Annotated in this window: 51 protein-coding genes, 1 tRNA gene and 1 riboswitch (2 of these 53 running past the window's edge); of the genes, 23 read left to right on the forward strand and 29 right to left on the reverse strand. The window is 36.1% G+C overall.

From position 1 onward, the window contains the following. Nucleotides 1-389: the 5' portion of an NUDIX domain-containing protein gene (locus O0955_RS07905; RefSeq protein WP_269427001.1), read on the reverse strand. Its footprint begins 67 nt before the window's first position; only the first 389 of its 456 coding nucleotides appear in the window; the start codon lies at nucleotides 387-389; its stop codon lies beyond the left edge, outside the window. Then, complete coding sequence (locus tag O0955_RS07910; RefSeq protein WP_269427002.1) at nucleotides 376-1,362, reverse strand: cation diffusion facilitator family transporter; 987 nt, start codon at nucleotides 1,360-1,362, stop codon at nucleotides 376-378. Before O0955_RS07910 ends, O0955_RS07905 begins: the two co-directional genes overlap by 14 nt. Before the next feature lie 112 nt (nucleotides 1,363-1,474). Here O0955_RS07910 and O0955_RS07915 point away from each other — a divergent pair, with 112 nt between their 5' ends. Beyond that, a complete protein-coding gene (locus tag O0955_RS07915; RefSeq protein WP_269427003.1) occupies nucleotides 1,475-2,668 on the forward strand; it encodes a pyridoxal phosphate-dependent aminotransferase in 1,194 nt (397 codons plus the stop codon). A gap of 71 nt (nucleotides 2,669-2,739) precedes the next feature. Next, a complete protein-coding gene (locus tag O0955_RS07920; RefSeq protein ID WP_269427004.1) occupies nucleotides 2,740-3,279 on the forward strand; it encodes a cysteine hydrolase family protein in 540 nt (179 codons plus the stop codon). 728 nt (nucleotides 3,280-4,007) lie between these two features. On the opposite strand, the gene O0955_RS07925 is transcribed toward O0955_RS07920, so the two are convergent. After that, the gene (locus O0955_RS07925; RefSeq protein ID WP_269427005.1) at nucleotides 4,008-5,252 is read right to left on the reverse strand and encodes an ABC transporter permease; all 1,245 of its coding nucleotides are present in this window, start codon (nucleotides 5,250-5,252) and stop codon (nucleotides 4,008-4,010) included. A gap of 201 nt (nucleotides 5,253-5,453) precedes the next feature. On the opposite strand from O0955_RS07925, the gene queA reads away from it, so the two are divergent. Next, nucleotides 5,454-6,503 carry a tRNA preQ1(34) S-adenosylmethionine ribosyltransferase-isomerase QueA gene (gene queA / locus O0955_RS07930; protein WP_269427006.1) on the forward strand — a complete coding sequence of 350 codons (1,050 nt, stop codon included), beginning with the start codon at nucleotides 5,454-5,456 and terminating at the stop codon, nucleotides 6,501-6,503. A 75-nt stretch (nucleotides 6,504-6,578) separates the two neighbouring features. After that, nucleotides 6,579-7,259 (forward strand): 2-C-methyl-D-erythritol 4-phosphate cytidylyltransferase, encoded by a 681-nt coding sequence (locus tag O0955_RS07935; protein ID WP_269427007.1) that lies wholly within the window; start codon nucleotides 6,579-6,581, stop codon nucleotides 7,257-7,259. A gap of 17 nt (nucleotides 7,260-7,276) precedes the next feature. On the opposite strand, the gene O0955_RS07940 is transcribed toward O0955_RS07935, so the two are convergent. The 6 genes from O0955_RS07940 to O0955_RS07965 all read right to left on the reverse strand — a co-directional run bounded on the left by O0955_RS07940 (nucleotide 7,277) and on the right by O0955_RS07965 (nucleotide 10,575). Further along, nucleotides 7,277-7,435 carry a lmo0937 family membrane protein gene (locus O0955_RS07940; protein ID WP_116250957.1) on the reverse strand — a complete coding sequence of 53 codons (159 nt, stop codon included), beginning with the start codon at nucleotides 7,433-7,435 and terminating at the stop codon, nucleotides 7,277-7,279. A 324-nt stretch (nucleotides 7,436-7,759) separates the two neighbouring features. Next, the gene (locus tag O0955_RS07945; protein WP_010603503.1) at nucleotides 7,760-7,981 is read right to left on the reverse strand and encodes a DUF2795 domain-containing protein; all 222 of its coding nucleotides are present in this window, start codon (nucleotides 7,979-7,981) and stop codon (nucleotides 7,760-7,762) included. A gap of 85 nt (nucleotides 7,982-8,066) precedes the next feature. Continuing rightward, the gene (locus tag O0955_RS07950) at nucleotides 8,067-8,615 is read right to left on the reverse strand and encodes a cob(I)yrinic acid a,c-diamide adenosyltransferase (protein WP_269427008.1); all 549 of its coding nucleotides are present in this window, start codon (nucleotides 8,613-8,615) and stop codon (nucleotides 8,067-8,069) included. A gap of 76 nt (nucleotides 8,616-8,691) precedes the next feature. After that, on the reverse strand, nucleotides 8,692-9,450 hold the full coding sequence (locus O0955_RS07955) for an ABC transporter ATP-binding protein (protein WP_269427009.1): 759 nt from the start codon (nucleotides 9,448-9,450) through the stop codon (nucleotides 8,692-8,694). A 106-nt stretch (nucleotides 9,451-9,556) separates the two neighbouring features. Further along, the gene (gene gatC / locus O0955_RS07960) at nucleotides 9,557-9,847 is read right to left on the reverse strand and encodes an Asp-tRNA(Asn)/Glu-tRNA(Gln) amidotransferase subunit GatC (protein WP_269427010.1); all 291 of its coding nucleotides are present in this window, start codon (nucleotides 9,845-9,847) and stop codon (nucleotides 9,557-9,559) included. Between the two features lie 2 nt (nucleotides 9,848-9,849). Further along, nucleotides 9,850-10,575 (reverse strand): lysophospholipid acyltransferase family protein, encoded by a 726-nt coding sequence (locus tag O0955_RS07965; RefSeq protein WP_269427011.1) that lies wholly within the window; start codon nucleotides 10,573-10,575, stop codon nucleotides 9,850-9,852. A gap of 292 nt (nucleotides 10,576-10,867) precedes the next feature. Between O0955_RS07965 and trpS the strand changes: the two genes are divergently transcribed. The 4 genes from trpS (at nucleotide 10,868) to kdsB (ending at nucleotide 13,504) form a co-directional block, all read left to right on the forward strand. Next, nucleotides 10,868-11,866, forward strand: coding sequence for a tryptophan--tRNA ligase (gene trpS, locus O0955_RS07970; RefSeq protein WP_269427012.1), 999 nt, complete (start codon nucleotides 10,868-10,870; stop codon nucleotides 11,864-11,866). A gap of 82 nt (nucleotides 11,867-11,948) precedes the next feature. Next, nucleotides 11,949-12,563 (forward strand): deoxynucleoside kinase, encoded by a 615-nt coding sequence (locus tag O0955_RS07975; RefSeq protein WP_269427013.1) that lies wholly within the window; start codon nucleotides 11,949-11,951, stop codon nucleotides 12,561-12,563. 10 nt (nucleotides 12,564-12,573) lie between these two features. Further along, nucleotides 12,574-12,774, forward strand: coding sequence for a DUF5808 domain-containing protein (locus O0955_RS07980; RefSeq protein ID WP_269427014.1), 201 nt, complete (start codon nucleotides 12,574-12,576; stop codon nucleotides 12,772-12,774). Nucleotide 12,775: 1 nt separating this feature from the next. Further along, nucleotides 12,776-13,504: a 3-deoxy-manno-octulosonate cytidylyltransferase gene (kdsB, locus tag O0955_RS07985; RefSeq protein WP_269427015.1), complete on the forward strand. Its 729-nt coding sequence runs from the start codon at nucleotides 12,776-12,778 to the stop codon at nucleotides 13,502-13,504. A 7-nt stretch (nucleotides 13,505-13,511) separates the two neighbouring features. Here the strand turns inward: kdsB and O0955_RS07990 are convergent, their stop codons facing one another. Continuing rightward, nucleotides 13,512-14,465 (reverse strand): bifunctional helix-turn-helix transcriptional regulator/GNAT family N-acetyltransferase, encoded by a 954-nt coding sequence (locus O0955_RS07990; RefSeq protein ID WP_269427016.1) that lies wholly within the window; start codon nucleotides 14,463-14,465, stop codon nucleotides 13,512-13,514. 124 nt (nucleotides 14,466-14,589) lie between these two features. Between O0955_RS07990 and O0955_RS07995 the strand changes: the two genes are divergently transcribed. The 5 genes from O0955_RS07995 (at nucleotide 14,590) to O0955_RS08015 (ending at nucleotide 23,249) form a co-directional block, all read left to right on the forward strand. Continuing rightward, entirely contained in the window at nucleotides 14,590-15,144 is a 555-nt protein-coding gene (locus tag O0955_RS07995) for a hypothetical protein (RefSeq protein ID WP_269427017.1), read from the forward strand. 71 nt (nucleotides 15,145-15,215) lie between these two features. Beyond that, nucleotides 15,216-16,490: a hypothetical protein gene (locus tag O0955_RS08000; protein WP_269427018.1), complete on the forward strand. Its 1,275-nt coding sequence runs from the start codon at nucleotides 15,216-15,218 to the stop codon at nucleotides 16,488-16,490. A gap of 301 nt (nucleotides 16,491-16,791) precedes the next feature. Continuing rightward, a complete protein-coding gene (pyrG, locus tag O0955_RS08005; RefSeq protein ID WP_269427019.1) occupies nucleotides 16,792-18,408 on the forward strand; it encodes a CTP synthase in 1,617 nt (538 codons plus the stop codon). Between the two features lie 20 nt (nucleotides 18,409-18,428). Further along, entirely contained in the window at nucleotides 18,429-20,234 is a 1,806-nt protein-coding gene (gene yidC, locus O0955_RS08010) for a membrane protein insertase YidC (RefSeq protein ID WP_269427020.1), read from the forward strand. A 156-nt stretch (nucleotides 20,235-20,390) separates the two neighbouring features. Next, a complete protein-coding gene (locus tag O0955_RS08015; RefSeq protein WP_269427021.1) occupies nucleotides 20,391-23,249 on the forward strand; it encodes an alpha/beta hydrolase family protein in 2,859 nt (952 codons plus the stop codon). A gap of 143 nt (nucleotides 23,250-23,392) precedes the next feature. Here the strand turns inward: O0955_RS08015 and O0955_RS08020 are convergent, their stop codons facing one another. The 7 genes from O0955_RS08020 to thiS are packed head-to-tail and all read right to left on the reverse strand — an operon-like array spanning nucleotide 23,393 to nucleotide 29,296. Continuing rightward, nucleotides 23,393-24,106, reverse strand: coding sequence for a HesA/MoeB/ThiF family protein (locus tag O0955_RS08020; protein ID WP_269427022.1), 714 nt, complete (start codon nucleotides 24,104-24,106; stop codon nucleotides 23,393-23,395). Next, nucleotides 24,107-25,213: a 2-iminoacetate synthase ThiH gene (gene thiH, locus O0955_RS08025; protein ID WP_269427023.1), complete on the reverse strand. Its 1,107-nt coding sequence runs from the start codon at nucleotides 25,211-25,213 to the stop codon at nucleotides 24,107-24,109. Beyond that, the gene (locus tag O0955_RS08030; protein ID WP_269427231.1) at nucleotides 25,203-25,973 is read right to left on the reverse strand and encodes a thiazole synthase; all 771 of its coding nucleotides are present in this window, start codon (nucleotides 25,971-25,973) and stop codon (nucleotides 25,203-25,205) included. Before O0955_RS08030 ends, thiH begins: the two co-directional genes overlap by 11 nt. Beyond that, on the reverse strand, nucleotides 25,954-26,607 hold the full coding sequence (locus O0955_RS08035) for a thiamine phosphate synthase (RefSeq protein WP_269427024.1): 654 nt from the start codon (nucleotides 26,605-26,607) through the stop codon (nucleotides 25,954-25,956). Before O0955_RS08035 ends, O0955_RS08030 begins: the two co-directional genes overlap by 20 nt. Further along, nucleotides 26,598-27,203 (reverse strand): thiamine phosphate synthase, encoded by a 606-nt coding sequence (locus O0955_RS08040; protein ID WP_269427025.1) that lies wholly within the window; start codon nucleotides 27,201-27,203, stop codon nucleotides 26,598-26,600. Before O0955_RS08040 ends, O0955_RS08035 begins: the two co-directional genes overlap by 10 nt. Nucleotides 27,204-27,206: 3 nt before the next feature. Then, the gene (gene thiC / locus O0955_RS08045) at nucleotides 27,207-29,042 is read right to left on the reverse strand and encodes a phosphomethylpyrimidine synthase ThiC (RefSeq protein WP_269427026.1); all 1,836 of its coding nucleotides are present in this window, start codon (nucleotides 29,040-29,042) and stop codon (nucleotides 27,207-27,209) included. Between the two features lie 50 nt (nucleotides 29,043-29,092). Then, nucleotides 29,093-29,296 carry a sulfur carrier protein ThiS gene (thiS, locus tag O0955_RS08050; protein WP_269427027.1) on the reverse strand — a complete coding sequence of 68 codons (204 nt, stop codon included), beginning with the start codon at nucleotides 29,294-29,296 and terminating at the stop codon, nucleotides 29,093-29,095. A gap of 51 nt (nucleotides 29,297-29,347) precedes the next feature. Next, a riboswitch (TPP riboswitch) is annotated at nucleotides 29,348-29,438 on the reverse strand. A 267-nt stretch (nucleotides 29,439-29,705) separates the two neighbouring features. Here thiS and O0955_RS08055 point away from each other — a divergent pair. Beyond that, nucleotides 29,706-30,977, forward strand: coding sequence for a nucleoside recognition domain-containing protein (locus O0955_RS08055; protein ID WP_269427028.1), 1,272 nt, complete (start codon nucleotides 29,706-29,708; stop codon nucleotides 30,975-30,977). A 105-nt stretch (nucleotides 30,978-31,082) separates the two neighbouring features. Here O0955_RS08055 and O0955_RS08060 read toward each other — a convergent pair whose 3' ends face one another. From O0955_RS08060 to O0955_RS08080, 5 genes are all read right to left on the reverse strand, one after another. Next, nucleotides 31,083-32,510, reverse strand: a complete 1,428-nt coding sequence (locus O0955_RS08060; protein WP_269427029.1) for a SusD/RagB family nutrient-binding outer membrane lipoprotein — start codon at nucleotides 32,508-32,510, stop codon at nucleotides 31,083-31,085. Between the two features lie 10 nt (nucleotides 32,511-32,520). Further along, nucleotides 32,521-35,706, reverse strand: coding sequence for a SusC/RagA family TonB-linked outer membrane protein (locus tag O0955_RS08065; protein WP_269427030.1), 3,186 nt, complete (start codon nucleotides 35,704-35,706; stop codon nucleotides 32,521-32,523). Nucleotides 35,707-35,895: 189 nt separating this feature from the next. Further along, entirely contained in the window at nucleotides 35,896-36,138 is a 243-nt protein-coding gene (locus tag O0955_RS08070; RefSeq protein WP_269427031.1) for a hypothetical protein, read from the reverse strand. Between the two features lie 100 nt (nucleotides 36,139-36,238). Further along, entirely contained in the window at nucleotides 36,239-36,679 is a 441-nt protein-coding gene (locus tag O0955_RS08075; RefSeq protein WP_269427032.1) for a PaaI family thioesterase, read from the reverse strand. 58 nt (nucleotides 36,680-36,737) lie between these two features. Next, on the reverse strand, nucleotides 36,738-39,194 hold the full coding sequence (locus O0955_RS08080; RefSeq protein WP_269427033.1) for a TonB-dependent receptor: 2,457 nt from the start codon (nucleotides 39,192-39,194) through the stop codon (nucleotides 36,738-36,740). Nucleotides 39,195-39,450: 256 nt separating this feature from the next. Between O0955_RS08080 and O0955_RS08085 the strand changes: the two genes are divergently transcribed. The 7 genes from O0955_RS08085 to O0955_RS08115 all read left to right on the forward strand — a co-directional run bounded on the left by O0955_RS08085 (nucleotide 39,451) and on the right by O0955_RS08115 (nucleotide 44,010). Beyond that, nucleotides 39,451-39,843: a MerC domain-containing protein gene (locus O0955_RS08085; protein WP_269427034.1), complete on the forward strand. Its 393-nt coding sequence runs from the start codon at nucleotides 39,451-39,453 to the stop codon at nucleotides 39,841-39,843. 242 nt (nucleotides 39,844-40,085) lie between these two features. Continuing rightward, nucleotides 40,086-40,712, forward strand: coding sequence for an ABC transporter ATP-binding protein (locus O0955_RS08090; protein ID WP_269427035.1), 627 nt, complete (start codon nucleotides 40,086-40,088; stop codon nucleotides 40,710-40,712). Next, nucleotides 40,712-41,914, forward strand: coding sequence for an ABC transporter permease (locus O0955_RS08095; RefSeq protein WP_269427036.1), 1,203 nt, complete (start codon nucleotides 40,712-40,714; stop codon nucleotides 41,912-41,914). The genes O0955_RS08090 and O0955_RS08095 overlap by 1 nt, the downstream gene beginning before the upstream one ends. 4 nt (nucleotides 41,915-41,918) lie before the next feature. Continuing rightward, the gene (locus O0955_RS08100; protein ID WP_269427037.1) at nucleotides 41,919-42,353 is read left to right on the forward strand and encodes a hypothetical protein; all 435 of its coding nucleotides are present in this window, start codon (nucleotides 41,919-41,921) and stop codon (nucleotides 42,351-42,353) included. Further along, on the forward strand, nucleotides 42,354-42,803 hold the full coding sequence (locus O0955_RS08105; protein ID WP_269427038.1) for a hypothetical protein: 450 nt from the start codon (nucleotides 42,354-42,356) through the stop codon (nucleotides 42,801-42,803). It abuts the gene before it with no gap. A 19-nt stretch (nucleotides 42,804-42,822) separates the two neighbouring features. Then, nucleotides 42,823-43,263 carry a Fur family transcriptional regulator gene (locus tag O0955_RS08110; RefSeq protein ID WP_269427039.1) on the forward strand — a complete coding sequence of 147 codons (441 nt, stop codon included), beginning with the start codon at nucleotides 42,823-42,825 and terminating at the stop codon, nucleotides 43,261-43,263. 90 nt (nucleotides 43,264-43,353) lie between these two features. Further along, nucleotides 43,354-44,010, forward strand: coding sequence for an NAD(P)H-binding protein (locus tag O0955_RS08115; RefSeq protein ID WP_269427040.1), 657 nt, complete (start codon nucleotides 43,354-43,356; stop codon nucleotides 44,008-44,010). A 367-nt stretch (nucleotides 44,011-44,377) separates the two neighbouring features. On the opposite strand, the gene O0955_RS08120 is transcribed toward O0955_RS08115, so the two are convergent. From O0955_RS08120 to O0955_RS08130, 3 genes are all read right to left on the reverse strand, one after another. Continuing rightward, nucleotides 44,378-48,610, reverse strand: coding sequence for an NACHT domain-containing protein (locus O0955_RS08120; protein WP_269427041.1), 4,233 nt, complete (start codon nucleotides 48,608-48,610; stop codon nucleotides 44,378-44,380). A gap of 447 nt (nucleotides 48,611-49,057) precedes the next feature. Next, on the reverse strand, nucleotides 49,058-52,111 hold the full coding sequence (locus tag O0955_RS08125; protein WP_269427042.1) for a hypothetical protein: 3,054 nt from the start codon (nucleotides 52,109-52,111) through the stop codon (nucleotides 49,058-49,060). Next, entirely contained in the window at nucleotides 52,112-53,878 is a 1,767-nt protein-coding gene (locus tag O0955_RS08130) for a hypothetical protein (protein ID WP_269427043.1), read from the reverse strand. A 195-nt stretch (nucleotides 53,879-54,073) separates the two neighbouring features. On the opposite strand from O0955_RS08130, the gene O0955_RS08135 reads away from it, so the two are divergent. Further along, nucleotides 54,074-54,277 carry a hypothetical protein gene (locus O0955_RS08135; protein ID WP_269427044.1) on the forward strand — a complete coding sequence of 68 codons (204 nt, stop codon included), beginning with the start codon at nucleotides 54,074-54,076 and terminating at the stop codon, nucleotides 54,275-54,277. 229 nt (nucleotides 54,278-54,506) lie between these two features. Here O0955_RS08135 and O0955_RS08140 read toward each other — a convergent pair. Further along, nucleotides 54,507-54,580, reverse strand: a tRNA-Arg gene (locus tag O0955_RS08140). A 242-nt stretch (nucleotides 54,581-54,822) separates the two neighbouring features. Between O0955_RS08140 and O0955_RS08145 the strand changes: the two genes are divergently transcribed. Continuing rightward, a complete protein-coding gene (locus O0955_RS08145; RefSeq protein ID WP_269427045.1) occupies nucleotides 54,823-55,248 on the forward strand; it encodes an SRPBCC family protein in 426 nt (141 codons plus the stop codon). Between the two features lie 313 nt (nucleotides 55,249-55,561). Here O0955_RS08145 and O0955_RS08150 read toward each other — a convergent pair whose 3' ends face one another. From O0955_RS08150 to O0955_RS08160, 3 genes are all read right to left on the reverse strand, one after another. Then, complete coding sequence (locus O0955_RS08150) at nucleotides 55,562-55,795, reverse strand: hypothetical protein (RefSeq protein WP_269427046.1); 234 nt, start codon at nucleotides 55,793-55,795, stop codon at nucleotides 55,562-55,564. Between the two features lie 241 nt (nucleotides 55,796-56,036). Beyond that, a complete protein-coding gene (uxuA, locus tag O0955_RS08155; RefSeq protein WP_269427047.1) occupies nucleotides 56,037-57,212 on the reverse strand; it encodes a mannonate dehydratase in 1,176 nt (391 codons plus the stop codon). Between the two features lie 3 nt (nucleotides 57,213-57,215). Beyond that, nucleotides 57,216-57,671: the 3' portion of an SDR family oxidoreductase gene (locus tag O0955_RS08160; RefSeq protein ID WP_269427048.1), read on the reverse strand. The gene runs 369 nt beyond the window's last position; the window shows 456 of its 825 coding nt (coding positions 370-825); the start codon falls outside the window, past its right edge — the gene reads right to left on this strand; its stop codon occupies nucleotides 57,216-57,218.

Consider the following 57,671-nt stretch of genomic DNA (forward strand, 5'->3'; position numbering starts at 1 on the left):
ATTTCATCCAATGATAAATCCTTAATCTTTACCCACCGGAAAGCTTGTAAAAGTTCTCCATCACCATCAAAATCATATATTTTAGTTTTAAAGGTTAATTGTAAAGGTGCTTTTTCTTTAACCAAATAATAAACACTAATGACCTGACTATCATTAAAGGACGATCTTTCGTAAAAATCAGTCGTATAAAAATGTGCTAAAACTTCAATTTCTGCCTGACATTCTTCAACAAATTCGCGTTTAAGACCTTCTATCAAACCTTCTCCTAATTCAAGTCCACCACCAGGAAATTTACTAAAACGCATGCCATACTCCTGTTCATCACTAACCAAAACCTCTCCGTGCTGGTTAATTAATAACCCATAAACCCTAATATTAAAGTAGCTCATTATCGAAGTGTTTTTTATTTTTAATTACAATTTCAGGTGTCCAGATAATTTCTTTTTTAAAAGCTTCTGCTCTAACCTTACATTCGCTCATGTGGCAATAGTGGCAACATGCGGGTAAGCAAGGATCTGCGTGAATAAAAAGTTCAGCTCTGCGCACACCATTTTTATTTATGAGTTCGTCAATCTGAGAAATTTCTCTGTGAACCTGATTCAAATCAAAATAATAAGGCAGTGTAACATGACAGTCGATATGAAACTCGGGACCATACTGTTGTGTACGTAAATTATGGATGTCAATCCATGGATTATGGCGATGTTCCTGTAAAACAGAAACGACTTCTTCAACCAGGGTAAAATCACTTTCATCCATTAATCCACCCACCGAGCCGCGGGTAAGCTGATATCCTGAATAGACAATGTAAAATCCAACCAGTACCGACAGTAAGCTATCCAACCAGATAATATTGGTTAACTGGATTAAAATTAGTCCCACCACAATTGCCACACTGGTGTAAGTATCTGTTAACAAATGTTTTCCATCAGCCTGCAGGGTAATGGAATGTTCTTTCTTGCCAACATTAATCAAATACAATCCAACAACCATATTAATCAGGCCTGTTATTCCAATAATCAACGTTCCTTCTAAAAGTTTTGATACTGCATGAGGATAAATCAGATTGTAAGATGATTTAAAAATGATGATGACACCGGCAATCAGGATTAAAATTCCTTCTACAAAAGCAGAGAAAAATTCGACCTTGCCATGTCCATACGGATGATTCTCATCACGCGGTTGCGTGCTCAGGTAAATGCTGTAAAAAGCAAAGCTTCCGGCAATTACATTTACAATACTTTCGGCTGCATCGGTTAATATCGCGTTAGAACCTGTAATAAAATAAGCTACAAACTTTGCAAGCATTAAAATAATACTGACCGATAATGATACTATAATTGCCTTTTTTTTAACTGTCACAAGGATTTTTTTTCAAAAATACGCTTATCGCTTAAATTAAATGAGAAAAACTATGTCTTTTTTAGTGCAGAATAATATTTGGTTTATATATTTGCGGTCAAAGTAATTAACCATGAGCATCTTATCAAAAAGAATCAACAATCTATCTGAATCACAAACCATTAAAATGGCCAAAATGGGCCGTGAACTATCTGCAAAAGGCATCGACATCATCAACCTAAGCTTTGGTGAACCTGATTTCCATACGCCGGATAATGTAAAAGAGGCTGCTAAGAAGGCCATCGACGAAAATTATTCTTACTACACGCCTGTTTCGGGCTATCCTGATTTGAGAAAGGCTATTGTAAAGAAATTAAAGGATGAAAATGGTTTGGATTATGAAATCGACCAGATTGTAGTTTCTACAGGCGCCAAACAAAGTTTGGCTAACGCAGTTATGTGTTTAATTGATCCTGATGATGAGGTGATTGTACCCACTCCATATTGGGTTTCTTATTCTGAAATGATTAAACTGGCCGAAGGTAAATCAGTTTTCATTAATTCAACAGTAGAAAATAATTTTAAAATTACTGCTGAAGAGTTAGAAGCGGCAATTACCCCTAAGACTAAAATTTTTATGTTTTCTTCTCCATGTAATCCAACTGGTTCGGTTTACAGTAAAGAAGAATTAGCTTCTTTAGTTCAGGTTTTCGAAAAATATCCAAATATCTACATCCTTTCTGATGAAATTTACGAACACATTAACTTTGTAGAGGAACACGCATCTATTGCATCTTTTCCAAGTGTTAAAGACAGGGTAATCATCATTAATGGTTTTTCTAAAGCATATGCAATGACGGGCTGGAGAGTTGGTTATTCGGTTTCGAGTAAAGAGATTGCACAGGCTTGTGATAAATTACAGGGACAAATTACTTCGGGTACTTCTTCTATTTCTCAGCGTGCAGCTTTAGCAGCCTATAATGAAGGTTTAGCTAGTGTAAACGAAATGAAAGCTGAGTTTAAAAAACGCAGGGATTTAGTTTACGGTTTATTAAAAGAAATTCCGGGTTTAAAAGTTAATTTACCTGATGGTGCATTTTATTTCTTTCCGGAAGTAAAAAGCTTTTTTGGTAAATCTGTTAACGGGCAAACCATCACGAACGCAGAAGATTTAAGTTTATACTTATTAAATGAAGCACATGTAAGCACAGTTACCGGCGAAGCTTTCGGAAATGAAAACTGCATCCGTATTTCTTATGCAGCATCAGAAGATCAATTAAAGAAAGCTGTGGCGCAAATTGCCGCTGCATTGGCAAAACTGAACTAATTAATTTTATCCATATCAAAACCCTCATCAATTAGGTTGGTGAGGGTTTTCTTTTTAAAAGAAACTTATTTATGAAAGCTTTATTAATTATCGATATGCAAATTGGAAGTTTTAAACCCTACGCTGCACGATACAATACAATGGAAGTGATTAACAACATTAACCAGATTGCAGATAATTTTAGAAAAAACGGTGATAAAGTAATTTTTATCCAGCACGACGGTACCAAAGAAAATTGTTTTTTACCCAATACCGAAGACTGGCAATTATTACCGGAATTAAATCAGGAAACTGATGACCTTTTTGTAAGCAAAACGGTTAACGACTCTTTTTACCAAACCGATTTACAAGAAATACTGGAAAAGCATAACATTAGCAATTTGGTAATTACGGGTTGTGCTACAGATTTTTGTGTCGATTCTACCGTCAAATCTGCTTTAACAAAAGATTACAAAGTTACCGTGGTTGGAGATGCTCATACTACAGCTTCCAGACCTCATGTGGATGCTTTAAATCTCATCAAGCACTATAACTGGTTGTGGAGCGAAACTACACCTGCAAAGTATAAAATAGACTTAATTTCTACTGCTGATTTAATTTCTACAGAGTAAATGGTCATTTTAAGCACAGCCTTTCTATTTTGAAAGTCTACAAAGGTTAGTTTAACAGATTAAAAATTAGGAAACGGGCAGATAAAAGCATTTCGGAAACAGCAATCCCGCTCCCGTTTCTGCCCCTGATGAAAAATCGGGGCATCTCACTCCTATCGGGTTTAGAAACAAAGTTTCCTCTGCAAAATGTCATTGATTTTATTTCACTATACGCATTTCTCTAAACCTGATTGAAGCGGCATCCCCTGATTTTTCATCAGGGATACAGCGAAAAGCAGGAATGCCGATAAAAATAGCGCAGAACCTTGCTTTCCAAATAAAAATTTTATCAATTAAAATTATAAACTGGCTTTTTAGAAAATCTACAAGCAAAGGTTAACAAATTAAAGATTAGGAAACAGGCAGATAAAAGCATTTCGGAAACAGCAATCCCGCTCCCGTTTCTGCCCAGGTGAAAAACCGGGGCATCTCACTCCGATCGGGTTTAGAAACAAAGTTTCCTCTGCAAAATGTCATTGATTTTATTTCACTATCCGCATTTCTCTAAACCTGATTGAAGCGGCATCCCCTGATTTTTCATCAGGGATACAGCGAAAAGCAGGAATGCCGATAAAAATAGCAAAGAACCCTGCTTTCCAAATAAAAATATAAAATCCTGTTCAACCAAAAAAGCAGAATTTGATATAGACCAAATTCTGCTTTTTAATGTAATTATAAACCTGAATATTTTAACTCCTGATGGCCTCCACCGGATCTAATCTCGAAGCTGAGTAAGCAGGCCAAAACCCTGATATAGTTCCGATTACAACAGAAATACTAATACCAAGCATGATGTTATTTAAACCTAAAATAATGTGGAAATCGAAAATTGCGCCAATAAGTAGTGAGAATAGGTAGACGAGTAATAAACCTAGCAAACCGCCTAAAATACAAAGGGATATAGATTCAAATATAAATTGAAGCAATATAAAATATCTTTTTGCACCTAATGATTTCTGAATACCGATGATATTAGTTCGCTCTTTTACAGATACAAACATGATATTGGCGATACTAAAACCACCAACTAAGATAGAGAAACCACCAATTACCCAACCTGCGATATTAACCATATCGAACATTTTACCCAGCTGATTAGATAAAATAGTTGTTTTATTCAGGGCAAAATCGTCTTCCTGTCCAGGTTTTAAACGGTGTATAGAACGCATTAAACCCTGCAATTCGCTTTCCACTTCTTCTAGTGATACCTTATCAGAACCCCTTACCGTTATTTGTGGGCCATATCGTTCATTCTGAATATCTAAAATACCTTTAGCAAAGTTTATTGGAATATTTACACTTTTATCCAAAGAAGTACCCAGCATATCTTCTCCTTCTTTTTTAAATACGCCAATAACGGTAACCCTTCTGCCTAAAATCTGAATTTGTTTACCAACGGGCTCATCACCTCCAAATAAACCATCTGCTATATCGGCACCAATTAAACAAACGGGTGTACCGTTTTTATTTTCATTTTCGGTAAAATAACGTCCGGCCTGAAGTTCAAAGTTCCAGGTTTTATTAAAATCCTGCGAAGCTGCAGAAATGGTAATGCCTTCAACAGAGTTGCTTCTATATTTTATGGTCCGGTTACTGGTTGCAATTTCAAAGGTAATGCCGTCTGAGTTTTCCATCCTTTCTCTAAGGGCCGCAAAATCACGAAGGGATGGCTGAGGGCGGTTCATATATTTCCACCATGGGTAATTATCACTAAAGCTCCATGGCCATTTTTGAACATAAATGGTGTTAGAACCCAGTTTATCAACACTAGCCTGCAATTTATTACGAAAGGTATCTACTGCAGAAAACACAGCAATAATGGTAAAAATACCAATGGTTATAGCCAGCAGCGATAACATTGTACGTAACTTATTTTGGCGCAATGCATCAAATGCAAATCGGAAACTCTCGCCTATCAGCCTAAAGATTATCATAATTAGAGTTTAGACACAACAAGTTTAAAAAGGTTACAGCTCATTTTCAAAACTAATTAATTTTGCAGAAGTAAAGCACAAAATTTAAGCAAACATAGGGGAATAAATTTTAGCTAAAACTTAAATAAGTACAAAAGCGTTGTTAAATACGAAAAAGAAGAATTAAATTCGTATTTTTGCACCTCAAAAAATTCATCAAGAATGAAATTATCACAATTCAAATTCAACTTACCTGAATCTCTTGTAGCCAATAATCCGGCTGAACAACGCGATGAAGCTCGTTTAATGGTTTTACATAAAGACAGCGGTAAAATTGAACATAAAATATTTAAAGACGTTTTAGGTTATTTCGATGACCAGGATGTTATGATATTAAATAACACTAAAGTTTTTCCGGCCCGTTTATACGGTAACAAAGAAAAAACGGGTGCTACAATCGAAGTGTTTTTATTACGTGAGTTAAATAAGGAGTTACGTTTATGGGATGTTTTAGTAGATCCGGCCCGTAAAATCCGTGTGGGTAATAAACTATATTTCGGCGATGATGATTTACTAGTTGCTGAGGTTGTAGATAACACCACATCACGTGGACGTACTATTCGTTTCTTATTTGAAGGTACGGATGAGGAGTTTAGAAGAAATGTTGAAATTTTAGGTGAAACTCCACTTCCTAAATACATTAAACGTAAAGCTACTGCTGAAGATAAAGAGCGTTATCAAACTATTTTTGCTAAACACGAAGGTGCAGTTGCTGCCCCTACTGCTGGTTTGCACTTTAGCCGTGAGCTAATGAAACGTTTGGAACTTAAAGGTATTAACTTTGCCGAAGTTACTTTACATGTTGGTTTAGGTACTTTCAGAACGGTAGAGGTGGAAGATTTAACCAAACACAAAATGGATTCTGAGCAGTTTATTATTGAGCAAAAAGATGCCAGTATTGTAAACAAAGCTTTAGAGGAAAAAAGAAAAATTTGTGCAGTTGGTACTACTTCAATGCGTGCAATAGAATCTGCTGTATCGGCAAACAGAACTTTAAAAGCGGCTAACGACTGGACAAGTAAGTTTATCTTTCCTCCATACGATTTCAGTATTGCAAACTCAATGATTACCAATTTCCATACACCTGAATCTACTTTACTGATGATGGTTAGTGCTTTTGGTGGTTACGAAAATGTAATGAATGCCTATGAAGTGGCGGTTAAAGAAAAATATAAATTCTACAGCTATGGCGATGCCATGCTAATTATATAGATTTGAGTATTGAGTGATGAGGTTTACCACAAAACAAATTTCATCACTCAAATTTATGACCTCATATCTTTAAAAATGAAGTACTACGCTATAATTGTAGCCGGTGGTTCGGGAAACCGGATGCAAACCGAAATCCCAAAACAATTTTTATTGCTGCAAGGCCTTCCGGTTTTAATGCATACCATAAGTGCTTTTTCCAAAAGCCGGTATAATCCTCAAATTTTAGTTGTATTAAATCAAGACCAGCATCAATATTGGGCTGATCTCTGCAAAGAACATAATTTTAATATTCTTCATAACATTATTGAAGGTGGTACGGAGCGGTACTATTCTGTAAAAAATGCTTTAGACGTAATTACCGAAGACGGAATTGTTGCAATCCATGATGCGGTAAGGCCCTTAATTTCAAAAGAACTAATCGATTCTTGTTTTGAAGCATCTTTTTCGGCAGGAAATGCAGTAGCTGCCATACGCCCTACTGATAGCATCCGAAAAGCTAAAGGCAACACCACAGAGGCTGCAGACCGCAATCATTTTTACCTGGTGCAAACTCCACAAACCTTTAATACTGCTTTAATTAAAAAAGCCTATAAACATCCGTATGAAAATTCATTTACCGATGATGCAAGTGTAGCCGAATATGATGGCATTTGCATAAACCTGATTGAAGGCGAAAGGAATAACATAAAAATAACCTACCCCGCAGATCTTGATTTTGCGGAAATGATACTCCAAAAAAAATCCTCCCGATTGTAAAACCGGGAGGATTTTTTTTATGCTGCTCTTCCTATAATTTTAAGTAGAATTGCTATTACTGCAATTACCAGTAAGACATGAATAATGCCACCTACGTCGCCAAAGCCGTGGAATACAAAGCCTATAACCCATAATATAACCAATACGACTGCGACTAAATACAATAAATTTCCCATAGTGTTAACTTTTTAGTAATTAAATATTGAGGTATTAACACGAACGATTGGAGTTTGTTTAAAAAATGTAAAAAAAATTATCCTTTCAAGACTAAATTTTACGATTCGATTTCAAAAATCCGGGAAGACATATTGTAAAATAGTATGAAAGAAGCTTCAGCGGGCAGCTTCTTTTATGTGGTGGAAACACAGATTTCCATGTAGCATGCCATTGGTAATTTTTACCGTTGCATTCTTTAATCGAAATTCAAGTTTTTCTAACTTAAAAATCTAAAAACAAAAAAGCCCTTTCGATTATTCTAAAGGGCTTTTTGATGGTTGATTTTAGTATTCATCCTCATTAAAGAAGAAATCTTCTTTAGTAGGATAATCAGGCCAAATTTCCTCAATTGTTTCATAAGGCTCACCGTCATCCTCTAATGCCTGTAAGTTTTCAATAACTTCTACAGGGGCACCTGAACGGATACCGTAATCGATTAATTCGTCTTTAGTTGCAGGCCATGGAGCGTCTTCCAAATGCGATGCTAATTCTAGTGTCCAATACATATATCAATTCAATTAAATTCTTACTTTGTAATATTGCGCAAAGTATATTAAAATTTTTGAGCAAAACAAACTTATTTTTCCACTATTAAACACGGGGAATCCAAATGTTTTCTTCTGCCTTAAAATCCATATTCAGTTTTCGTGCCAAAACGAATAAATAATCACTCAAACGATTTAAATAAATGGTTACTTTTTCCTCAACAAAACTATCCTGTGCCAATTCTACCGTTAACCTTTCTGCCCGTCTGCAAACACATCTGGCAATATGACAATAGGACACAACAGTATTACCGCCTGGCAAAACAAAATGTTTTAATGGAGGTAATGCTTCGTTCATGGCATCCATCTCATTTTCCAGCAAGGTAATATCTGCTTCATGTAAATCCGGAATTTTCATTTTTGATTTCTCCGGATCAGCTGCAAGAGAAGCACCAATAGTAAATAAACGATCCTGAATTTCTTTTAACAACTGCTGATAATTTTGATCAATATCCTGACACATAATTAAACCCAGATAAGAATTTAATTCATCAACAGTTCCATAAGTTTCTATACGTAAATGATATTTAGGTACACGTGTACCGCCAATTAATGAAGTTTGGCCCTTATCACCTGTTTTAGTGTAGATTTTCATATTAAAAAGGTTAATAGCAAAGGATTTAAAGGTATAGGATTTAAAAGCTTTAAACCTTATGCCCTATACTTACACCTTAATTTATTTTTTCCCAGTCGCTGCCACTTTCCTTTAAGGCCTGTAATCTTGGCGAAACATTTTTAATGTCTGTATTGACGTAATCGTTTTCAATCAAACCATCACGCATACGTACAATGCGGTGGGCATGTTGTGCAATATCTTCCTCGTGGGTTACCAGAATAATTGTATTGCCTTTACTGTGAATTTCTTCTAAAAGCCCCATAATTTCTATCGAGGTTTTAGTATCAAGGTTACCCGTAGGCTCATCGGCTAAGATAATGGAAGGATCATTAATTAAAGCTCTGGCTACGGCAACACGCTGACGCTGACCACCTGACAACTCATTTGGTTTATGATCCATACGATTACCTAAACCAACATTTTCCAAAGCTCTTTTAGCACGTGCATCACGGTCTTTCTTGCTGTTACCTGCATAAATTAACGGCAAAGCAACATTATCTAATGAGGTGGAGCGTGGCAAAAGGTTAAAAGTTTGAAAAACGAAACCAATTTCCTTATTCCGGACTTCTGCAAGTGCATCGTCCGTCATGTGGCTAACATCTTTATCATTTAAAATATAAGTTCCGCTGGTTGGCGTATCCAGGCAACCTAAAATGTTCATTAAGGTAGATTTACCTGAACCTGAGGGGCCCATTAAAGCAACAAATTCACCTTTGTTTATATCTAAAGAAACCGATTTTAGGGCATGAATTACTTCAGCGCCAATAACATATTTACGTCCAATTTCCTTTATCGTAATAAGTGGTTTCTGCATGTTTGTTTTTATTTTTTAGACACAGCTAAGGTTAGTTATGTTACAATGATTTTTAAAATAGATTAAATCTGCCTCACAGCAAATTGATAATCTCTATTTCTGAAACCTATTTTTCGATAATTTTAGGCACCATAAAGAACTGTTCAGTATGTTTTGCAGCATTTTTTAAACCGTCAGCCGTAGAAATTTCCTGTTTTACAACATCTTCTCTCCAAACATTAGCCGTTTCGTTCATATACACAAGCGGTTTAACCGTTGAGGTATCCAGTTCATTTAACTTTTCCATAAAGGATAAAATTTTATTCATTTCCGGAATCAGTGTATCTACCTCTTTATCATCGATATGAATTCGGGCCAGATCAGCTATTTTATGAATGGTTTTTGCGTCTAAAATCATTACTATATTAATTTACGATCAATTAACTTATAAACCTGTTCTTTTAAGAGATCAGAATCATCTGCTGTTAATCCTTCAGTATTTATGGGTTTGTGGATGTAAATATCGCAAATTCCCGGCTTACTTCCATACTTTGCGCCGTCATCCCAGCTAATTTGCCAAATATTAGCAATACTTACTGGTACTAATGGAATATTTTTATCAATAGCCAGCCTAAATGGGCCATTTTTAAATTCTCCAAGTTTTGGAGGATAATGATCATCAATTTTGCCTTCAGGAAAAATAATCAGGCTCATCCCTTTCTCCAGGTTCTCTCCCGCTTTTTTAAATGCCCTGAAAGCTGAAATTTTACTCTCCCGCTTCACTGAAATATCTATGGTTCTAAAAAAGATACTCAATACAGGGTTATTTAACAATTCGTCTTTACCCATAAAATGATATTTTCCTTTTGCAAGAATACAGAGCACCATAATATCGAGGTTAGAGCTGTGGTTTGCACAATAAATGTAAGTTTGCTTTGCTTCTAACTTTTCTTCAAAATGATAAGAGAAAAATACACCTGAAAAAAAACCAGGAAAAAAACTGTTGGCTTTTCTGAAAAAATTTAAAATACCATAATATTTCGGGCTTCTGGAAGTCAGAAAATATACCGGATAAAACAACAAAAAGAAAAACAGGATCCAGAATAAAAACCATAGCCTGTGTATTTGCTTTAAAAACTTTATCATTTTATTCAAAAGTATAAAATAGAGTGACATTTTCTAATTAGAGAAAATATTTTTTTTAGATGGATAACTGATTTTTTTAATGCTGTAACCCTGAATATGCAGGTATGACGAATTTGTTTAAAATGGGTTTGGTATTTTTATAATCATTTCCACGATATAAGTTAAAACCCCCACGCTATTTTATCAAATAAAACAGATGGGAATAAAAGCTAATTTACTTTTCAGAAAAATGATGTGATAATTTGAATGTAAAATACATTTTGATCATAATTTATTTTTAATTTCGGCCATTATGAAAGAAACAGTGGTGAGCGGCATACGGCCGACAGGAAAGCTACATTTAGGAAATTATTTTGGTGCGGTAACCAATTTTGTAAAAATGCAGTACGATTACAACTGCTATTTTTTTATTGCAGATCTTCATTCTTTGACCACCCATCCTACTCCTGCCGATTTACATGGCTATGTTAAACATGTTTTGGTTGAGTATTTGGCTTGTGGTATAAATCCTGAAGAAACCACCATTTACATTCAATCTGATGTTCCGGAAGTTTCTGAGCTTTATTTATACCTGAATATGAATGCTTATTTGGGCGAACTGGAGCGCAGTGCATCTTTTAAAGATAAAATCCGTTCGCATCCGGATAATGTAAATGCTGGTTTATTAACCTATCCAACGTTAATGGCGGCTGATATTTTAATCCACAGGGCAAATAAAGTTCCTGTTGGTAAAGATCAGGAACAACACCTGGAAATGACCAGAACTTTCAGCAACCGTTTCAACAGATTATACAATACAGATTATTTCCCTGAAGCTTTTGCCTTTAACTATGCTGAAAATCTGGTAAAAGTACCCGGATTAGAAGGAAAAGGCAAAATGAGTAAATCGGATGGCGATGGAAACTGCATTTATTTAGCAGATAGTCCGGAAATCATCCGTAAAAAAGTTGCCAGAGCGGTAAGTGATAGCGGTCCGACCGAAGAAAATCAGGCCAAACCAGAAGCTATTCAAAACCTGTTTGATTTAATGAAAATTGTTTCATCGGCAGATACGGTTGAGCATTTTGATGGTTTGTATAATAAAATGCAAATCCGTTATGGTGACATGAAAAAACAACTGGCAGAAGATATGATCGTGTTTAATACACCAATCCGCGAACGCATTGAAGAACTGGCTAAGGATGATACTTATTTGAGACAGGTGGCTAAACATGGTGCATTAAAAGCCCGTGAAAGTGCCCAAAAAACCATCAGAGAGGTACGCAGTTTAATCGGTTTTAAAAGTTTTTAATCAGTTTAATAGTTTTAAGATATGAGAAATCAGATTTTAGCGTTAAACTCACATCCTTATTTTAAATCTTCATCAAAATAATATGCACATAGCGATAGTTGGCAATATAGGTGCCGGAAAAACAACATTAACCGGATTACTGGCAAAGAATTACGGCTGGGAGGCTCTGTATGAGGCTGTTGACAACAATCCTTATCTGGAAGATTTCTACAGTGATATGAAACGCTGGAGTTTCAATTTACAAATTTATTTCCTGAACAGCCGTTTTCAACAGATTACTGAAATCGAGAAAAATAGCCGGAATGTAATTCAGGATAGAACGATATATGAAGATGCTCATATTTTTGCTGAAAACCTGCATGATATGGCGCTGATGACCACCCGTGACCATGATAATTATCGTGCGATTTTTCAAAACGTTACTTCATTTATTAAACCGCCTGATTTATTGGTTTACCTGCGTGCATCTGTGCCTACCCTAGTTAACAACATTCAGCGCCGCGGACGTGAATATGAAGCTGGTATCAGAATTGATTATCTTTCTAAATTAAATGAAAAATACGAAGCCTGGATTAAAGGCTACAATTTAGGAAAGTTACTGATTCTGGATAAAGACAAATTGGATTTTACCAATAATCCGGAAGATTTAGGTACTGTAATACAGGCTATTGAGGCTGAAATAAACGGACTTTTTTAATCTTATAAAGATGGGCAAAGATTTTGAGCACGATCACCCGGGCAATTGGAAATGGGGTATTTTTTATTTCAATAAAAAAGATTCCAGACTGATTGTATCTAAACAAATACCAATGTTGGGCTGGACGTTTAATTTTGCTCATCCCATTTCTTTTGTGGTGCTGGCTCTAATGATCATTATCCCTGTTTTATGGGTATTTTTTGTTAAATAAGATGAAAATTATAGGTATTATTCCAGCCCGCTATGCTTCTACCCGCTTCCCGGGTAAACCATTGGTGATGATTGATGGTAAAAGCATGATTCAAAGGGTTTACGAGCAAGCTCTAAAATCGATCTGTTTAAGTAAGGTTGTAGTAGCTACAGATGATGAACGTATTGTGGCAGAGGTTGTAAAATTTGGGGGTGAATATGCTTTAACCCAGTCTACCCATCAAAGCGGTACCGATCGTTGTGCTGAAGTTGCAGAACAATACTCTGATTTTGATGTGGTGATTAATATTCAGGGTGATGAACCTTTCATTGACCCGGCACAAATTGACTTGCTGGCTTCTTGCTTTGAATTGGATAACACTCAACTGGCTACACTAATTAAGCCCGTTACTCAAACAGAAGAACTCTTTAATACCAATAGTCCAAAAGTAATTGTTAACCATGCTGGCGAAGCGATTTACTTTAGCAGGCACCCCATTCCATTTATACGCAATGCTGAAGAAAGCGAATGGGTTAGCCAGTATCCATTTTTTAAACACATTGGCATTTACGGTTACCGCACATCGGTTTTAAAAGAAATTACCAAACTTCCGGCATCTGCTTTAGAAGTTGCCGAAAGTTTGGAACAATTGCGCTGGATAGAAAACGGATATAAAATTCAAACTAAAATTACAAAGATAGAAACGCTGGCCATTGATACACCAGAGGATTTGTTGAAAATTGTATTGTAATTTTAGTCTAATCCAATAGTAATTCCATTTGAATGTTACAACGGGTGTAAGGCGTTGGTTTACCCGCTATTTTTTGAAATCCTAATTTATGGTAAAGATTAATGGCTGGTTTTAAAATGGTATTACTTTCTAAATATAGTTTTGATGCGCCCAATGATTTTGCCTTCTCAACAATTGCTGATGCCAGTAAAAAACCAATATTTTTGCCCTGCGCCTTTGGAGATACCGCCATTTTAGCCAGTTCGTAGTCATGCTCTTCATCTTCCATTTTAATTAAAGCACACACACCCAAAGGCCCTCCATCATAAAGCGCAACCAAAATATAGCCACCCTTATCTAAAATGTAGCCTTGCGGATTATCTAAAGCTTTATAATCCGTTTCTTCCATTGTAAAATAAGTAGAAATCCATTCTTCATTCAGGCTTTTAAACGCTTCCTGATATTTGGGTTCATAATTGATAATTTCAACTTTATAACCTTCTCTTTCTTTCTTTTTTTCCATTACTCTTCTTAACAAATTTTTCTGCTCCAATAAAAACTCCCACTCCCCAATCGCTTCCCATAAATTATTTTGTGTTTGTTTACTAATCTCATCTACGGCTGCGTTCACATCAATCAGCTGATCTTCCAGTTTATCTAAAATTTCAATGCCCAGATCAGATAGCACTATAATATTTTTCCGCCCATCCATTTGATCCTTTTTTTCCTGAACATACCCCTTCTTCAACATTTCGCCAATAATTTTACTAACCGACGGATGTGAATGACCAATGGACTTTGCAATTTCGGTAATGGTTTTTTCCTCCCCTTTGGATAAAGAATAAAATACCGGAAACCATTTGGGCTGCATATCTATATTGTACATTTTATAGATTTGCTTTCCGTCTTCAGTTACTTTATCCGTTAACATCCTTAACCTACTTCCTAAAGCCACTTTCCCCGTTTGTTCAAAAAAATTCATACCAATAATTAATTACGTAACCAGTTACGCAAATATATTTATATTATATATTTTTACAAATTTTTATGCTGAAATTACTTCAACAATAAAAAATTGCTAATTTAGGTCGCGTTAATGCTTGACTATGAAAAAGACTGCCCTATTCCTTCTATTTACACTATTTACACTTTCTCTATTTACAGCCTGTACAAACCATACCAAAGAAGGAAAAGCGGATTCGATTGAATTTAAAAATGTAAACTCGAGTATAGCTCAATCCTTTTCGAGTCTGAAAACACTGGATTCGTTTAAAATTGAATTAACCGGCCGCAAGCCTGAGGATATGGTTTTGAACTTTACTATTACCACAGCTGAAGGAAAAGAGATTTATAATGTTAAAATAAAAGGAACAGATCTGGTTGGCAATACTGATCCTAATATTGATTTATCTAAAGAAAAAGACCAGGTAATTTTTTTAAAAACCATCGCTAATGATTTTTTTAGCGAAGATAATTTTTTGGAGCCAGCTGTAATGCCTGAGGATAAAGCCGATAAATATACTCCGGATAAAGCACTTTATGAGGAATTAAAAAAATCGCAGCTAAATGGCTTTAAATATCGGTTGGGTAAAGAAAATAACGTTTATATTGCCTGGAGTGAAAAAGAACAAAAGGTAAAAATTTATTATAATTGTTGCTAATTTACAAGAACCCAAATCAATCCGATTGTTGTAGTTTTTCATTTCATTTTAGAATTTTTAATTAATCTATCATGAAAAAAACGCTTTTCTATTTATTTTTCCTGTTCCTGCCTTATGCTTCGTTTTCGCAGCAGGTATTTATTAAAGTCAAACCTCAAAATTTAAAATCTGATGTCGCATTTGGTGAGCCTTCGCCCAGCGTTGCATTTTTTGGTATTGATGATGAAACCGATACTTTTAAAAAACATAAAGCCAATATAAAAAATGTTAATGCCTACTTTGGACCTGTATATGATAGTTTTCCGATATTTGATATTGGAAGCGGAAAATTGATTGAGTATCAAAACAAATCAGGGAAATATTTTTTCTACAGGGTAAATACGAAGAAACCTTTTGGGATGGTTATTTCAAATGGTAAAGATCAGCCCATAATGGTCAATACTCCGGATGCTTATTTAAAAACGATTAAAACCTACCTCAATATCGCAAATCCAGATTATCTTATTCCAAAAACGCTCGATGCCAACAATCAAAAAAGTGCACAGGTTGAGATGGAAGCCATTATGAAATCTACTTTTGTACCTGATCAAAAATATGCTGAATCACTTTTAAAAAACGCTAATACAGTACATTATACAAAGCCATCTAAAGCAGAACAGGAGTTAAACTGTAATTGTCTTAAAAAGGTATATCATATGTATAAGGATAGCTTAATGAAGGAAGAAACTGCCCAATCTATGGAATATATTTACAATGATAAGAAACAGTATCTTGCTACCATTAATTATACAGATGGAAAACCATCGGGCACTATAAAGTACATTCGTAATCCTAATGGCTTAATTAATAAAATGGTTATGGATTATGGAAATTCTTCTTCTGAAGTTCGCTTTATTTATGAAAAGGATAAATTCCATACGATATCGATGGATGGTGCAAAGCCTGATAACTATGAAACTTTTTTTCTGAATGATCAGATGCAATGTGTACGCAGACTTTCGAAAAGAAATGATGGAAGTTTGATTTGGGACATCAGTTATGTATACGATAAATTTGGACGATTGGTACGGGAAGCTCAAACGGATAGCGAAACGATTTACACTTACAAAAGTGATCAGGACGACGTATTTTCTCAATTTGAAGTTTATACTTTAAATCCCAGAAAATTGAGTATCAGTAATCAGATTATCCGCGAGAAAAATAAACAGACTTTTCTGGGCAGAGACGGCAATTTAAAACCAACCATGAAACACATTACCATTAACACAGATAATTGTACTTTTAAAACCTATGCTTACGATGCCAATAATAACCTGAATTATTTTATAGTGATTAAGTGCAAATAAGCACTGTTGGCTAAAGTTTATTTTTTGAAATCATGCATCAGTTAAATGACTTTTTCTGATTGATTATTTTTAATTTTCGATAGCAAATGGCTTAAAAAGGCAGTTTTAATCCTAAAATCATTAGTGGATTGTTTAAAAAGAAGAATTATTTTTTGAAGCTACCTCCTACTTTACTGAATTACACAACTTTATCATATTTAAAATAATTAATTTTATAGCGAATAGAAACCGGTAATTTTCTTACCTTTGTATCCCGTACAAAAAGCAGCAATTTTTGCATCTGCTGTAAAAAATCACAATCATGACTAAGTATATTTTTGTTACGGGCGGTGTTACTTCCTCATTAGGTAAGGGCATCATTTCCGCTTCTTTAGCTAAACTTTTACAGGCACGTGGCTACCGTGTAACCATTCAAAAATTCGATCCGTATATTAATATCGATCCGGGAACATTAAACCCTTACGAGCACGGCGAATGTTTTGTTACCGAAGATGGTGCTGAAACCGATTTAGATCTTGGTCACTATGAGCGTTTCTTAAATGTACCAACTTCTCAGGCAAACAACATAACCACCGGACGTATTTACCAAAATGTGATTAACAAAGAGCGCAAAGGTGAATATTTAGGAAAAACGGTTCAGGTTGTACCTCACATTACCGATGAGATTAAACGCAACATGCGCATTTTAGGCGAAAGTGGTGATTATGATATCGTAATTACTGAATTGGGTGGTACTGTTGGCGATATTGAGTCCCTTCCTTTTATTGAGGCTGTACGTCAATTTAAGTGGGAAGAAGGCAGCACCAATGCCATTGTAATTCATTTAACTTTAGTACCTTACTTAGCAGCTGCCGGAGAGTTAAAAACCAAACCTACACAACACTCTGTTAAAGCATTACTGGAGTACGGTATTCAACCGGATATCCTTGTTTGCAGAACCGAGCACCACATTAGCCCGGAAATCAGAAAAAAAATCGCATTATTTTGTAACGTTAACATCAACGCCGTAGTCGAATCAATGGATGCAGCTACAATTTATGATGTGCCATTGCTGATGTTAAAAGAGCAATTGGATAAAACTGTTTTAGCAAAATTAAAATTACCTACTAAAAACGAGCCGAACCTTGAAAACTGGAAAGACTTTTTAGGCAGACTAAAAAATCCTACGGCTGAAGTTAGAATTGGTTTGGTTGGTAAATATGTTGAATTACCCGATGCTTATAAATCAATTATAGAATCTTTTATACACGCTGGTTCTAAAAATGAATGTAAAGTAAAAGTAGAATATATTCACTCTGAAGGTATTTTTCCTGATAATGTAAAAGAGAAATTAGGACATTTACACGGTGTTTTAGTGGCTCCTGGTTTTGGTAGCCGTGGTATTGAGGGTAAAATTGATACCATTAAATACGTAAGAGAGCATAACATTCCGTTTTTTGGTATTTGCCTGGGTATGCAATGTGCAGTAATTGAATTTGGCCGTAATGTTTTAGGCTTAAAAGATGCACACACAACAGAAATTGAAGAAAAAGCAGCTAATCCGGTAATTAACATGATGGAAGAGCAGAAAAAAATTACAAATAAAGGAGGAACCATGCGTTTAGGTTCTTACCCTTGCGATATTAAAAAAGGTACAAAAGCTTTTGCAATTTATGGCAAACAGCACATTAACGAGCGTCACCGCCACCGTTATGAGTTTAATAATGATTATTTAAAACAATACGAAGAGGCTGGTATGATTGCCTCTGGAATGAATCCTGAATCGAATTTAGTGGAAATTGTGGAGCTTAAAAACCATCCTTTTTTCGTTGGCGGCCAGTTTCACCCTGAATTAAAATCAACAGTTGCTAATCCTCACCCACTTTTTGTTAAATTTGTGGCCGCTGCAATGGAGTATGCGAAGAAGAAAACCAATTAAAAGCAGTATAAACAACAATAATGGATAGAAATACCTTCACAGGACTGTTCCTGATTATGATCATTTTGGCAGGATCATTCTACTTTTTAAAGCCAAATACAGCTGATGTAAAAAAAGAGCAGGCAAGAATTGACTCTGCAAAAACAGCTGATTCATTAAAAAAGATCGGGATTAACCCAATACAAAAAGATACCGTTTCAGCAGCAGCAATTACGCCTGCAGTAGATTCATCAGCTTTAAAAGGTCCTTTTGGAACAGCTTTAAGTGGCACTGTATCTAATTCTGTATTAGAAAACGAAAACTTATTAATCACTTTCAGTAATAAAGGTGGTAAAATATCTTCAGTACAAGTTAAAGGTCAGAAAACGTTTAATGGCAAGCCCTTAATTTTATTTGATGGCAACCAGAATAAATTTGGCTTAAACTTAAATGCTGCTGGAAAAGTAATTAATACAAACGATTTATTTTTTGTACCAACCAAAACAGGCAATACTTTAAGCATGCGTGCTAATTATGGTGCAAACCAATATGTAGAGTACGTTTATGATTTAAAAGGGCTAAGTAACAAAGTTGGTTTCAAAATTAATTTAGTGGGTTTACAACAGATTATTTCCGGTAATAATATCGGTTTAAACTGGGAAGCTACTTTATTACAGCAAGAAAAATCGATTGAAAGCGAGCATCGTTATTCTGCACCTTACTACAAATACGTAAATGGCGATGTGGATCACCTTAGTGTATCTAAAGATGAGAAAGAAGATCTTGCCAAAGGCAAAATCCAATGGTTTTCGTTTAAACAACACTTTTTCTCTGCTGCTTTAATTGATAAAAATGGTTTCGAAAAAGGAAGTTTAGAGGTTAAAATCCCAACTGCACCTGGTCAGATTAAATTTTATGCGGCAAATATGCAATTGCCTTACAATCATTTAGCTGCTCAGAGTTATGATATGGAGTTTTACTTCGGAACGAATAAATTCTCTACTTTACAGGATCAGGGTTATGACCTTGAAAAACAAGTGGATTTAGGCTACTGGCCATTAAAATATGTAAACCGTTTCATTGTATTACCTGTATTTAACCTTTTAGAGCGTTTTAACTGGGGTTATGGTTTAATTATTTTCGCATTAACCATTCTTTTAAAGCTGGCTTTATCTCCCCTTACTTACAAGTCGTATTTATCAATGGCTAAAATGAGGGTTTTAAAACCTGAAATGGATGAAATCAAAGCAAAAGTAGGCGAAGATAATCCAACATTGGTGCAACAGGAATATTTAAAATTATACAAGAAGGCCGGTGTAAATCCGCTCGGGGGTTGTTTACCAATGGTTTTACAATTACCACTGGTTATGGCGTTCTTCTTCTTCTTCCCTAACTTATTTGAGTTACGCGGAGAGAGTTTCCTTTGGATGAAAGATTTATCAACTTATGATGAGTTTATCCGCTTTGGGGTAAAGTTGCCTTTCATTGGTGATCACTTAAGTTTAATGTGCGTATTGATGACCATCTCTACCTTAATTATGACTTATTTCAACAACCAGGTATCAGGTGCTACGGGTCAGATGAAATATATCGGTTATATTATGCCGGTTATTTTCTTAGGGGTGTTAAACAGTTATCCTTCGGGCTTAAACTATTATTACTTCTTAGCCAACTTAATGACTTTCGGTCAGCAGTTCTTAATTCGTAAAATGGTTGATGATGATAAGATTCATGCTTTAATTCAACAAAATAAAGCGAGACCAGCCGATGAGAAAAAGAAAAAATCAAAATTTCAGCAACGTTTAGACGATTACATGCGTCAACAACAGCAACAACCTAAAAAATAAAAGAAAAGCACCGGAAACGGTGCTTTTTTTAGTTAAAGGGTTATTTTAGCCAAAAACATTTCTTTTTGTAAAATTTGACGTACATCTTTCCGATTAAGCTAAAATTTTCCAATTTTTAAAGATTAAATCAACCAACAAATTATTTAACTCCTCCAAATGCATAAAAAACTTACTTTATTACTTCTTGTAGTTGTAAATTTTGCTTACGCACAAAAGAAACCGCTTGATCATTCTGTTTATGATACCTGGGAATCTGTTGGCGCCAAACAACTATCCAATAATGGACAATGGGCCATGTACAGTATTTTACAACAGGAAGGTGATGCCAACCTGTTTATATCAAATTTAAAAACAAATACAAAACTGACGATACCACGCGGTACAAATGCAGACTTTAGCAGCGATTCTAAATTTGCGGCTTTTGGTATTCGTGCTTTTAATAAAGATATTCGCCAGGCAAAAATTAAAAAGAAAAAACCCGATGAAATGCCTAAAGACTCATTGGGTATTGCAAACTTAACCACGAATACGATTACCAAGGTAGCCAGGGTAAAATCTTTCAAATTTCCAGAAGAAGGTTCAGGATTTTTAGCTTATCAGCTGGAAAAACTGGATACGGCTAAAAAAGTTACTCCGGCAACTAAAAAAGATTCGGATATTGATTTTGCAGACGATGAACCTGGTGCTGCAGGAAAAAAGAACGAAGAAGGAACAGACTTGATCGTTAAAAATCTTTTAACCGGGGTTGACAAAACCTATAAATTTGTAACAGATTATGCTTTCAGTAAAGATGGCAAGCAACTTATTTTCGCTTGCAGCGGATCTAAAAAAGATAAAACAGCGCCTCAGGGTGTATTTCTGCTAAGCACAGAAAAAGGCACACTTAAAACTTTGGTTAAAGGTAAAGGAAACTTCAAAAACTTTGCTTTTGATGAAGAAAGTGAGCATGTAGCTTTTGTTGGTGAGCAAAGTCCTGAAAAACAGGAAATCAAAAACTTCAATGTTTATTACAATTCTTTAACTTTAGATACCGCTCAAACTATTGTGGACTATGATATGCCGGGGTTACCAGCAAAATGGTCGGTAAGTGGCGATGCGAATGTGAAATTCAGCAAAGACGGTAAAAAATTATTTTTTGGCATTGCCCCTGTTAAAAAAGCCAAAGACACCACTATTGTTGATTTTGAAGTGGCTAAAGTTGATGTTTGGAATTACAAAGATGATTATTTGCAACCTATGCAATTGAAAAATGCAGATAAGGAAAGCAAAAGAAGTTATTTATCTGTAATTGATGTTTACAGCAGTGACCCGAAAGTGATTGCATTGACGGATTTGACTTTACCAGAAGCTACCATTGTGCATGATGGCAATGCAGATTTTGTTTTGGCATCAACAGATTTTGGACGCAGAATTGAAACCCAGTGGAGTGGTTCTACCTCAAAGGATTATTATCTTGTTGATACTAAAAATGGTCAGCGCAAAAAGATTATCGAAAACTTAAATGGTTATGCAACGGCATCTCCTGGCGGTAATTACATTTTATCTTTTGATAGAAAAACAGGCAACTGGTCTAGTTATAGCATTGCTACCGGAAAAAGTATTGTTTTAAACAGTGGCTTAAATGTAAAGTTTGTTGATGAAGAAAACGATGTACCGGATTTACCAAGTGCTTATGGCCTTGCTACCTGGACAGAAGAGGATAAAGCTGTTTTGATTAATGACAGATACGATATCTGGTCTTTCTCTCCGGATGGAAAATCGCAGCCTAAAAACATCACTAATGGCTTTGGCAGGGACAATAAAATCACTTTCAGATACGAAAAAACAGAACAACCTAACAGATTTGAAAGAAACAGTGCTGATAAATTTGTAAAAGCGAATGAGCTGATTTGGTTAAATGGTTTTAATAACGTAACTAAAGAAAATGGTTTTTACCGCAAAAACGTGGGTACTATTAAAAACCCTGATTTAGTAATTATGTCTAAAGCCAAGTACTCTAATTTGGTTAAAGCTAAAGATGCAGACCTTTACATTTATGATAAGGGAAGTTATGTAGAATCGCCTAACGTTTATGTAACCAGCGATTTTAAAACAGAAAGCAAATTGACAAATACCAATCCTCAGCAGCAAAATTATAACTGGGGAACAGCCGAACTGGTAAAATGGACAACTCCAAAAGGCCATCAGGCAGAAGGTATTTTATATAAACCGGAGAATTTTGATCCAAATAAAAAACACCCGATGATTGCTTATTTCTATGAGAAATTATCAGATGGTTTATATGGTTATCAGGCGCCTGCTCCTACGCCTTCACGCTTAAATATTTCTTTCTTTGTAAGCAACGGATATTTAGTTTTTGCACCGGATATTAGTTATGAAACTGGTCATCCCGGACAATCTGCTGTTGAATATATCAATTCAGGTGTGGAGAGTTTAAAGAAAAACAGCTGGGTTGATGGAAGCAAAATTGGCATCCAGGGACAAAGCTGGGGCGGTTATCAGGTTGCTTATTTAATTACACAAAATAATATGTATGCGGCTGCATGGGCTGGTGCGCCGGTTGCCAATATGACTTCTGCCTATGGCGGTATCCGTTGGGAAAGTGGTATGAACCGTCAGTTTCAATACGAAAAAACACAAAGTAGAATTGGCGCTACGCTTTGGGAAAAACCTGAATTGTATATCGAAAATTCGCCTTTATTTATGTTCCCGAAAGTAAATACACCAGTTGTGGTGATGGCAAACGATGCTGATGGAGCTGTGCCCTGGTACCAGGGAATTGAAATGTTTACGGGTTTACGCCGCTTGGGCAAACCGGTTTGGATGTTAAACTATAATGGAGAAGCACATAACCTGGTTCAACGCCAAAACCGTAAGGATATTCAAATTCGCGAACAGCAGTTCTTCGATTATTACCTTAAAGGGGCTAAAGCACCGGCATGGATGACATCTGGTATTCCGGCAACAGAAAAAGGAAAAACATGGGGTTTTGAATTAACAGATAATAAACCTTAAGTAAAATACTGAGCTTAATTAAATAGATCCTTCGCTACACTCGGAATGACAGATAATTTAATACATTTTGTTATTCTGAGCGTAGCAAAGAATCTTCAAGCTATAAAACCTAGCACAGTTTTACCTGTGACCACAATTTTAACTTAAAAATTCAATTTTAAAATATCAAAGTTCTTAAAATCAAATATCATCAACCCTTTTTGTTCATAAGTTCCTAAAACAATTTGTAAAGCAACATTAGCCATATACAAACCCAACAAACCCGGAACAACACCCACTACGCCATTTAAACTACAGGAAGGTGCTTCATCAGGATGGGGGGCATCAGGATAAATATCTCTTAAATTTTTACCGTTTTTATAATTAAATACGGCCAGCTGCGCTTCGTAATTCAAAATACTGCCATAAACCAGAGGTTTATTAAGTGCCATGCAAACATCATTAACGAGGTACCTTGTTGCAAAATTATCAGATCCATCTATAACCAAATCAAACTGATCAATAATTTGCTCCGCATTGGTTTCATCCAGTTTTGTTTCGTAAGCAATACAATTTACATGAGGATTGGACGCCTTAACCCGACCTGCGGCAATCTGTACTTTTGCCTGACCAATATCATCCGTTCCATATAATATTTGCCTGTGCAGGTTATGTATTTCAATTTTATCAAAATCAATAATACCTAAAGCACCTATCCCGGAAGCGGCCAGGTATTGAATTACCGGGCAACCTAATCCACCGGCACCAATAACCAGGATTTTTGCCGTTTTAAATTTAAACTGACCGTCCACACAAATATCTTCGAGCATAAAATGACGACTGTACCTTAACAGTTCATCTTTTGTAAACTTTTCCATTTAAAATGCTTTATCCCAGTCTTTCCAAACTGCTGTATATCCTTTTTCATTAATCATCTTTTCAAATTCGCCAGGGCTTCTTTCATCACTTATTTCAAATTGAGCCAATGATTGTTCATCAGCACAATACCCCCCAGGATTGGTTTTAGATCCCGCACTCATAGTTGTCGAGCCCAGCGTGATTAAATTATTTCTAAAGGTTTCTGTTTCACGGGTTGAGATTGAAATTTCAACTTCTTCATTAAATAACCTGTAAGCGCAAATCAGCTGTACCAATTCTTTATCCTGAATAGGATAATTAGAAATATCAACACCTTCGGCCGGACGAATCCGTGGGAAAGCAACAGAATATTTAGTTTGCCAATAGTTTTTTTGCAGGTATTCTAAATGTAAGGCGCAAAAGAAAGAATCCGTCCGCCAGTCCTCAAGACCTAATAAAACGCCCAAGCCTATTTTATGCATACTTGCTTTACCAATCCGGTCTGGTGTATCTAAGCGGTAGTAAAAGTTAGATTTTTTGCCTTTCGGATGATAATCTTTATATTTTTCTTTATGATAAGTTTCCTGATAAACCAGTACTGCATTTACACCCGCCTGCTGTAAAATTTCATATTCAGCTTCATCAAGAGGTTGTACTTCAATGGATACATTAGAAAAATGTGGTTTAATCACCTTCAATGCGTCTAAAAAATAATCAAGATGTACGGTATGGTTAGCTTCTCCGGTTACCAGCAAAACATGGTCAAACCCCAATTTTTTAATAACATTAATTTCCTGCAGAATCTCAGCGCCGGACAAGGTTTTTCTTTTAATGCCATGCTCCATACTAAAGCCACAATAAGTACAAATATTATTGCATTCGTTGCTTAAATACATTGGAGCAAACATTTGTATGGTTTTACCAAACCGTTTTTGGGTAATTTGATGACTAAGCTGTGCCATTTGTTCCAGATAAGGTTGCGCAGCGGGCGAAATTAAAGCTTTAAAATCTTCCAGGTTTCGCTTAGATTTTATTAAAGCAATTTCAACATCATCTTTAGTTTTATTCAGAATTGATGCTTTAACCTCATCCCAGTTAAACTGATCAAATAAATCTTTAAAATTCATCTTCCAAAAATTGAGTTAACGGGCTTGTTGCCCTACCAAACTTTATTTTCTCTCCTAACTTACTCTCATAAGCCATTCTTCCTGCTTGTACGGCCAGTTTAAAGGCGGTAGCCATTGCAACAGGGTTACCTGCAATTGCAATCGCTGTATTTACCAATACTGCATCTGCTCCTAATTCCATTGCTAAGGCCGCATCTGATGGTGCTCCAATACCTGCATCAATAATTACAGGAACCTTACTTTGTTCTATAATAATTTCAAGAAAATCAATTGTTTTTAAACCTTTATTGCTGCCAATTGGTGATCCTAAGGGCATAACTGCAGCTGTACCTGCATCTTCCAGTCTTTTACATAAAACCGGATCTGCATGGATATAAGGCAATATCACAAAACCCAGTTTTGCAAGTTCTTCTGTAGCTTTAAGGGTTTCAATTGGGTCAGGCATTAAATACCTGGGGTCCGGATGAATTTCGAGTTTAACCCAATTGGTCTCTAAAGCTTCTCTGGCAAGCTGAGCGGCAAACACGGCTTCTTTCGCATTACGAACCCCCGAAGTATTGGGTAGCAAGTCAACAGCAGGATGTTGCAAATGCAGAAGCAAATCGTCTGTTTCTTTTTCTAAATCCACACGTTTTAATGCTACAGTAACCAACTCAGATGCTGATGCTAAAACTGCTTCTTCCATTTGTTTTGCAGAACCAAACTTTCCGGTTCCCAAAAATAATCTTGAAGAGAAAGATTTATCGGCTATTGTTAACATTTTCATATAGGATTGTATTAAATTCTTTAATTAATTGTTGTTTGTTCGGATGTTGCGTAATCATGCCAGAAACGGCTATACCATAAATTCCAATTTCCATAAGTCTTAAAACATCTTCCTGTGTTACTCCGCCGATTGCATATAGAGGAACATTAAAAGAGTTCTTTTTAAGTTCGCGGGCAATTGTTTCATAACCCTTAAAACCCAAAACCGGACTAAGTTTAACTTTAGTTGGAGTAAAACGAAGCGGTCCCAAACCGATGTAATTGCAACCTTCAAAAATTCTTTGCTGTACATCGCTTAAAGTATTTGCAGTACCCCCAATTATTTTATCCGGCCCAAGTATATTTCTGGCCAGTTTAACATCAAGATCCTGTAAACCCAAATGCACACCATCTGCATGAACCATTTTAGCCACTTCAACATGGTCATTAATGATTAAAATAGCGCCATACCTTGAACAAAGTGGTTTTACCAGTGTTGCTAAATCTAAAACCTGCCTTGAACCGGCATTTTTAAACCTTAACTGAATCCATTTACATCCGGCATCCAGTGCCGAAATAATATTTTTCAGTTGGATGGCCGGGGTGTCACCCTGAGAGATGAATTGTAGTTTATGATAACCTAAATCCATAAATCTTGTATTTCTTTAAATTTTATTCTGGATTGAACCGGGTTACTCCAGATGGCACCAAGAACAGCCAGTCCATCAAAATCCAGTTTTTTAATCTCCAATACTTTATGTTTATCTATGCCTCCAAGCGCAATTAAATCTGTTTGCAAATTGAGATGTGTATTACTTTTACGCGGCAAACGCAATTCGGATTTAGCCGGATAATTCTTTTTAGAGATTGAATTAAACACCGGACCAATAAAACAATAACTAAACGGATTGCCTAAGCTACAATAAGCTTCAGGTTCGTGAATGGAGGTTGATAATATAAATCCTTCATTTACATACTGATCTAATAATGCAACATCTGTTTCTTTTCTTAATCGCTCTGTAAAATGTAAGCGTTTGATTCCAAATTCATTAGCCAGCTGATGCTGTTGATGCAGTGCAATTTTAGGATAATGCTCCTGATTTATTTTTTTCAGTAAGGCCTCTACTCCTGCTTCATCATAATCGGGTTTACGCAAATGGAAAAGCGGTAAGCCTGCATCAAACAAACCGTTAATGTATTGTGCTTCTTCCTCAATTTGAACCGGACTGGATATTACAATCAGCATGTTTTACAAATAGATTTCACTTCCCTTTTCAGTAAAAAGATTAGATTGTTCCAGCATTCCCTGTTCTGCCATATCCCTTATTTCCTGGGTAATTTTCATTGAACAAAACTTAGGTCCGCACATTGAGCAGAAATGTGCAATTTTAGCGCCGTCGGCTGGTAAAGTTTCATCATGAAATTCGCGTGCCGTGTCCGGATCCAAAGCAAGATTAAACTGATCTTCCCATCGAAACTCAAATCTGGCTTTACTTAAAGCATTATCACGGTATTGTGCCCCAGGATGCCCTTTAGCTAAATCTGCCGCATGAGCTGCAATTTTATACGTAATTACTCCATCCTTTACATCTTTTTTATTGGGTAAGCCTAAATGTTCTTTCGGCGTTACATAACAAAGCATAGCCGTACCGTACCAGCCAATCATAGCCGCACCAATTGCAGAAGTAATGTGGTCGTAACCTGGAGCAATATCTGTTGTAAGTGGCCCTAAAGTATAAAATGGAGCTTCTGCACAATATTCCAGCTGCTTTTCCATGTTCTCTTTAATCAAGTGCATCGGAATATGCCCCGGCCCCTCATTCATCACCTGCACATCATGTTTCCAGGCAATCCGGTTAAGTTCACCCTGTGTTTTCAATTCTGAAAATTGGGCTTCATCATTGGCATCAGCAATACAGCCCGGACGTAAACCGTCGCCAAGCGAAAATGAAACATCATACTGTTTCATAATCTGGCAAAGTTCATCGAAATGGGTGTAAAGAAAATTCTCTTTATGATGTGCCAGACACCATTTAGCCATGATTGATCCGCCACGGGAAACAATACCTGTTAAACGTTTGGCCGTTAACGGAATATAACGCAACAACACACCCGCATGAATGGTAAAATAATCTACCCCTTGCTCGGCCTGCTCAATAATGGTATCCTTAAAAATCTCCCAGGTTAAATCTTCGGCCTTACCATTTACTTTTTCCAGTGCCTGGTAAATAGGAACCGTACCAATAGGAACCGGCGAATTACGGATTACCCATTCTCTTGTTTCGTGAATATTTTTACCTGTAGATAAGTCCATGATGTTATCTGCACCCCAACGACAGGCCCAAACGGCTTTTTCCACTTCTTCATCAATAGAAGAGCTTATGGCCGAATTACCAATATTTGCATTGATTTTGACTAAGAAATTCCGGCCTATAATCATCGGCTCTAATTCCGGATGATTAATATTTGCAGGAATTATGGCTCTTCCCATTGCTACTTCATTACGTACAAACTCTGGAGTGATAAAGTTTTTAGGTGTATTTGCCCCAAAACTATGCCCCGGATGCTGATGGTTTATAATTGAATTTAAGCCTGATTCAGTATTACGCTGATTTTCTCTAATGGCAATATATTCCATTTCAGGCGTAATAATGCCCCGTTTAGCATAATGTAACTGGGTAACTGTTTTACCCGTTTTAGCACGTAAAGGATTTTTAACATGCTCGAAACGAAGATGATCCAATTGTTGATCTTCCTTTCTTTCTTTTCCGTAAGCCGACGAAACTGCATTTAACTGATCTACATCGTTACGATCTAAAACCCATTGTTCACGCAAACGGGGCAAGCCTTTTTTAATGTCGGTTTTTATGTTTTCATCAGTGTAAGGCCCACTGGTATCATAAAGTGTTACCGCAGCATTTTGTTCCGTTCCACCATTGCTAAGTTTTGTATCGGAAAGCGACACTTCCCGCATGGCAACTTTAACTTCAGGGAATAATGTTCCGTTTACATAAATTTTCTTTGAGCCAGAAAAGGGTGTGCAGGAAATAATATCCTGCTGAGGGATGCTTTCGTTCTTTTTCATACTGATTATGTTTAATTAGTGGCGTAAAGGATTGACTATTTTCAGGATGATTATCCGCCCTGCGTGGCCGTAATTACTAAAACCTGATCGTTTGGATGCAAAGCATGTGTAGCCCAGCGTTTTTTAGGTACAATGGTTTGATTGATGGCTACAGCAATTCCATTTTGCCTTTCGCCAAGTTTTTCCTTTAATAAACTTTGAAGAGAAGTTTGCGCCTCAATTGACTGTTTTTGCTTGTTAAATGTAATTTCCATTCCTTATAAAAATTAAATATAACTTTAGGAATGGGCGCAAAAACGCACATAGAAGTATGTTCTACTTTTCCCTTCGGCAGCATTATCCGCATCAGGTTCATAGGGTGTAATCTCAGCCGTAATGGCACCCCTAAAGTTGATTACAAACATATATAAAATTTCAGCTTACATTTTAAATTAATTAAGCATTAAAAAATAACTAATTGTTAAACAGATAAATAAAACGATCACATGATTTTTAAGATTAACCTAAAATCAACATTTTTTTAGTTATAAATCGTTGTTGAAATCAAAAACAGGTTGTCATTTTCATGAAATACATTCAAATTTCTTGTTAAAATTAAGCACGCATTTTTTATTTTAAAATGGTATTTTGCACATTCAAAATCAATATAACTAAACAAACCTAATGGCATTAAGTAGAATTTGGTCTGCATTTATTATTATAGCAATTGTAGTTGCCAGCATTAAATGTTTTTTCTTTGGGCAAAGCGATATTTTTAACTGGATGGTGATTGGCAAAGCCGATGATGCGGCTAATCCGTTAAAATTAGATGGCATCATTCAAACCTGCTGGGTTTCTGTAGAATTATGCTTTAAGCTGGTGGGTATATTAGCTCTGTTTATGGGTTTAATGAGTATTGCGGAAAAAGCTGGTGGCATTCGTTTATTGTCCAGAATTGTTGGACCGTTTTTTTCAAAGCTTTTTCCTGATATACCAAAGGGGCACCCCTCTATGGGGCACATGATTATGAACTTTTCTGCCAATTTATTGGGGTTAGATAATGCGGCTACTCCTTTTGGCTTAAAAGCGATGGAAAGTTTACAGGAATTAAATCCAAGTAAAGATACGGCTTCCAATGCGCAGATTATGTTTCTTTGTTTACACGCCGCAGGCTTAAACCTGATCCCGGTAAGTGTAATTGCTATTCGTGCCTCGCAAAATGCATCAAATCCTACTGATATCTTTATTCCTTGTTTAATCGTGACTTTTGTGGGCACCATTGCGGCTATGCTTATTGTTTCTTTTAAGCAAAAAATAAATTTATTACAACCGGTTGTAATTGGATGGATATTAGGTCTTTCGGTAATTATTGCCGCCTTAGTTCTTTACATCGTTTCTTTAAATGCCGATGGCATAAAATCATTCTCGGGTATATTGAGCAATGGCTTAATTTTACTGGTTTTTCTTTTAATTGTTATTGGTGCGCTTTATAAAAAAATTGACGTTTTTGATGCTTTTATAGAAGGTGCTAAAAATGGTTTTGATACCGCAATAAAAATCATTCCTTATCTAGTTGGAATGCTGGTTGCCATTAGTATGCTACGCACCAGTGGTACTTTTGATGTGGTTATTAGCGGAATAAAAAGCTTTTTCGCTTATTTAGGAGCAGATACCAGATTTGTAGAAGGTTTGCCAACAGCATTAATCAGACCTTTGAGCGGAGGTGCGGCCAGAGGAATGATGGTAAGTACAATGGAAACTTATGGAGCAGATTCTTTCGCAAGCCGTTTGTCAGGAATATTTCAGGGTGCTTCTGATACCACTTTTTATGTGATTGCAGTTTATTTTGGCTCAGTGAGTGTTAAAAACACGAGATATGCTATAGGCGCTATGTTATTAGCAGATTTAGTTGGGGTATGTACTGCAATTGGATTATGTTATTTATTTTTTGGATAACGATTAAAGTCAAATTCTTATTCTCCTATTGACAAATCATAAAAAAATCCCAGTTCGTTTATGAACTGGGATTTTTTGTTTAAAATTTTAAGTACTCAAATCCAATTAAGGCTTATCCCACCATACTCTCGTATTTAAATCGTCAGCACCCGGAAGATATGGAAAAGCTGCAACTGCCGCATTATAATTGGCCGAATTTAAAGAGCGTTCTTGTGTAGGATAACCTTCTCTCCTTGGTATTTGAGCACCATTATTATTTGGTGCAGGGCTAAGAAAATTAGGAAAACCTGTTCTCCTCCACTCCGCCCAACCTTCATAACCATGCAGAAACAAATGAATCCAGCGTTGGTTACCAATTTTTTTGAATCCATTGGCCGCATCATAAGCAACATCAGCATTCGCCATATATGCCGCTAAGCCTGTTACATCGTTATTCTTCCATTGACGGATAGAATACTCAATTGCTTTGTCGTAATTGGTTTTAGCTACAGCGTCTCCGCCACCTATCCAGGTAAGTTTTGCGGCTTCGGCCATTGCAAATAGCGATTGCGCATAGGTAACTAACGCAACAGGAGAATTTTGCAAACGTAAATTACTGCCTAAAAGCGAGTAATTATTAATTACAACTGTAACCGATCCGGGTAAACCATAATCCAGGCCAACATAATTGCCTGCCGTATTTTTATTTGCATAAACAGATAAACGAGGATCGTTTAACGGTTGCATATAATCTACAACAGGTTTACTTACCGCAAACCAATTCCGGCCTAAAACAGTGAAAGAATTGTACCAGTAATTTTCATTTGTTGCATTAGATAAATGCTGAAAAGTCAGATTATCAGCATTATCCGTCATCATTCCATTAGCAACCGCTTTATTAAATTCTGCCGAACCTTTTACAGGATCTACTTTAGAAAGCCTTAGCGCCATTAATGCATGAATTGTATTTCCTAATCTTTTCCATTTGTTAACGTCACCATTATAAATAATATCATTTTTTATTGTGCCAGATACAATTGCTGCGTTGGCTTCATCCAATAAAGTGAACAAGTTATTATAAATGGCTTGCTGTTTATCGTATTTTGGGGTAAAACTTCCATTTCCTTTTAATGCCTCACTGTATGGGATGTCGCCCCACCTGTCGGTCATGTGCCAAAAGAAATACGCTTTCAAAATTTTAGCCACAGCAATTTGATTCACCACAGCACCTTCATTTGCATCCAAGGTTGTGCTGTTAATCACGGTCTCTAAGTTTATTAAAGGTCCGTAATATAAGGAGGCAAAGTTAAAGTTAATTGTTACGTACCTGCTGTTATCTGTAAATGAGGTATTGGATAAATATTGAGGATAATGTACACCATATGGGGATGAACTTAATCCGGGTAAAAATAATTCAGCATTTGCGATCAGTTGTGTACCCGCTTTTGTTGGATTATTTGGATCTACTGTTACTGAATCGTCAAACTTCTTACAGCCACTTAATACTAATAGTACTAAAGAAGCCATATATATTTTTTTATGTGTAATTTTCATATGCTTAAAATTAAAAGGTTAGGCTTAAGTTAACACCAAAAGATCTTACAGTTTGTAATTCTCCTTTTTCTATCCAACTGATATCGGCGCTGCCTGAAGAAAGTTCAGAAGGATCTAATCCTTTAGGAGCTTTTTGCCAGATCATTACCGGGTTGCGGGCAATTACAGCAAATTTTGCAGCTTTAAAAGGTGTTTTCGCTAATATTTTTCCTTCAAATGTATAGCCCAGGCTTACTTCACGTAATTTGATATAAGATGCAGAATAAATCCATTCATCGTAAATCCGTGTACCCAGGTTAGTTCTGTAATAAGTTCTGGCATCTACATAAGCGGTTACTTCCTGACCTGTAGCCTGTGATATACCATTGATTTTAACACCACCGCCACTGGCTAATGGATCACGAACATTAAAGCCTTTATCATTTATTGCGGCTGTTTCTGCGGCCTGACCAGACTTAGCAGAAAGCATTTTTGACCAGCTGAAAAACTGACCTCCTTTTTGAAAATCAATCATTGCTGCAAGCGTAAAGTTTCCAATTTTAAAGGTATTTTGTAAACCGCCCGTAAATTGTGGTAATACACTACCAAAATCTTTTGCAGTGTCAAATAAAGGCATATAGTCTGTTCCTAATAAAACCTTACCTGTAGCTGCGTCAATTTTATATCCTGGACCTATTAAATTACCAAACGACTGTCCTTCCGTAGAATTTAAATAAATATTCTGACTGGAATAATTGGCCACATCATTTTGTAAAACAGGAATACCCGGATATAATTCTATGATTTTATTTTTATTGCGGGCAAAATTAAATGTTGCATCCCATGTAAATAATTTCGATTGAATTGGACGGCCTGTTAAAGACAGTTCAACTCCCTTATTTTCAATTAAACCAGCATTTATTACATATTTATCATAACCACTTGCGCCAGAAACTGATAAATCTAAAATCTGATCTTTATTTCTTTGCGAATAATAAGTCACTTCTGCTCCAATTCTGTTTTTTAAGAATTTTAAGTCTAAACCAATCTCAAAAGAGTTTGCGAAAGAAGGTTTTATAAATGGGTTTTTAAGTTTATCAGGAACGAGTATGGTATTAATTGCCCCTGTACTGGCATTATAACTGCTGCCAGCTCCAAAAGTATTAACAGTTTGATAAACCTTCAAATCAGATCCTGCAACTGCAAAACTTGCTCTTAATTTACCAAAAGACAATGCTTTCCACTTTGTAAGTTCGCTAAATAAAAAGCTACCCGAAACAGATGGATACCAATACGAATTATTATTTTCGGGCAAAGCTGAAGAAACATCATTACGAATAGAAGCGTCCAGGAAGTAAATATCTTTATATCCAAACGATCCCATTGCATAAATACTTTTAATTTGTTTTTTTCTAATTTCAGAAACACTTACCGGCCTGTCTACAGAAGCTGCAGCCGAATACCAACCCGGGCTAGATAATCCACCTACAGTAGCCTGATACTGACCTGAGTAATCAAGCGTATATAAATTGGCACCTACATTTATGTTTACAGAAAGATCATTAAAGTTTTTATTGTACTGTCCAAGAAATTCATAGTTATTTTCGGTGTTTTGATATTTACCAACCTGGTATCCATCAACCAAGCGCCCACCTAATCCTTCTTTATGCGTAATGCTTTGCGTATACATATCAGAGCGTACAAAACCACTCACTTTTAGCTCAGGTAAAATCTGATAGGAAGCATTAACATCACCAAATAAACGATCACGTTTATCATTATTTAAAGACTCATAAGCATCAAAAAAAGGATTGTTCCAATCACTCGGCCTGTTGTTGGTAATAATTCCGGTAGTTGTATTTGGATTTACATTCCAGTTTAAAATTGTTCCGTCAGCATATTTATAGTCTCTTAAACGATTAATATCAAGATTGCGCTGAAACCATTGTGATGCCCCTGTAAATGATCCCTGATAACCTTGGGTTGGTCGTTGGCCACTATTATTTGCATAATTTACATTGGCACCAACGGTAAGTTTTTTGGTTACATCAAGCGAAGCACTTAAATTTAAGTTATTCCTCTTTAACCAGGTATTTGGGTAAGTACCATTAATATAAGCATTGGTATAACCCATTCTGTAATTCATATTTTCGTTACCACCCGTTAATGAAACACCATTATTTAAATTATAGCCTGTTTCGTAAAAATCTTTAATATTATCAGGTTGAGGTACAAAAGGGGTTAATTGCCCAAACTGTGGATCTTGTGGATAAAAGCTATAATACATTCTAACGGGTGTGCCATCCATAACCGGGCCCCAGCTTTCATCATTCCCATTAATATATTTTTGCCCATTGGTTAGTGTTAAAAAGGTTTGGTTATTACCTACGCCATAAATATTTTGCAGAGGAAGAAAATTCCCAACCTTTTCAATTGAGAAAGCAGAATTTACACTTACACTTACATTTTTAGGGCCTTTAGCTCCTTTTTTTGTAGTAATTAAAATTACACCGTATTGCCCCCTGATGCCATATAATGCAGAAGCTGCCGGACCTTTTAACACATTAACACTTTCAATGTCTTCAGGATTAATATCCTGCGAAACATTCCCGTAATCTACACCATTTGCGTTTCCACTAAAATTATCCTGACTGGTTGGTGTACCGTCTATTACCATTAAAGGCTGTCCGCTTCCATCTATTGCGTTTACACCCCTGATTTTAATTTTCTGGGTACCTCCCATGCTTGCACCTGAAGATCCGGTTACCTGCACACCTGCAACTTTACCAGCCAGAGAACCAATTACGTTTTGCTCTTTGGTAAGGGTCAGGTTATCTCCATTTACCTGCTGTGTAGCGTAACCAATTGATTTTTGTGATCGCTTTATACCAAGTGCGGTAACCACAACTTCTGACAAATTTTCTGCGTCAGAAATTAATTGAACATTAATTTCTGTACGACTGCCGACAGCTGCCTCCTGACTGGCAAATCCAATGGATTTAAAAACCAATACACCGGTATTTGAAGGTATTGTAATACTGTACGTACCATCTCCATTTGTAGAGGTACCTGTAGTGGTGCCCTTTAGCAGCACGCTTACTCCGGGAAGTCCAACCTTGTTGTCGTCGGTAACCTTGCCTTTAATGGTAGTTTGGGCATAGGAAACTATATAACAGGTCAAAATCCCTAATAAAATTAGTAAAGATTTTCTGTTCATAATGATTTGATTTAGTTCCGGTATTGTTAAGTTCCTGTTAAAATACAAACTTTTAACCAAATCAATATTCAATAAAAAACCAGCTCTGTTAAGGAGGAACCTAAAAAACAATTAAAAAACTGCATGATGTTGCATAAACCCGCAAACCAAACAGAATGTTACCTATGCAACAATATTGCTACAAGCAGGTTAAGAACTTTGTTCTGGAAGGGAAATTCTATTGATAATTTCATAAATGGCATCACGTTCTATGGCAACGTTTTTTGAAGCATACCATTGTGATGATTTATTATCAAGCCAGATACAGAAAGAATGATAGCCATCCAATACAACCGCATACGTTTCGTGGAAGTCGTCCTGAATTCTCATGCAAAATCCTTTAAAGGTTTTGCCTCTAACAATAAATTGAAGGGTAGAATAGTTGGTTAACATGGCTCATACGGTTTTAAGTAAATCTACAACAATATCTTTATGAGAATGTTTTGTCAATTTAAAGGAATTAATAAATAATTCTACAATTGTAAATATTGGCTTAACCTATGTTTAACATATTGGAGTAGCCTTTTGCTATTAAACGTTTTTTTGAAGGTAAAAATATCTCGCACTGTAAATTTAATATGGTTTTACCTCGTTTTACAATAGCCGTTTCAGCAACAATTTCATCGCCTTCACTGGCTGGGGCAAAGTAATCAATATAATTGTTTACCGTTGTAAAACGATCATTCAATCCCATTGTATAAACTGTTGCGCCAATTAAATCATCAATAATGCCTGCCGTTACTCCCCCATGTAAAATGCCATAAGGATTTGTCATTTCTTTACGGATGGTGTAGCGGCAAACCAATATACCATTTTCAGCTTTAACCATTACCGGAGCCAGCCAGTTCATAAAATTTGATGGCGACGAAGTAATCACTGTACCAATTGATTGTCTTAAAATATTTAAACGCTGTTCGCTTACCGATTCTTCCATAAGGTAAATATAATAAAACAGAAGAGCTTTAAGTATTATAGATATTTTCTGTTTCCTTCTAAAATGGAACAATTACTTTAAAACTTATATTACGCCCCATATTGTAAATCCCTGAATGGCCATTTGGAGCAGATGCATAATATTCGAAATATTTTAGGCGGTTCAAATTTGACTGATAAGCCTTATTCAATATATTATCACACTGAATAAAAATATCAAACAAAGTTTTACCTGATTTATCCTGAACGGCAGAACCAATGCCTGCATTTAATAAAGTATAACCACCAGTAAAGGTTTCGGTATTATCCAAAGCATAAAAACGGTTTTGATCAGCAAAAATGGCGGCATCTACTTTTACATAAGGTTTATTAAATATGCCAATGTTAGATTGGGCGGTAGCTTTAAGTTCTGTTCTGATTTGCAAAGGTGGAATAAAAGGTAAATACCTGGCGGATTTTCCATGTTTTGCCAACAGGGTTTCATTCTTATTCAGGCCAACTACATAAGCCAAACTATTATTAAAGGTTAGCCATTTTAGATTTACAGGATGCAAATTAATGCTCATTTCAGCTCCATACAAGCGGGCTTTTGATTGCTGATACTGATAAGTAAGGTTTCCGGGTACAATAACAACAGGATTTCCACTGGCATCGGTTAAACGTGATTGATAAATATAATTCTGAATGTTGTTGTTAAACAGCTCCAAACTAATATCCACATCTTTCAGGTATGCAATAATGCCAATATCTTCCTGCAGGTTAAACTCAGGTTTAAAAGCCCTGTTTCCTAAATACACAATGTGTGCACCGGGATCTAAACCATTAGAACCAATTTCAGTAATGTTAGGCGCCCGGTAACCTCTGGCAATATTGGCTTTAATTAATAGTTTTTGAGAAATATTATAGGTTAAACCCACACTACCTGAAAAGCCGTAATAATTTTTGCTGAATGAAGGGAATTGCAGGTTAGCACCCGGTGTACCAGCGTTTACCTTTTTACCGAAATTGGTTTCGGGGTTATTCCCTACATAAAAATCTTTCCATTTCATATTCCGCCTGTCCATCCGGACACCTCCGGAAACATCTACCTTTCCGAAGGTCTTTTTTGCAAAATAAAATACGCCAGCATCAAATAAATTATAATCAGGAATTGGGAAATCCGTTGCATTTTTACTTCTGTTGCCCTGATACATTCCGTTAATACCAATGGTACTTTCAATACCTGAAAAGTCAGGAAGATTATATTTCAAATCGTAATTTAAAGTATTTAACACCACATATAATCCTGCCTGTTTGGCTAAAGTGGGGTGATTAAACTCACGCCTTATACTCTGTTGCCCGCCAATAAGTAAATTTAAATCACTGTTTCCAAATTTAAACTGACTGGCATTGTACAACCTGATGTGTTGAATATGCTGATGAAGCGGATTAATTTTATACGTATTTAATTCATCCTCCGGCACAATTGGTCTGTTTTTAATGTTATCACCATCGTCCAAAACCTGCCGGGTAAATTTACGACTGAGTGAATCCCGGCTTCCATCCGGAATTTCCATTAAATTATCGTAATAGGTAGCTGATGTTTTAGAAAAACCCCATTTCTTATCTACCCTTGCACTTGCTGATAAATTATATTCCCTAAAGGCCGTTCCATAAACCAATCCATCTATTTTATTATAGTAACTGTGCGCTGTTTTGCCTGTTGCACGAAAGCTATATTTCCAGTCATTTTTTACATAACCCAACCCAACCGAAGAACCAATCATACCATTATTAGTTTGATAATTCATGGTCACATCACCCTTTAGCTCACCATTTTCAAAATCTGGACTAAAAGGAATCATATTAATTACACCAGCCAAAGCGTCAGATCCGTAGGTTAAACTTGCAGGACCTTTAACCACTTCTGCCCTGCTAATGCCATACTCATCAACTTCAATACCATGCTCATCGCCCCACTGTTGTCCTTCCTGCCTCAATCCATCATATAGTGTTAAAACCCGGTTATAACCCAAACCCCGAATAAAAGGTTTAGAAACATTTGGCCCTGTTGTAACGGCTGTTACGCCTGGAACTCCCTTTACAATGGCTTCAATTAAGTTGGTGCTTACATTTTGATCCATTGTTTTTTTAGAAAGTACAGCTATAGGAACCGGACTTTTGCGCAATTGCGTAGCCCTGTTAACGCCAGTTATCACCACATCATCCAGGTTAGATTCTGTTTCTTTAAGTTCTATTTCCAAGATCAAAATATCAGCCTTGACTTCTGCTTTTTGTTTCTGAAACAGATATCCAACACCCGAAACAGATACCTCATAACGTCCGTAAGGAACATTTTCAATTTGATAATAACCAAATACATCTGTTTTTACAGATCTGTTAATACCTGATATTTTAACCGTTATGTTTTCTGCAGGAGCATTTTTTGATTTAACGAAACCTTTAATTAATCCCATTTGAGCAGATGCGCTAAAAAAAATTAAAGAGAACGATAATGAGACAATAAGGGATTTCATGTTTTAAATATTTATCTAAATTTATTTTTAGACAAATCTAAATTTATTTTTAAACTTATCAAATATTAATTACTAATGTTTAAAAACTGCTGCTCAAAAAGGTTATCAAAACAGATCTCCACTTCCTAAAAACTCACTTAATCACTGGCTGCAGTTTTTTATCACACAAATGCAATTAAGTTGCAAATATATTATTCATTTCTTTTTAATGCAATATAATTGCATTTATATTTGTTGCATTAAAACTTTAACTTTTATGAAATCATCAAGAATTACTTTTACGCTCGACAAATTGGGTATTACGGCGTCAACGGCCTGCGCTGTACATTGTGCTTTACTCCCCTTTTTACTTACACTACTTCCTTTGTGGGGTTTGGATTTTTTAGCAAATCCGGCTGTGGAAATCACAATGATCGGTATTTCTTTATGCTTAGGCATTTGGTCGTTAAGCCGGTCATACCGAAATCATCATCACAAAATTTTGCCCGTCATCCTCTTAACAGCTGGTTTTATCTTTATTGGTTTTGGTCATTTTTCGGGTATTAGATTTTTAGAACCTGTATTAATTCCATTGGGAGGGTTTACCATTGCTCTGGCTCATTTTATAAACTTAAAATTTACCAGATCATGCCCTCATCAGCACAATTAAGTTTCATTTAAAACCCTAATTGTATCATTCGTAACACAACATTGTTGCAATTAATAAAGATTATATATTTGTATTATGCAGAGAAAAATTAAACTGCTGTTTATTTCAGTTTTGATACTTATTTCCATGATGAATCCAGCCTGTAAGCACGGCACAAATGATGGAATAGAAATTTACAGGCATTATGCCATTAAAAACATTGCAGTACAACCTGCTATAAAAGTTAAACAATCAAAAAATTTATGATTAAAGTAGAATCTCTTAATCATCGCTACAACAACGGACCAATCCTACATTTCCCGGATTGGACCATTGGAGACAATGAACAATGGCTATTGCTTGGCTCATCTGGCAGTGGAAAAAGCACGCTTTTAAACTGCATTTCGGGTTTATTAAAACCTACACAGGGCAACATCGTTTTAAATGGAACAGATTTGTACAGCCTTTCAAGCAAAGCGATGGACCGTTTTAGGGGACAGCATATTGGCATTGTTTTTCAAAAGCCGCATTTGATTCAAAGTCTTAATATTTCAGAAAATATCGAGATCGCCTGTTCTTTTGCAGGTTTACCGGTAATTAAAAGTAAAATCTTTTCACTTTTGGAATCGCTGGGGCTTGATGGAAAAGCGAAAAAATATCCAAGCGAACTTAGCCAGGGCCAGCTGCAGCGTGTATCAGTGGCCAGGGCATTGATTAACCACCCAACGCTATTAATTGCAGATGAGCCTACTTCGAGTCTGGATGATAAAAATGCGGAGAACGTAATGGACATGCTGATTACGCAAGCCAAAGAAAATAGTGCTTCGCTGGTGATTGCGACACATGATACAAGAATAAGAAATCGGGTAGAAAGGGAATATTTACTATAATGAACATTTTTAAGATAAGCACAAAAAACCTACTCAGAAATAAGCTCACGACCTTTTTAAATGTTATTCTGGTTGCTTTTGGCGTTGGAATATTATCGATCCTTTTTCTGGCCTCTACCCAAATTGGCAATAAATTAGAAAGCAATTCGAAAGATATAGATTTAGTGGTTGGTGCAAAAGGAAGTCCGTTACAATTGATTCTGAGCAGCATTTACCACATTGATTTTCCCACTGGAAATATTCCGGCTAAAGATGCTTATGAGTTGATGCAAAACCCAATGGTTAAACGAGCCGTTCCATTGGCTTTGGGTGATAATTACAATGGTTTCCGGATTGCCGGTACCGATTCTTCTTTTGTTGGTTTATATGGTTTAAAACTGGCTTCCGGAAGTTTTTGGAACAAAGATCTGGAAGTCACCATTGGCAGCAGTGTGGCCAGAGAATCGAAATTAAAAATTGGAGATACCTTTTTTGGCGCTCATGGTTTAAATGATTCAAGCGACGAACATAAGCAACATGCTTATATCGTTAAAGGTATTCTCGTACCGCAAGGTAATGTAACCGATAATTTGGTATTGACGAATATTGGCAGCGTGTATAAAATGCATGAACCTTCAGGTGAAGAAGAACATCATGAAGCACCCGAAAGCAAAGAAATCAGCAATAAAGAAATTACCTCTATCCTGATCCAGTACCGATCGCCAATGTCTGTGGTACTATTTCCGCGGATGGTTAATCAAAGTACCAATATGCAGGCAGCCTCTCCTGCTATGGAAAGTGCCCGGTTATTTTCGTTAATTGGGGTTGGAATTGATACCCTAAAATGGTTTGCCATTTTAATTATGGCCATTTCTGCCCTGAGTGTTTTCATTAGTTTATACAACTCTATGAAAGAAAAGAAATACGACTTAGCGGTTATGCGTTGTCTGGGCGGTTCAAAAGTAAAAATTTTCTTCCTGGTTATGCTGGAAGGTTTACTAATTACCTTTGCAGGTGCCATTCTTGGTTTAATTATCGGACATACAGCATTACAAATTATTGGCTTATACCAGGAATCATCGCAAGCCCGGCTAACAGGTATTTATTTTGTTGGCGAAGAAATTTATTTATTGATTGCAGGACTATGCATCGGTATTGTTGCGGCCATTATTCCGGCTTTACAAACCTACCGGGTAGATATTGCTAAAACCTTATCCAAATAGTTTGATGAAGAAGCTCGTTTTTATAGCCTTATTGTTTATTCAGTTTAACCTCAGTGCGCAGGTTAAAGTACATAAGGATTTACGCACCACCAACTGGAATTTAATTGGCTTGCGGTACGACAAGCAGGTTGAAAAGCTTAAATGGGTAAGTGTTTTTCCAAATGAGTTAATGGCTTTAAACAATAAAGTAATTGAATTACCGGGTTATATTTATCCAACAAAGGCCGGAATGAAATTCAGCGAGTTTATGTTGTCTATTGTGCCTATTGAGTCTTGTCCGTTTTGTGGTACTGGCGATATTCCTTCAATGATTGAAGTTAAAATGACAAACCCGATTCCTTTTACAGATAAACCTATAAAAATCAGAGGAAAATTTATAATCAATACAACCGGAGATAACCGTTCAGACTTTTTCTTACTGGATGCAAAACAAATTTAAATGAAAAATTTAACCTCACTTTTATTGCTTTTTGTAAGTTTGAATGCTTTTCCGCAACAAAAAAAGCATCATGCTGCCGATCAGATCAAATCTTTAAACTGGGATGTAATTGGTACGGTTAAATTTGAACTGACGGATAAAAATGAATTGCTGCCCATTTATGGCGAAACGATAAAAAGGTTTAATAACAGTGAATTTGATTTAAAGGGCTATTTAATTCCAGTTAAAAATACGGCGAAGCATGCTAAATTTTTGCTGGCTACTTTGCCCATTAATCAATGTTATTTTTGTGGGCAAAACGGTATTCCAATTATGATTATGGTCGAAATGAACCAGCCGATAGAATTTACAGATAAGCCCATCAGGGTTAAAGGCACTTTGAAACTGGCCAATACCAATGCAACCTACGCTCCACCGGTTTCGATTACCAAAGCAACTTTAATTATTTAACTGTTAATGATTCAGCTTTATGGAAAATATTAAAATACAGAAATACGAAGATCTTTTATTAAAAAATGGTTTAAAAAGAACTGGTGCCCGTTTACAGGTACTCGATGTTTTATCAAACCGAAATTCGGCCACATCTCAGCCTTACCTTGAAAACATAATTGGTAAAGCGATAGACCGTGTGACCTTGTACCGCATTTTAAAAACTTTTGAAGAAAAAGGCATTATCCACCGCATACTCGATAACCAGGGTACGGCAAATTATGCCATTTGTTCCAATTCGTGTACAGCACACAACCACCATGATGAACATGTACATTTCAATTGCAACAACTGTTTGAAGGTGTATTGTTTAGCCGAAACAAAAATTCCACCCTTGAAAATGCCTGCCGGGTTTGAGGTGTATAGTATGAATTTAATTGTTTCAGGCATCTGTAAAGATTGCAAACAACATACTAATTAAGATTAACTGTAATTTGTAATTTTTGTTATTGTTAAAGCCATTATAAAATAATTTTCCTTAAGATTGGGACCGGTCAAAAGAGAAATTTAAATGAAAAAAGCAATAATTTTTGGTGCAAGTGGTTTTATAGGTTCTTATTTACTGAATGACTTGCTGAACGATGTAAATTATGAACAGGTTACAATTGTAGTTCGCAAAGATTTAAAAATAAGTCATCCAAAATTAAAAACCTTAGTTGGCGACTACCATTCTCTACCCGATTTAAAAGAAAACATTATTGGCGAAGAAGTTTATATTGCCATTGGGACAACTAAAAAAAATGTTCCGGATGAAGCGCTATATTATCAAATTGACCATGATTATCCCGTTTTAGCCGCTAAAATTGCCAGAGAAAATGGTGCAAAATCTGTTTTTGTGGTTACCGCTGTTGGCGCAAATGCCAGTTCAAATATCTTTTACATTAAAACCAAAGGGGAGATTGAACGCGACATAATTGCCCTTAATTTTGACCATACCCATATCTTCCGCCCCTCCATGCTGATGGGAAACCGAAATGAAAACCGTCCGCTGGAAAAAGTCTTTATAAAAATATGGTCGGTGCTTAATCCTATTCTTATAGGCAAGGTCCTAAAAAAGTATCGTGGTATAGATGGCCGGAATGTAGCTAAAGCTATGATCAATAGCTCAAACAATCAATCAGAAAAAGTAAGAATTTATCAATGGCAGGAAATGAATGATCTGTTATAAGTGATAGCACTTATCTGATTTTAACAGAACTATATAAAAGTAAAAAAGTCTTTAGCATAAATGCTAAAGACTTTTTGTACCGATCAGCAGAAATACTTTGAACATTTAAATCGCTTTTTATTGCTTATTGAGCCTATAATAGAGGATTTGGAAAGGAAAAATTTCATTTAAATTTAAAGGATTTTTAAGTTTTGTAAATGTCGTTGACACCATGAGAGGACTATTTTAGAACAAAAAAGTTGGCATATATAAATGGTACTAGTTTTAATTTGTCTTGGCTGTATGAGCCAAGGCAAATTGTAAGGGACTCCCCAACAAATGTAAAAGCTTCACATCAATAACCCCCTCAAATCTTTATAAGATATACCTAGATTAGATCATATTTATATTTTTGCAACAATTCTACGGCTTGTGCCAATTTATAGGGCTTAGAGCGATGCATAGATATAACATTGTCGATATCTCGCTTAAATCCGTTCAAGTAGAAAATATCATCATTATCATTTCCAATAAATCCCCTAGACAAAAAGCCTGTAAGAATGGATAAGCACAATACTTCATCATGAGTCTTTGCTATTGAAAGCAAAGCTTCGGTGGCCATCCGGATAGCTGAGGTTGTAGTACGATCATAAATACTTCTACCATGTAACCCAGAAATATGAGCAGCGATAATGTCCAGAAGTACTGGAACAGCCTCTTTATTGGAGTAGGATTCCCAAGATTTACCGTAACCACTTATAATCGGCTCGCTAACCTCCGGTTCTGTTTGCATCTTTTGATACACTAACTCGAAGGCAAACTTGCTGTTGCTTTTAATGAGCATCGAAATAAGAGTTGCCTCTTCGATAACACGTTCAATAATTAGAGTAGAATAGTTAGTTGAAATAAATAGCTCTACGCATTCAGAGTTCCCATTTTTCTTCAACTGATCGAGTAGAAAAGATATAAAATGCGAATGTCGATTATCTAGACCAAATTGTTGCAGAAGTAACTTCAAAAACGGCACGTCATTTTCAAAAAACAATTTAATTATTTCCCTAGGATAATAATTGTTGCCAATGATCAGTTCCGAAATTATTTCTCGTTTGAGCCTGCCTTCGTAAACTGGAACTTTAAGCTCTTTATCCTTTATATACTGATAAACAAAAAACTGCCCTGAGACTGACAGGTTATCATCCTCTAAAATCGACAATAGATATTGTTCTATTGTTTTTTCAGGGACGACCCCATCCATATAATCCAGATTCAGCTTTTCATGATCGGCGCTGTCCCAAATCATCTTGAGCAATAGCTCTGGACTCACCGTATTGAACTTAAAATACTTCTGAAAACCAAAAATTAATCTTGCGGTGTGTTGACCCGTGTTTTTCTCATCATCATGAGCACCGATATAGAAATCCAAAGCTCTTTGCTGGTGACTTTGACACCATGCTTCAATTTCCGATCTTTGTTGATCGCTCACAATTAACCCGGTTCTATCATTCGTAGGAAGATTAATTTGAATATCCTCGATACGTTCGAGGTCATTCTCGCTTAGGGCTGTCAATAAGCTATCTTTATGCAAGCCCTTTCCGACTTTGTAGCCTTTGTAGATTATCTCACTTAAAAACTGTTTGGAGTAAGCATGTATACTTTTACGTAAATCTGCCCTCTCATAATAAAGCTTGTTAAAAGCCTCCATCCTTTTATCGGAAAGTACCTGAACACCAAAATGCTCATAGATCTTTTCCATATCTGCCATAAGGCCATGTTTGTCAAACCTTATATCAAAATCCGCCTGTTCCCTGCTTTGATTAAATGTAATCTCATTTTCTCTCTCTTTTTTATCCACCAAGACATCAAAACGATAAGGAGTTCTACTTTGGATAAGTGATTGAAATTGGACACCAAGATCGATATTATCGTGGCTAGTAATATTTCGTAGCGAATTGATGAACGTTCCATCTAGTTTCCCTGAGTTATAGGTATTAATGACCATTTCTATAATCTTATCATTTAAAATGGCCGCGACAAAATGAACCACCATCGAATCTTGTGAAGCGTGGTTAAGTAATCGTGGAGCAATAAATCCCTCTAGCTGGCATACCTTTACCAGATTAACAAGCAGATCATCCTCAAAATGCCTGATTTTATCTCCCAAGACTGCATCGATTATCACTTCTGCCAACTTATCCTTGATATCATTAATATGTATTTTGAACACGGTAGTGATGTGTACATAAAATTCATTAACGTCCTTTTCTCTAAGTTCATAATTCTTATGCCTCTCAATGAGGTAGCTAAAAATCCGAATCAGTAGCAGAGGGTCTTCAACTTTGCAGAAAAGATTGAATATTTTTTCTTTGGTCGAAACCACTGAACCATATTTTGAACGATGATTCCAGGGTTTTTCCTTAATCGACTTACTCAAAATACCCAATACGTAATCTATGTATTGAAAAAGATTTGTTTCACTAATGCTGTCCAATACTGGCCTGACAATTTCTCGTTGATCAAATTCTTTTAGTTCAGTAATTATAAAGGTCAAAATGATCTCATTATGATATCTAGGTGCACCCAGAACAAGTTTCAGGACATCTTCCATTAGGTAGAGCATTTCTACCGGACTCGCTATAAACTCCTGCACCAGTTGCTCGCAAACGACTTCGAGTCTTTTTGGATAATTTAGAGTCAGCGGCATTTCTCTGAGTAAAGATGAAGCGGACATTCTTGGCCTTATATGCAAGGAAGAATCTCCAAGCTGATCAAAAAGATACTGCACATTTGCTTCTGTATTACCTAAAGTGGCAATAGCCGATAGATTTGGTAGCCACAAGCTTTGGTCTATAGTTGTGGACTTGAATATAGTTTGAAGTGCACTATTTTTGATGTCTTGTGGAATGCTGCCTGGGTCAGCAGAAAATACCAGTTCAAGATCATATTTCACAAGCCAGTCAACTAGCTTTAAATAGGTTTTACCATCGAAAGACATGTTCAGCAGGAAAGAAATCACGTTAAACCAACTCGGATGAACCTTATTACTACCATCGCCAATGCTGATAAGTTCTATTATACTCTCGAAACCTAATAAAGATAGGCTTCGGGCGGTTAGGAATTCTTGTATGTTCTTATGCTCAAAACTCCAGGTACCGGAAGAACTTTGTTCCAAAAAGGGATTTTTAGCGCAGTCTCTCCCCTCTCCGAGAACTGCTCTAATTTCGTTCTCCTTAAGTTCAGAGCGTTGCATCACTTCCATGGCAACGGCCAATTCTTTTGCTATTTGAAGTTGCTCCGACTTGCTAAAAGTTATATCATTCCTGTTCTTGTCTATAAAATCCTCTTCAAGCCTTTGATCAATATAAGACTCGATAAGCTTTGGTCTTGAGATGGCAATATCAGGATTGATCATCAGGCTCTTGCCAATCATTTCTAGATAAAATGGATTTTGGATAATATCCCTGAACCGCCAAAAATCAAATTCCTTTCGCCCGATCAAATCGATACTGTATTTGTTATACAAAAAGCGAACTGCCCCACCTTCTGTCACTCCGTTTAGAAAATATGGCTTAAGGTTCTCTATTACCTTGATATATTTTAGATAAATATTGGTTCTGCAACTCACGACGAACTTAATTGAGCCTTCATCTAAATACTCTCGTTTGTCCGAGAAAAATCGCCTAAGTTTATTGGTGAAATCGGCAATATCATAAATCTCGTCGATACCGTCCAAAATAACCACCAATGAGCCGATATGCTGATAATTATCGGGTAAAAGATCCTCAATTGCCATTCCAGAATTAAAGTCTCTCAATCTTTCATATTTCGGAATATGCATCCCCATCTCCCTAGTTTCCCACAATTCAATAGCAAAATCCTTCAACTCGCTGGTTTTGCCATAGCCAGGATTTCCCAGCAAGACCACACCCCATTTAGAAGAAGGCAAGAGGTCTATCAAAAATTTCCGATCATTGTCTCCCCATTCATAAATATCTTCCTCACTTTCGGCCCTCAGTGTTCTTTTGATGTGATGCGGATCTTTGGTAATAGTGCCAATATAGAGTTCTCTGTGAGTTTCATCGACAACTATCTTTTTAAGATTTTTATCTGAGAAGAGCAGTTTCTCGAACTTACCCAATAACCGTTGCCGTTGTTCTTTTCCGACGGGTTCAGGCTCAAGTTTATAAATTGGCTGGTATAATTCTGGATATAACGAAAAGTACTCCTTTACGAAAGCATTTGGCGTAAGAAATTCTACTGGGCAAGTATCCGATAGCAATTCATAAAAGCCTGCTAATTTTAAATCCTCGTTAGGATTAGAAAAATCCCTATAAGGCGATATAAATAATAATAGGTCAATCTTTTTATGGGTAGAAATTACATGTGGAATTTTCTCCATTGCATCCGCATGGTTTAGCTGAGAAGAATAATCCTTGCATTCCACATAGATACAGCGGTGTCGAAAATATTTATCAACCACAACAACTACATTATCATAACCATCCTGAGTACCAGAATTTTGATTCCTAGATCTAACTACCTCATAACCTAGTTCTTCTAAAATATTTTCTAAAAATAATTTCGCAAACCTTTCGAAATTTGCTCCCTTTTTGATCGCGTGCATTATGGTTATGGGTAATATAAATTATACTAGCAAATATAACATATACCAACCAAGTGATCTAACAAGATGATATATTGATAAACTCATAAAAGCAAATTCAAAAAATCCAAGATCTAAAGACCATTTACTAACAAAATATTATAAATTACTTGCTGACGACTAGGTTGTTAAATAGAGTTAATTATTGGCGGAATGGGATTAAACATATTGACTAGATCAAACTCTTAATATCAATACTTACACTAGCTAATATGAAGCATAATAATAAATCACATCTTCTCGAAACGTAATGCTTTGAGAAAATTTTCTTAGAACGAAGTCATAAAAATTGAAATTACAGATTGTCCTTCATTATCTGCAAAAATGTTTGCTTTTTTAGATCGATGCTTTCAGCCAATCTGATTATATATTGGTTATCCCAAAAATCTTGCATTCTACGAACAACAATTAACGCACTAAATGCCAGTGCTTAAAGTCATTTTCAAGGAAGCTGAATTTCTTCTCAAACAAGTGAGCCAATCGCATATTTGCAGTGGCAAAAAAAATCTGTTTGCCACTTGGCAAAACATACATCCTTAAGTAGTCTAAAAATGATAAGGCATTAAGATCATCTATAAATGCCACTGGATCATCAAACATGATAATTTCTGGTCCATTTTGTAATTTTTTATTTAGAGAAAGAAAAATCGAGAGAGCCAAAGCAGAACGTTGTCCTGTACTAATTTCTGTTACACTACGTTCCTTCCCATCTTCATCAACTAATAACAACTGCTTTCCGTCAATAAATTTGATATCCACGAATTCCTTCGGTATATGGATTGCTTTGAATATATCAATGATTTCTGCAAAATTTTGTGAAAAGAATTTATCTACATGATCTGATGCTTGTCCAGATGTCAATTCCTTCAGCTTAAAGTAGGCTTTTTCAAACCGCGTAAGTTTTGGACGATTATCTTTCAATAATTTGTTATTCAATTCTAAAGCTTCTTTTGTTTGATTTAAAATCAACTGCCCTTGGACGGCTTCTTTATAAGTTCTAATGTTTTCGTTAAGAAGATCAGACTTACGCTTATATTCTGATACCTGATCATTGAGTGCCAAATTAATAACTGTTTGAAGTTTGCTAAAAATATCTCTAAATATTTCAATTTCATTCGACTTTTGATCGATGATTTTATCCGTCTCAGTTATAGAAAGGGAGTTTTCAGAAGGTATATCTAAAAGTCTTTTAACCTCCATCCCTTTACTAAGTCTGTCTTTTAAAATATTTTGTAGTTGAAGCTTACTTTCACCTAGTTTATTTTCCAAAGACTTCATTTCAGATTCGAGCTTATCCTTATTGGCTGTTGTAAAAGTAAATTTTCGATCAAACGAATTTTCGATTTTAAACTTAAGTTCTTTGAGTTCCTTTTCGGAAACACCCGCCAGTTCAGCAAACTCAACCAGTTCCTTCATTTGTTTTACCTTACCGTTCCGTTCCTCCCAACTTGCTAACACAGTTTCCAGCTGATCGCTTAAAATTTTCAGAGTCTCTGTAGATGTGACGCTTCCGTAATACCCCAAATGTGTATCCTTAATCTTGTTAATTTCTAAGATTTTTTGCTCAATATTTTTCGTCTTAGATCTTAATTCTTCTAGCTTTTCAGAGTCAAAAGGCTTTTTTCCCGTATCTTCTTTGGGGCTGCCGAATATTATTTCTCTTATTTGTGTCTCTAAATCACTTCTCTTAAATAAGGTTTGGCACATCGGACAGTTTAATGCATTTGGATCTAACCTGATAAATTCCCTTCCCTGTAGTTTGATTTCAGAAACTAGTTGGTCTATTTTTCCTAACTTCTCCAGTTCGTTTTTTAACTGCATTTCGATTTCGGAAATTTCTTTACGGTATTTACCAGTTTCTTCTCGGTAAATTCTCTCAAGCTCAGAAACCGTCATTTCCATTTTATATTCTGAAATTGATATTTCTTTAAGTTGTTGACGAACAAAATCAATTTTCCTTAAATTGAATTCTTGTTCTTTTATATCAGATTCTATACCATTAAGCTTCAACAATTGCTCATCACCAAGATAGATTAATGATTTTTTGATAACATCAATATCTTGTTCGAGCTGCTTTTGTAGAGCAGTTTGAACAGATGCAAGCTGATTACAGTTTTTCACTTGTGCTATCAAATCATTATATGCTTTCTTTTTAGGAAAAAAATCAGATTCTGCTCGTTGAAAATCAATAATTGAATTGTAAATGAAATCCGAATCGGAAAAATTCTTGAAAATAACCGAAAGCTGATTATTGAGGTCCTCAACCTTAGTACCGTTTATAGTTATTTCCAAATTTTGTTCGACGAAGTTCAAGACAGTAATATTTTCCGCAACCTTTTGAGTGATGAATTTTAAATGTTCTGGCTCTTTATAACTCGCGATGACAGCTGAAGTCCTATCAACCTCTTTTTCTGCCTTGTCCATCAAATCCTTTATTTTATTATATTCAGGTCTGATTCTTTCGAGCATTTTTTGCGTTCTTTCTTCAATGTATCCAAATTCAGGACCAAGAACTATATTAAAAAGTGCATCTCTTATCTGTCCGTCTGTAGTACTGCTAGCAAAATCCTGTCCAGCATCTGCATTAAAATAATTGAAACGGTTAAAGGAGTTAAATAAATAATTCCCCTGTGGATATGTCGAACCATACCAACTTAAATCTCTTGACTGAAAAAGTTGGTTGTTGCTGTGTTGGAATTTTTGAATATGTTTATCATCATTGAACTGTGCTTCTATACATCCATCAGGATTTTTAAACGCCGAGTTTCTCATTGAGCGGCCACAAAGCATTAGTTCAATGGCTTCAAATACTGAAGTTTTACCTACACCATTAATACCTTTAACCAAATTAACTTTACCAAACGCAAATTCTCTGACCTTTGAAGGTTGTTTGCGATAATTATCCTTTAACAATACCTTATTTACAAAGTTTATTTTTGAAGCATCACTATTACCTTTTCTAATTTTACTGGGTTCGTCCTTTTTTGTACTGTTGCTTGAAAACCGGTTCAAAATTTCTACGTAAGATGCTTCAGTGTACACTTCTTGTAAATCAACTTCCTCCAATGCCGTTTTCCAATCAGCAACTATGTTCGTTTGACTTACCTTATCAGCTTCCTCATATTGAAAAAAATCTTCAAATCCTTTCTCATCCAACACAAATTTCCGAGCATATTTATCGTTTTTTTCAATAGTAGACTTTTCGTCCGCGTTGAGCTTGTCGTTCAAAAGGAATAAATAGTAATTCCATTGTAGATTACCGGGATTGCTATAAAATTCATCAGACAGTAAATCTTCCTGAAAATCTTCAAAATCATCACGTGACTTGTTACTGAAATCTATATAATAGATGCCTGCAACCTTGTCTTCAATATTTAAAGTTCCTTTATAAATATTATCCTTCACCAAAGCGAGATCAGGAATTACCTCTTTTGCAATGTTAATTAAGTGGGCTGTGTTCATCTATTTTAAAAATGAGTTTGAGTTATAATTATCGGCTGTGCCAAATCCACCACCTTCACCAGCAGACTTAGCCAATAATTGGCCACCATTGCGATAGAAGACAATGACACGATCTCGGGTAAAGCTATTTTCTGGATCAAACAAGCTTTGGAGTTTATTGAAGGCTCGGCCAACTTCTATCTGGGTAGCAGTTCCGAGGTAGCCTATGGTTGCGACGACGTATTCACCTTGAGGGGTAGTTACGTTAAATCGGAATCCTTGTTGCTCTATCTTTCTGATAGGACCACTCATTTCATCAGAAAATCCAACAATAAGTTCTTTCTTTTTTATTCCCTCTAATGCCTTCGGCAAATGCTCCTTGTCAGGAAGTATATCATTGTTCAATACTTCAATGGCTTCTAAATAATCTTTCCTAGCTCTTACACTTTCCGCTGACAAATCCTCTGCTACGGTTATTCGTCGATTAACTTCCACAGCATCCAGAATTTTTACACTCGATAGCTTGTCTACAGAAGCCCAACCTCTATGATAACGCGAATCCACATCTGCTGAACATAGACATGCTAACATCTCCTTTTCTATGACGCATCCTTCTGGATTAAGTAAGGCCGTTGTTTTACATCCGAGATCACCCATATATGAAATATGACTATCGCAAATATCTGTTACTTCTTCTAATTTATCGTCAGAAAATATATAAGAATTAATGACCTGAGGGCCATCTCTACGTCTCTGTGGCCCGGTTCCGGCAATGATATTTACAGATGTATTTTCAATTAGGAATGCATTGCAAGTACTATTTAATAAAAAAGCATGGCGATCCTTTCCAAAAAAGAAATAGTACATTCCAAGTTTATGGTTTCCTCTAATTCTTTTTATAGCAGTGAAGTCAATTTCATTAGATTTTACATAGTACCCACTACGTGAAGACTTATTTTGGACTAGCGAAGCATTATCGATTTTGGAAACATTATTCCAGTTTAAACCAAGTATTTCCTTTCTTTCACCATTTAATATATTGTTACGAAAAGCTATAAAATCAGAATGCGCTGGTTGCGGATTTGCTTGTGGGTTTAATATTAAAAATGGTGTATCTACCCATCGTAACCTTAGTTTTACAGCAGTATCTAAATTCTGGTGTAGGTTCATTGCTTCCGAACAGATAACCGTTAGTAGGTTTACAGATTCTTCGTCATTCCGTAATATATAAATTTCCCTACCTTTAACCATATTATCCCGTTCAATTACACCAGGTCCCCAAGTCCCCATGTGATGAGTCTTAAACTGCAAAATTACGAGCAACTTATCTTCACCTTTGATGTTAGCGCGAAACAGGTATGCAATTGGGTCGACGAACCTCTTAGTATCCTTGATTACCTCTCGATCAAAATACAAGCACACATTATCATTTTCCAAATTCGCAATTGTAGCCGTCAAATCTGATTTTTTTAAAGACTCTAGACCGACTACCCACAGCTTGCCATCAGATGGCCATTGATCCTGTTCTGCAATAATACTTATCATAATATTCCATGGACAGGAATACTCTGGGGTCATCCCAAGATCCGCATTAGTAGATCTTAATAACTCAAAGTAAGATTTAAGCTTGGTGGTAACATCATTCGAGTTTCCGATACGCTCGTTAGTAGCATTTAATGTTCCCTCATGTTGGTAAATCAACGCAGAATATCTTTCCGTATCACGTTTTAATACATTCAGGGTATAACTAACACCCTCAATAATCTCACTAATATATTTGAACTCCATGTATCGTACTGAATTAACTAAGCACAACTTCGTTCCAACGATGAAGACGTCAAGATAGGAGCGTTGAGATTAGACATGATGAAATTAGTTAATAATTTCTTTAAAAATTAGGTTTTGAAATAATTTCTTAATAAAAACGAAACCTTAAATTAAAATAGGTTTTATAGATTTAGTTTATTATAAAATCATTTTCAGATGAATACGTTTAAGCGTAGAGCAAAGAGAATCCCAAATCACGCAGGAAATGAGGATATGATTGTTTATGAAAACGAGAAGCCGCTTTTAAATCTGATTGCCCGAATTCTTGCGGATATTTTCTTAAAAGAAATGGAAGAAGAAAACCTTGAAAAAGAACCAAAAGTACCTGACTGGAAACGTCCTCAAAAAAAAAGCATTTAGTAGGGAAAAGCGGACGCTGTTTGAACAACTGAATATCAAGCAGTTAAACACAAAACACTTAACATCAATCATTTACAAGAGCTATTCTAGAATATTAAAAAAATTTCAAATAACTGAATATCAATCAATTATGGATCATCTATTTTTATGTTCAAAGATAAAATTTGATGAAAATAAAAATGCAACTATCTGACAATCAGATAATTGCATTCGTAATTTTAATATCCTGTACCCTGGAAGGGATTCGAACCCCTGACCCACGGTTTAGAAAACCGTTGCTCTATCCAACTGAGCTACCAAGGCTCCTTTTTTAAAGAGATGCAAATATAGAAGTTATACTGAATATGAGAAAATATTTTTCATAGAATTTATCATTTATTTTGCAAACACGCCAATATCAATACTTTCCGTAATCATTATTTTTCATTTCATTGACTATTCTAAAAGTTTGGCGCAAAAATACCTGAAATTTGTCGTTTATAACCCGCTTATTTTTAAATATGCTCCGTATGTTTACGTTAAGAAATTAAAATAAAACTCTTATTATGAATACCTCAGAAAAAACAATTATCACTGTTGAAAGTACCGTTAATGCTCCTGTAGAAAAGGTTTGGGCCTATTGGAATGCTCCTGAGCACATTGTAAAGTGGTGTAATGCTTCTGATGACTGGCATACCCCAAAAGCTGAAAATGACTTAAAAGTTGGTGGAAAATTTGAAACCCGCATGGAAGCAAAGGATGGCAGTTTCGGTTTCGACTTTGGTGGCATTTACGACCGGGTTGAATTACACAAACTTATTACCTACACGCTTGGAGATGGCAGAAAAGTAAAAATTATTTTTGAAGATGCTGGTGATGAAACTAAAATAACTGAATCTTTTGATGCAGAAACCACTAATAGTATTGAAATGCAACAAGGTGGCTGGCAGGCCATATTGAATAATTTTAAGAACTATACGGAGTCAAATTAACTATTCGGGTTAGAGGTTTAGGAACAAATTTACCGTATTAATTGCCAGTGCGGAAATGAACATCGTTTTTGTTATTGTGCAAACCAACGTTATTTAAACCTGATTGAAGCGGCATCCCCCGATTTTTCTTCGGGGATATAGCGGAAAGCAGGACAATCGTTTCAAAAGAACTTCAGACTTTGCTTTACAAATAAATAATGAAATCATATTAAATTTCATCACGCTCCGTTTTTATCAGTAAACCCGACGTGGTAGAATTAATTTATATAAAAAAACCTGCTTTGCGTATACAGAGCAGGTTTCAATTTATATTTTAAGCATCTTCGCCATTCCAGATGTCGTCATCGGCTTGTGTAAGTTCATCATGTAGTGAACTTTTGCTTCTGAATTCTTCATGATGGTAATTTCTTTCCGGGTTTTCAGGCAAATCTGATCCAACATTTGAAGATGTTTTACGCAAATGTTCCGGTTTCTTAACCTCAGGTAAATCGTCGTGTATAACCGAAGGTTTAAGGATTTTCTTGGTGGGATGCTGATTATTCTCCATAATTGTTCAGACTCAAATTTCAAGCCATAAACAAAGGTGAAGTTAAAAATCTGTAATCGGGCTATTTATTTATCTACAAATCACAACTCATCTGATTACCAACAAAAAAGACTGTATCATAAATCCTGAATTGTTATCCTGAGCTTGTTGAAGAATTTACTCAAAACATTTAGGTGTTTTAACTAGCCCAACGTGACAGAATGTAAGTAAAATTAGATTTATGATACAGTCTTTTAAAAGATTAGTAATTTCCGGTTACGCCAATTTCTAATCCCCTGAGTTCTGCCAGCCCTCTTAAGCGACCGATTGCCGAATAACCCGGATTGGTTACTTTGCCTAAATCATCCAGCATTTGATGGCCATGATCCGGGCGGAATGGAATAGATTTATCCCGGGTGGCATTTTCTGCTGAAAGTGCTTTCATGATTTCGTACATATTTACGTCACCACCTAAATGATCGGCTTCGTAAAAACTTCCATCTTCGTCTTTGGTCACATTGCGTAAATGCGCAAAATACACCCGCTCTTTAACTGCATTAAAAATTTCTAAGGCATTATTACTCATTCCGGCACCCAAAGATCCTGTACAGAAACAAACCCCGTTAAAAGCTTTATTTACCCCATTAATAATGTAATTAAAGTCTTCAAGGGTACTGGCAATGCGTGGTAAACCTAAAATAGGATACGGAGGATCATCGGGATGAATGGTCATTTTAATGCCTTCTTCCGTACAAACATCAGCAATAGCATTTAAGAAGTATAATAAGTTTTCCTGCAGTCCTTTTTTTCCAATGGCTGCATATTCGTTAATGCTGTTGCGAAGGGTTTCGAGCTCAATCTCTTTTTCGTTCGGAATTCCCATTAAAACATTGATTCTTAAATCGTCCAATTGCTGCTGATTTAAAGTGGCAGCCTTTTCTTTAGCACGTTTCAGGATAGATTCAGCATAATCGGCTTCTGCTCCTGCTCTTTTCAAAATGTAAAGATCAAAAATGGCCAGGTCGATCCAGTTAAAATACAAAGCTTTTGATCCGTCTGTCATTTCTAAATCCAGTTGCGTACGCGTCCAGTCTAACACTGGCATAAAATTATAACATACGGTCTTTATACCGCATTGTGATAAATTACGCAAGGAGGTTTTATAATTCTCCAGGAACAGATCAGCATCTGCCCTGCGGGTTTTAATGGCCTCGTGTACAGGCACACTTTCTACTACAGACCAGGTTAATCCTGCGGCTTCAATAATCGATTTTCTTTCCTGAATATCGGCCAATGGCCAAACTTCGCCGTGAGGAATATGATGCAAAGCCGTAACAATACCAGTTGCACCTGCTTGTTTAACATCCTGAAGGGATACAGGATCGTTGGGACCATACCAACGCCAGGTTTGTTCTAATTTTTTATATTTCGTTTCCATAAATTACACGCCGGAGAAAGCACTGAATCCTCCATCTACTTTAATATTTTCGCCATTTACAAATTTCGAAGCATCGCTTAACAAATAAACCATGGCACCAATAAGTTCATCAGGGTTACCAAAACGCTTAAAAGGTGTTTTAGAAATAATTGCCTGCCCTCTGGTTGTTAAGGAGCCATCTTCGTTGGTTAGTAGCGCTCTGTTTTGGTGCGTAATGAAAAAACCAGGCACTATTGCATTCATCCTGATTTTATCTTCATAACGATTGGCCAATTCTACAGCCATCCATTTAGTATAACTGTCAATTGCTGCTTTTGCAAGCGAGTAACCTAACACACGTGTGAGTGCCTGTGTAGCCGAAATAGAAGAAATATTGACAATGCTGCCTCCGTTTTTGGCAATTTCACGCCCAAAAATTTGGGTTGGCATAATGGTACCAAACAAGTTTAAATCAAAAGC

This window comes from Pedobacter punctiformis (genome assembly GCF_027213715.1).
GTDB classification, from domain to species: Bacteria; Bacteroidota; Bacteroidia; order Sphingobacteriales; family Sphingobacteriaceae; genus Pedobacter; species Pedobacter punctiformis.

What these genes read in the sequence shown, in the direction of transcription:
- O0955_RS07915 (WP_269427003.1), top strand. Translation starts at nt 1,475, where the DNA reads ATGAGCATCTTATCAAAAAGAATCAACAATCTATCTGAATCACAAACC.
- O0955_RS07920 (WP_269427004.1), top strand. Translation starts at nt 2,740, where the DNA reads ATGAAAGCTTTATTAATTATCGATATGCAAATTGGAAGTTTTAAACCC.
- O0955_RS07925 (WP_269427005.1), bottom strand. Translation starts at nt 5,252, where the DNA reads ATGATAATCTTTAGGCTGATAGGCGAGAGTTTCCGATTTGCATTTGAT.
- queA (WP_269427006.1), top strand. Translation starts at nt 5,454, where the DNA reads ATGAAATTATCACAATTCAAATTCAACTTACCTGAATCTCTTGTAGCC.
- O0955_RS07935 (WP_269427007.1), top strand. Translation starts at nt 6,579, where the DNA reads ATGAAGTACTACGCTATAATTGTAGCCGGTGGTTCGGGAAACCGGATG.
- O0955_RS07940 (WP_116250957.1), bottom strand. Translation starts at nt 7,435, where the DNA reads ATGGGAAATTTATTGTATTTAGTCGCAGTCGTATTGGTTATATTATGG.
- O0955_RS07945 (WP_010603503.1), bottom strand. Translation starts at nt 7,981, where the DNA reads ATGTATTGGACACTAGAATTAGCATCGCATTTGGAAGACGCTCCATGG.
- O0955_RS07950 (WP_269427008.1), bottom strand. Translation starts at nt 8,615, where the DNA reads ATGAAAATCTACACTAAAACAGGTGATAAGGGCCAAACTTCATTAATT.
- O0955_RS07955 (WP_269427009.1), bottom strand. Translation starts at nt 9,450, where the DNA reads ATGCAGAAACCACTTATTACGATAAAGGAAATTGGACGTAAATATGTT.
- gatC (WP_269427010.1), bottom strand. Translation starts at nt 9,847, where the DNA reads ATGATTTTAGACGCAAAAACCATTCATAAAATAGCTGATCTGGCCCGA.
- O0955_RS07965 (WP_269427011.1), bottom strand. Translation starts at nt 10,575, where the DNA reads ATGATAAAGTTTTTAAAGCAAATACACAGGCTATGGTTTTTATTCTGG.
- trpS (WP_269427012.1), top strand. Translation starts at nt 10,868, where the DNA reads ATGAAAGAAACAGTGGTGAGCGGCATACGGCCGACAGGAAAGCTACAT.
- O0955_RS07975 (WP_269427013.1), top strand. Translation starts at nt 11,949, where the DNA reads ATGCACATAGCGATAGTTGGCAATATAGGTGCCGGAAAAACAACATTA.
- O0955_RS07980 (WP_269427014.1), top strand. Translation starts at nt 12,574, where the DNA reads ATGGGCAAAGATTTTGAGCACGATCACCCGGGCAATTGGAAATGGGGT.
- kdsB (WP_269427015.1), top strand. Translation starts at nt 12,776, where the DNA reads ATGAAAATTATAGGTATTATTCCAGCCCGCTATGCTTCTACCCGCTTC.
- O0955_RS07990 (WP_269427016.1), bottom strand. Translation starts at nt 14,465, where the DNA reads ATGAATTTTTTTGAACAAACGGGGAAAGTGGCTTTAGGAAGTAGGTTA.
- O0955_RS07995 (WP_269427017.1), top strand. Translation starts at nt 14,590, where the DNA reads ATGAAAAAGACTGCCCTATTCCTTCTATTTACACTATTTACACTTTCT.
- O0955_RS08000 (WP_269427018.1), top strand. Translation starts at nt 15,216, where the DNA reads ATGAAAAAAACGCTTTTCTATTTATTTTTCCTGTTCCTGCCTTATGCT.
- pyrG (WP_269427019.1), top strand. Translation starts at nt 16,792, where the DNA reads ATGACTAAGTATATTTTTGTTACGGGCGGTGTTACTTCCTCATTAGGT.
- yidC (WP_269427020.1), top strand. Translation starts at nt 18,429, where the DNA reads ATGGATAGAAATACCTTCACAGGACTGTTCCTGATTATGATCATTTTG.
- O0955_RS08015 (WP_269427021.1), top strand. Translation starts at nt 20,391, where the DNA reads ATGCATAAAAAACTTACTTTATTACTTCTTGTAGTTGTAAATTTTGCT.
- O0955_RS08020 (WP_269427022.1), bottom strand. Translation starts at nt 24,106, where the DNA reads ATGGAAAAGTTTACAAAAGATGAACTGTTAAGGTACAGTCGTCATTTT.
- thiH (WP_269427023.1), bottom strand. Translation starts at nt 25,213, where the DNA reads ATGAATTTTAAAGATTTATTTGATCAGTTTAACTGGGATGAGGTTAAA.
- O0955_RS08030 (WP_269427231.1), bottom strand. Translation starts at nt 25,973, where the DNA reads ATGTTAACAATAGCCGATAAATCTTTCTCTTCAAGATTATTTTTGGGA.
- O0955_RS08035 (WP_269427024.1), bottom strand. Translation starts at nt 26,607, where the DNA reads ATGGATTTAGGTTATCATAAACTACAATTCATCTCTCAGGGTGACACC.
- O0955_RS08040 (WP_269427025.1), bottom strand. Translation starts at nt 27,203, where the DNA reads ATGCTGATTGTAATATCCAGTCCGGTTCAAATTGAGGAAGAAGCACAA.
- thiC (WP_269427026.1), bottom strand. Translation starts at nt 29,042, where the DNA reads ATGAAAAAGAACGAAAGCATCCCTCAGCAGGATATTATTTCCTGCACA.
- thiS (WP_269427027.1), bottom strand. Translation starts at nt 29,296, where the DNA reads ATGGAAATTACATTTAACAAGCAAAAACAGTCAATTGAGGCGCAAACT.
- O0955_RS08055 (WP_269427028.1), top strand. Translation starts at nt 29,706, where the DNA reads ATGGCATTAAGTAGAATTTGGTCTGCATTTATTATTATAGCAATTGTA.
- O0955_RS08060 (WP_269427029.1), bottom strand. Translation starts at nt 32,510, where the DNA reads ATGAAAATTACACATAAAAAAATATATATGGCTTCTTTAGTACTATTA.
- O0955_RS08065 (WP_269427030.1), bottom strand. Translation starts at nt 35,706, where the DNA reads ATGAACAGAAAATCTTTACTAATTTTATTAGGGATTTTGACCTGTTAT.
- O0955_RS08070 (WP_269427031.1), bottom strand. Translation starts at nt 36,138, where the DNA reads ATGTTAACCAACTATTCTACCCTTCAATTTATTGTTAGAGGCAAAACC.
- O0955_RS08075 (WP_269427032.1), bottom strand. Translation starts at nt 36,679, where the DNA reads ATGGAAGAATCGGTAAGCGAACAGCGTTTAAATATTTTAAGACAATCA.
- O0955_RS08080 (WP_269427033.1), bottom strand. Translation starts at nt 39,194, where the DNA reads ATGAAATCCCTTATTGTCTCATTATCGTTCTCTTTAATTTTTTTTAGC.
- O0955_RS08085 (WP_269427034.1), top strand. Translation starts at nt 39,451, where the DNA reads ATGAAATCATCAAGAATTACTTTTACGCTCGACAAATTGGGTATTACG.
- O0955_RS08090 (WP_269427035.1), top strand. Translation starts at nt 40,086, where the DNA reads ATGATTAAAGTAGAATCTCTTAATCATCGCTACAACAACGGACCAATC.
- O0955_RS08095 (WP_269427036.1), top strand. Translation starts at nt 40,712, where the DNA reads ATGAACATTTTTAAGATAAGCACAAAAAACCTACTCAGAAATAAGCTC.
- O0955_RS08100 (WP_269427037.1), top strand. Translation starts at nt 41,919, where the DNA reads ATGAAGAAGCTCGTTTTTATAGCCTTATTGTTTATTCAGTTTAACCTC.
- O0955_RS08105 (WP_269427038.1), top strand. Translation starts at nt 42,354, where the DNA reads ATGAAAAATTTAACCTCACTTTTATTGCTTTTTGTAAGTTTGAATGCT.
- O0955_RS08110 (WP_269427039.1), top strand. Translation starts at nt 42,823, where the DNA reads ATGGAAAATATTAAAATACAGAAATACGAAGATCTTTTATTAAAAAAT.
- O0955_RS08115 (WP_269427040.1), top strand. Translation starts at nt 43,354, where the DNA reads ATGAAAAAAGCAATAATTTTTGGTGCAAGTGGTTTTATAGGTTCTTAT.
- O0955_RS08120 (WP_269427041.1), bottom strand. Translation starts at nt 48,610, where the DNA reads ATGCACGCGATCAAAAAGGGAGCAAATTTCGAAAGGTTTGCGAAATTA.
- O0955_RS08125 (WP_269427042.1), bottom strand. Translation starts at nt 52,111, where the DNA reads ATGAACACAGCCCACTTAATTAACATTGCAAAAGAGGTAATTCCTGAT.
- O0955_RS08130 (WP_269427043.1), bottom strand. Translation starts at nt 53,878, where the DNA reads ATGGAGTTCAAATATATTAGTGAGATTATTGAGGGTGTTAGTTATACC.
- O0955_RS08135 (WP_269427044.1), top strand. Translation starts at nt 54,074, where the DNA reads ATGAATACGTTTAAGCGTAGAGCAAAGAGAATCCCAAATCACGCAGGA.
- O0955_RS08145 (WP_269427045.1), top strand. Translation starts at nt 54,823, where the DNA reads ATGAATACCTCAGAAAAAACAATTATCACTGTTGAAAGTACCGTTAAT.
- O0955_RS08150 (WP_269427046.1), bottom strand. Translation starts at nt 55,795, where the DNA reads ATGGAGAATAATCAGCATCCCACCAAGAAAATCCTTAAACCTTCGGTT.
- uxuA (WP_269427047.1), bottom strand. Translation starts at nt 57,212, where the DNA reads ATGGAAACGAAATATAAAAAATTAGAACAAACCTGGCGTTGGTATGGT.